Annotated in this window: 37 protein-coding genes and 2 tRNA genes (1 of these 39 running past the window's edge); 10 read left to right on the top strand and 29 right to left on the bottom strand. The window is 60.9% G+C overall.

The annotated features are described in order from the left end of the window. Nucleotides 1–20 precede the first annotated feature (20 nt). Nucleotides 21–96: transfer RNA gene (locus tag QN219_RS19820), tRNA-Glu, on the top strand. 81 nt (nt 97–177) lie between these two features. On the opposite strand, the gene recJ is transcribed toward QN219_RS19820, so the two are convergent. From recJ to QN219_RS34020, 4 genes are all read right to left on the bottom strand, one after another. Next, on the bottom strand, nt 178–1,980 hold the full coding sequence (gene recJ, locus QN219_RS19815) for a single-stranded-DNA-specific exonuclease RecJ (protein ID WP_284001547.1): 1,803 nt from the start codon (nt 1,978–1,980) through the stop codon (nt 178–180). A 132-nt stretch (nt 1,981–2,112) separates the two neighbouring features. Then, a complete protein-coding gene (locus tag QN219_RS19810; RefSeq protein WP_284001546.1) occupies nt 2,113–3,435 on the bottom strand; it encodes a homoserine dehydrogenase in 1,323 nt (440 codons plus the stop codon). Between the two features lie 81 nt (nt 3,436–3,516). Beyond that, nucleotides 3,517–4,734: an LL-diaminopimelate aminotransferase gene (locus QN219_RS19805; protein WP_284001545.1), complete on the bottom strand. Its 1,218-nt coding sequence runs from the start codon at nt 4,732–4,734 to the stop codon at nt 3,517–3,519. Nucleotides 4,735–4,859: 125 nt separating this feature from the next. Continuing rightward, the gene (locus tag QN219_RS34020) at nt 4,860–5,165 is read right to left on the bottom strand and encodes an SHOCT domain-containing protein (RefSeq protein ID WP_309486603.1); all 306 of its coding nucleotides are present in this window, start codon (nt 5,163–5,165) and stop codon (nt 4,860–4,862) included. A gap of 212 nt (nt 5,166–5,377) precedes the next feature. Between QN219_RS34020 and phaC the strand changes: the two genes are divergently transcribed. From phaC to radC, 4 genes are read left to right on the top strand one after another with little or no spacing between them, the layout of a single operon-like run. Continuing rightward, a complete protein-coding gene (phaC, locus tag QN219_RS19795; protein WP_284001542.1) occupies nt 5,378–7,225 on the top strand; it encodes a poly(3-hydroxyalkanoate) polymerase subunit PhaC in 1,848 nt (615 codons plus the stop codon). 13 nt (nt 7,226–7,238) lie between these two features. Beyond that, complete coding sequence (gene sfsA / locus QN219_RS19790) at nt 7,239–7,958, top strand: DNA/RNA nuclease SfsA (RefSeq protein WP_284001541.1); 720 nt, start codon at nt 7,239–7,241, stop codon at nt 7,956–7,958. A 29-nt stretch (nt 7,959–7,987) separates the two neighbouring features. Beyond that, nucleotides 7,988–8,827, top strand: coding sequence for a type I methionyl aminopeptidase (gene map, locus QN219_RS19785; RefSeq protein ID WP_173512776.1), 840 nt, complete (start codon nt 7,988–7,990; stop codon nt 8,825–8,827). Next, nucleotides 8,824–9,612 carry a DNA repair protein RadC gene (gene radC, locus QN219_RS19780; protein WP_284001540.1) on the top strand — a complete coding sequence of 263 codons (789 nt, stop codon included), beginning with the start codon at nt 8,824–8,826 and terminating at the stop codon, nt 9,610–9,612. Before map ends, radC begins: the two co-directional genes overlap by 4 nt. Nucleotides 9,613–9,645: 33 nt before the next feature. On the opposite strand, the gene QN219_RS19775 is transcribed toward radC, so the two are convergent. After that, nucleotides 9,646–10,689 carry a magnesium and cobalt transport protein CorA gene (locus QN219_RS19775; protein ID WP_284001538.1) on the bottom strand — a complete coding sequence of 348 codons (1,044 nt, stop codon included), beginning with the start codon at nt 10,687–10,689 and terminating at the stop codon, nt 9,646–9,648. Between the two features lie 222 nt (nt 10,690–10,911). On the opposite strand from QN219_RS19775, the gene sthA reads away from it, so the two are divergent. Beyond that, complete coding sequence (gene sthA / locus QN219_RS19770; protein ID WP_284001536.1) at nt 10,912–12,315, top strand: Si-specific NAD(P)(+) transhydrogenase; 1,404 nt, start codon at nt 10,912–10,914, stop codon at nt 12,313–12,315. A gap of 109 nt (nt 12,316–12,424) precedes the next feature. Here sthA and tig read toward each other — a convergent pair whose 3' ends face one another. The 4 genes from tig to QN219_RS19750 form a co-directional block, all read right to left on the bottom strand. Beyond that, nucleotides 12,425–13,906, bottom strand: a complete 1,482-nt coding sequence (gene tig, locus QN219_RS19765) for a trigger factor (protein ID WP_284001535.1) — start codon at nt 13,904–13,906, stop codon at nt 12,425–12,427. A 177-nt stretch (nt 13,907–14,083) separates the two neighbouring features. Beyond that, nucleotides 14,084–14,168: transfer RNA gene (locus QN219_RS19760), tRNA-Leu, on the bottom strand. Between the two features lie 343 nt (nt 14,169–14,511). Next, the gene (locus QN219_RS19755; protein WP_284001534.1) at nt 14,512–15,105 is read right to left on the bottom strand and encodes a GDYXXLXY domain-containing protein; all 594 of its coding nucleotides are present in this window, start codon (nt 15,103–15,105) and stop codon (nt 14,512–14,514) included. After that, the gene (locus tag QN219_RS19750) at nt 15,102–16,205 is read right to left on the bottom strand and encodes a DUF2157 domain-containing protein (protein WP_284001532.1); all 1,104 of its coding nucleotides are present in this window, start codon (nt 16,203–16,205) and stop codon (nt 15,102–15,104) included. The genes QN219_RS19755 and QN219_RS19750 overlap by 4 nt, the downstream gene beginning before the upstream one ends. Before the next feature lie 1,012 nt (nt 16,206–17,217). On the opposite strand from QN219_RS19750, the gene QN219_RS19745 reads away from it, so the two are divergent. The 3 genes from QN219_RS19745 to trmFO all read left to right on the top strand — a co-directional run bounded on the left by QN219_RS19745 (nt 17,218) and on the right by trmFO (nt 19,546). Continuing rightward, complete coding sequence (locus tag QN219_RS19745) at nt 17,218–17,361, top strand: DUF1127 domain-containing protein (protein ID WP_168799006.1); 144 nt, start codon at nt 17,218–17,220, stop codon at nt 17,359–17,361. A 415-nt stretch (nt 17,362–17,776) separates the two neighbouring features. Next, nucleotides 17,777–17,920 (top strand): DUF1127 domain-containing protein, encoded by a 144-nt coding sequence (locus tag QN219_RS34195; protein WP_173512770.1) that lies wholly within the window; start codon nt 17,777–17,779, stop codon nt 17,918–17,920. Between the two features lie 198 nt (nt 17,921–18,118). Further along, a complete protein-coding gene (gene trmFO / locus QN219_RS19735; protein WP_284001530.1) occupies nt 18,119–19,546 on the top strand; it encodes a methylenetetrahydrofolate--tRNA-(uracil(54)-C(5))-methyltransferase (FADH(2)-oxidizing) TrmFO in 1,428 nt (475 codons plus the stop codon). Here trmFO and QN219_RS19730 read toward each other — a convergent pair. The 5 genes from QN219_RS19730 to yajC all read right to left on the bottom strand — a co-directional run bounded on the left by QN219_RS19730 (nt 19,543) and on the right by yajC (nt 24,325). Beyond that, a complete protein-coding gene (locus tag QN219_RS19730; protein ID WP_284001528.1) occupies nt 19,543–20,004 on the bottom strand; it encodes a hypothetical protein in 462 nt (153 codons plus the stop codon). The genes trmFO and QN219_RS19730 overlap by 4 nt on opposite strands. Before the next feature lie 117 nt (nt 20,005–20,121). Then, the gene (locus QN219_RS19725) at nt 20,122–20,964 is read right to left on the bottom strand and encodes a phytoene/squalene synthase family protein (protein WP_284001526.1); all 843 of its coding nucleotides are present in this window, start codon (nt 20,962–20,964) and stop codon (nt 20,122–20,124) included. Nucleotides 20,965–20,981: 17 nt separating this feature from the next. Then, nucleotides 20,982–21,368, bottom strand: coding sequence for an Mth938-like domain-containing protein (locus tag QN219_RS19720; RefSeq protein ID WP_284001525.1), 387 nt, complete (start codon nt 21,366–21,368; stop codon nt 20,982–20,984). Between the two features lie 2 nt (nt 21,369–21,370). Then, on the bottom strand, nt 21,371–23,941 hold the full coding sequence (gene secDF, locus QN219_RS19715; protein WP_284001524.1) for a protein translocase subunit SecDF: 2,571 nt from the start codon (nt 23,939–23,941) through the stop codon (nt 21,371–21,373). 51 nt (nt 23,942–23,992) lie between these two features. Further along, nucleotides 23,993–24,325, bottom strand: a complete 333-nt coding sequence (gene yajC, locus QN219_RS19710) for a preprotein translocase subunit YajC (protein WP_136504516.1) — start codon at nt 24,323–24,325, stop codon at nt 23,993–23,995. A gap of 306 nt (nt 24,326–24,631) precedes the next feature. Between yajC and QN219_RS19705 the strand changes: the two genes are divergently transcribed. Continuing rightward, complete coding sequence (locus tag QN219_RS19705; RefSeq protein ID WP_284001523.1) at nt 24,632–25,507, top strand: ATP-binding protein; 876 nt, start codon at nt 24,632–24,634, stop codon at nt 25,505–25,507. A gap of 73 nt (nt 25,508–25,580) precedes the next feature. Here the strand turns inward: QN219_RS19705 and QN219_RS19700 are convergent, their stop codons facing one another. From QN219_RS19700 to QN219_RS19630, 15 genes are all read right to left on the bottom strand, one after another. Next, on the bottom strand, nt 25,581–27,122 hold the full coding sequence (locus tag QN219_RS19700; protein ID WP_284001520.1) for a LysM peptidoglycan-binding domain-containing M23 family metallopeptidase: 1,542 nt from the start codon (nt 27,120–27,122) through the stop codon (nt 25,581–25,583). Nucleotides 27,123–27,274: 152 nt separating this feature from the next. Beyond that, nucleotides 27,275–27,925: a biotin biosynthesis protein BioC gene (locus QN219_RS19695; protein ID WP_284001519.1), complete on the bottom strand. Its 651-nt coding sequence runs from the start codon at nt 27,923–27,925 to the stop codon at nt 27,275–27,277. A gap of 254 nt (nt 27,926–28,179) precedes the next feature. Next, on the bottom strand, nt 28,180–28,833 hold the full coding sequence (locus tag QN219_RS19690) for a protein-L-isoaspartate(D-aspartate) O-methyltransferase (RefSeq protein ID WP_284001518.1): 654 nt from the start codon (nt 28,831–28,833) through the stop codon (nt 28,180–28,182). Then, the gene (gene surE, locus QN219_RS19685) at nt 28,830–29,600 is read right to left on the bottom strand and encodes a 5'/3'-nucleotidase SurE (RefSeq protein WP_284001517.1); all 771 of its coding nucleotides are present in this window, start codon (nt 29,598–29,600) and stop codon (nt 28,830–28,832) included. Before surE ends, QN219_RS19690 begins: the two co-directional genes overlap by 4 nt. A gap of 14 nt (nt 29,601–29,614) precedes the next feature. After that, nucleotides 29,615–30,898 (bottom strand): serine--tRNA ligase, encoded by a 1,284-nt coding sequence (gene serS, locus QN219_RS19680; RefSeq protein WP_284001516.1) that lies wholly within the window; start codon nt 30,896–30,898, stop codon nt 29,615–29,617. A 146-nt stretch (nt 30,899–31,044) separates the two neighbouring features. After that, nucleotides 31,045–31,887 (bottom strand): twin-arginine translocase subunit TatC, encoded by an 843-nt coding sequence (tatC, locus tag QN219_RS19675; RefSeq protein ID WP_284001515.1) that lies wholly within the window; start codon nt 31,885–31,887, stop codon nt 31,045–31,047. Further along, on the bottom strand, nt 31,884–32,489 hold the full coding sequence (gene tatB, locus QN219_RS19670) for a Sec-independent protein translocase protein TatB (RefSeq protein ID WP_284001514.1): 606 nt from the start codon (nt 32,487–32,489) through the stop codon (nt 31,884–31,886). The genes tatC and tatB overlap by 4 nt, the downstream gene beginning before the upstream one ends. 71 nt (nt 32,490–32,560) lie before the next feature. Beyond that, nucleotides 32,561–32,767 (bottom strand): twin-arginine translocase TatA/TatE family subunit, encoded by a 207-nt coding sequence (locus QN219_RS19665; protein WP_136504508.1) that lies wholly within the window; start codon nt 32,765–32,767, stop codon nt 32,561–32,563. A 91-nt stretch (nt 32,768–32,858) separates the two neighbouring features. Beyond that, a complete protein-coding gene (locus tag QN219_RS19660) occupies nt 32,859–33,968 on the bottom strand; it encodes an ABC transporter ATP-binding protein (RefSeq protein WP_284001510.1) in 1,110 nt (369 codons plus the stop codon). An 83-nt stretch (nt 33,969–34,051) separates the two neighbouring features. Beyond that, the gene (scpB, locus tag QN219_RS19655; protein ID WP_284001508.1) at nt 34,052–34,780 is read right to left on the bottom strand and encodes an SMC-Scp complex subunit ScpB; all 729 of its coding nucleotides are present in this window, start codon (nt 34,778–34,780) and stop codon (nt 34,052–34,054) included. After that, nucleotides 34,773–35,591 (bottom strand): ScpA family protein, encoded by an 819-nt coding sequence (locus tag QN219_RS19650; RefSeq protein WP_284001604.1) that lies wholly within the window; start codon nt 35,589–35,591, stop codon nt 34,773–34,775. Before QN219_RS19650 ends, scpB begins: the two co-directional genes overlap by 8 nt. Before the next feature lie 75 nt (nt 35,592–35,666). Then, nucleotides 35,667–36,683 carry a beta-N-acetylhexosaminidase gene (gene nagZ, locus QN219_RS19645; protein WP_284001506.1) on the bottom strand — a complete coding sequence of 339 codons (1,017 nt, stop codon included), beginning with the start codon at nt 36,681–36,683 and terminating at the stop codon, nt 35,667–35,669. Nucleotides 36,684–36,821: 138 nt separating this feature from the next. After that, on the bottom strand, nt 36,822–39,818 hold the full coding sequence (locus tag QN219_RS19640; protein WP_284001505.1) for an SPOR domain-containing protein: 2,997 nt from the start codon (nt 39,816–39,818) through the stop codon (nt 36,822–36,824). 63 nt (nt 39,819–39,881) lie between these two features. Further along, entirely contained in the window at nt 39,882–41,642 is a 1,761-nt protein-coding gene (gene argS, locus QN219_RS19635; protein ID WP_284001504.1) for an arginine--tRNA ligase, read from the bottom strand. A gap of 96 nt (nt 41,643–41,738) precedes the next feature. Beyond that, on the bottom strand, nt 41,739–42,045 hold the final stretch of the coding sequence (locus QN219_RS19630; RefSeq protein WP_284001503.1) for a deoxyguanosinetriphosphate triphosphohydrolase. 908 nt of this gene lie beyond the right edge of the window; the window shows 307 of its 1,215 coding nt (coding positions 909–1,215); the start codon falls outside the window, past its right edge; the stop codon is at nt 41,739–41,741.

Below are 42,045 nucleotides of genomic sequence, written 5' to 3'. Positions count from 1 at the left end.
TATAAGCCACCTCGTCTTGGGCGCCCATCGTCTAGCGGTCTAGGACGCCGCCCTTTCACGGCGGAAACACGGGTTCGAGTCCCGTTGGGCGTGCCATTCTCTCTTCACAAACTCATTGAGGTTTCTCTTCCAAGTCGCTGATTTGGAAGGTTGGGGCGGTTATCGCGACGAATGCGATCAGGTGGCCTTTGCGGCGTCCGTCACGCGCAGTTGGACGCGGCGGGTTCCCTGCCAAAGATCCGCCGAAACCGATCCAGCGACATGAATGGTCGAGCCGCGGCTGCCGAGCAGGAAGTCGCCCAGCGGCGTTTCCGTGGCGCGAAAGGCAATACCGTCGATCCGGCTGCCATCCTGGCCCTCCAGCGTTACCTTGACGTGATTGGAGCCGACCTGCCGGCAGTCGCGCAGCCGGTGTTGCGGAAAGGCGAAGATCGGCTGCGGATGCCCAGAACCGTAGGGACCGGCCTGCTCCAGAAGATCGACCAGCTCGATCGTCGCGCCCGACGCCCCAAGTGCTCCGTCGACCTTCAGCGTTTCGGTGGAAACCAGATCGCGCACGACAGTTTCGGCACGCTCTTCAAAGAATTGACGAAGCCTGCCGAGGTTCGCGCGCTCGACGGTCAGGCCGGCCGCCATTGCATGGCCGCCACCCTTGACGAGGAGACCGCTCTCGACCGCCGCCCGCACCAGCCTGCCCATGTCGAAACCGTTGATCGAACGCCCCGAGCCGGTCCCTCGCCCACTCGGGTCAAAGGCAATCGCGAAGGCCGGCCGACGGAACTTCTCCTTGATGCGCGCGGCAATGAGCCCGACGATGCCCGGGTGCCAGTTTTCCCGCGCCGTGACGATCACCGAGGCCGCCTCGCCAGTCCCATACTCCGCCAGCACCTCCGCTTCGGCTTCGGCGAGCATCGCCGCCTCCATTGCCTGGCGCTCGCGGTTAAGCTCGTCGAGCCGGCCCGCGATCGATTCCGCCGCTGCGGCATCGTCAAGCGTCAACAGCCGGCTGCCGAGAGCCGCATCGCCGATACGCCCACCCGCATTAATGCGCGGGCCGATCAGGAATCCAAGATGATAGGGCGTCACAGGGCCGCCGATGGCAGCCTTTCGAAGAAGCGCCGCGAGCCCCGGATTGCCCATATGCCGCGCGGCGATCAGGCCTTTGACGACATAGGCGCGGTTGAGCCCCTTGAGCGGTACGACGTCGCAGACCGTTGCCAGCGCGACAAGATCGAGCAGCGACAACAGATCGAATGAAGCGGTGCGCGGGTCCCCTTGGCCGCGCAGCGCCCGCAGGGTGTTGACGAGCACGAGATAGACAACACCTGCGGCGCAGAGATGCCCCTGCCCGGACAAGTCGTCCTCGCGGTTCGGATTGACAAGCGCATGACACGGCGGAAGGGAAGAGCCCACCTGATGGTGGTCAATGACGACGACGTGGACGCCGCGTCCGGCGGCAACAGCGAGCGACTCGTGACTGGTCGAACCGCAATCGACGGTGACGATAAGGCCGGCACCGTTGTCGAGCAGTTGCTCTATTGCCTGCGGATTCGGACCGTAACCTTCGAAGATGCGATCGGGAATGTAGATCTCGGCTTCGATGCCGAAGTGGCGCAGGAATCGGACCATCAGCGCGCAGGAGGCAGCGCCGTCGACGTCATAATCCCCGAATATCACAACCTTCTCGCGGCGGCGCACCGCCAGTGCCAGCCGCTCGGCCGCCTTGCGGCAGTCGGTCAGGGTGTCCGGATCCGGCATCAGAGAGCGGAGCGTCGGGTCGAGAAAGGCGGCGGCATCGTCAAGCGCTACGCCGCGGCCGGCGAGCACGCGGGCAATCATCTCGGAATAGCCGTGGACCTGGCTGATCGCGAGTGCCCGATTTTGCCCGGCCTGATCCAGACGTGACACCCAGCGCTGCCCGCTGACCGAGCGTTCCACGCCGAGAAATGCCCGTTGGATCGGATCCGCCAATACGTCCATGCTATTCGCCCGCCTGCAGTCCCCTGTTCTTAGCGGACATTTCAGGCTGGAAGAACCCGCATGAAGACGGCTCCGGCGGGTCAGAAGCCCGTCGGAGCCGTTTCTCAACAGATTTAATGTGCCGAGCGGCGATTACACGGCCTTCGGCCGTTCGATACGGATGACCTGCGGTTCGCCGACGAGATAGCCCTCGCCCTTGATCGCAACGATCGCCTTGCGCACGGAAGCTTCGAATGTGGCATGCGTAACCAGGATGATCGTCTTCGGCTCCGCAGAATCCACATAGTGCTTGGAATGCTGCATGATCGATTCGAGCGAGATATCGTTTTCGGCCATATGCCCGGCAATGTTGGCGAAGACGCCGGTGCGGTCGAGAACTTTCAGCCGGATGAAATAGCCACCTTCGTGGCTTTGTATGCGGGCCCGCTTGTAGGGCAACAGTGCGGTCGCCGGGCGCCCGAAAGCCGGTACGTGTTGCGCGCCCGGGCGGCTCTTGGCGATATCGGCGATGTCGCCGAGCACGGCCGAAGCGGTCGCATTGCCGCCGGCGCCGGGGCCGACCATCAGCAGTTCGCCAAGAATATCGGACTCGATCGCGACCGCGTTCGTCACACCGTCGACCTGCGCGATGACGGAATCGTAGGGCACCATCGTCGGATGAACGCGCTGTTCGATGCCACTTTCGGTACGTTGAGCGACACCAAGCAACTTGATCCGGTAGCCGAGGTCGGCGGCCGCCTGGATGTCCTCGATCGAGATGTTGGTGATGCCTTCGAGATAGATGTCATCGGCGGCGATCGCGGTGCCGAAGGCGAGGCTGGTCAGGATCGACAGCTTATGCGCCGTATCGTTGCCCTCGATGTCGAAGGCCGGATCCGCCTCGGCATAGCCGAGGCGCTGCGCTTCCTTCAGGCAGTCTTCGAAGGAAAGCCCCTCCTTCTCCATCTTTGTCAGGATGTAGTTGCAGGTGCCGTTCATGATGCCGTAGACGCGCGAAACGGTGTTGCCCGTCATGGATTCGCGAAGAGCCTTGATGACCGGAATGCCGCCGGCAACCGCCGCTTCGTAGTTGAGCAGTGCGCCATGCTCTTCGGCAATGCCTGCAAGCTCGATGCCATGCGCGGCGAGCAGTGCCTTGTTGGCGGTGACCACATGAATGCCCCGCTGCAACGCAGCCTTCACGGCCGAATAGGCTGGATCTCCGGCACCGCCCATCAGCTCGATGAAGACGTCGATGTCCGCCTCGGACGCCAGCGATACCGCATCGTCGAACCACTTGATCTCCGAGAGGTTCACACCCCGATCCCTGGAGCGGTTCCTCGCCGTCACGGCCATGATCTCGATCGCCCGCCCGCATGTGGTTGCCAGCATCTCATGACGATCCTGGAGAATCCGCACGAGCGAGGCACCGACCGTCCCCAAGCCCGCAATGCCGATTTTGAGGGCATCTGCCATAGCAAGTTCCTAACATGTAGAGGCCCCGCCAGTGCGGCAGGGCTATTCTGGTTTGGTGGTTATCGGTATTTATCCGACTTCCTAGCGGTGTGCGTTAAGCGAGATGACGTTGTGCATCGTCTCGTCCGCCGAGGACAGGAAGCGCTTGATGTTGCGTGCCGCCTGTCGAATCCGGTGTTCGTTTTCGACGAGCGCCAGCCGGACGTAGTCGTCGCCCTGCTCGCCGAAGCCGATACCGGGCGCCACGGCGACGTCCGCCTTTTCGACGAGGAGCTTCGAAAACTCGAGCGAGCCCAGATGACGGAACTTCTCCGGGATCTTTGCCCAGGCGAACATGGTCGCCGGCGGCGGTGGCACCTCGAAGCCCGCCTTGCCGAAGCTCTCGACCATCACGTCGCGCCGGCGCCGGTAGATGTTGCGCACCTCGGCAATATCGCTGCCATCGCCGTTGAGCGCCTGTGTCGCGGCAACCTGAATGGGTGTGAAAGCACCATAGTCGAGATAGGACTTGACCCGCGTCAACGCTGCGATCAACCGCTCATTGCCGACGGCAAAGCCCATGCGCCAGCCGGGCATGGAGAACGTCTTCGACATCGAGGTGAATTCGACCGTCACGTCGATCGCGCCCGGCACCTCCAGCACGGAGGGCGGCGGCGCATCGTCGAAGTAGATTTCCGAATAGGCGAGATCCGAGAGCACGATGATGTCGTGCTTCTTCGCAAAGGCGATGACCTCCTTATAGAAGTCGAGTGTGGCCACCTGCGCCGTCGGGTTCGACGGGTAGTTGAGGATCAGCGCCAAGGGCTTCGGGATCGAATGCCGTACGGCCCGCTCCAATGGCGCGAAGAAGCTGTCATCGGGTTCGACCGAGATGGAGCGGATGACGCCGCCTGCCATCAGGAAGCCGAAGGCGTGGATAGGATAGGTCGGATTCGGGCAGAGGATGACATCGCCGGGTGCGGTGATCGCCTGCGCCATGTTGGCGAAGCCTTCCTTCGAGCCAAGCGTCGCGACGACCTGGGTCTCGGGATTGAGCTTGACGCCGAAGCGGCGGGCATAATAGGCGGCCTGAGCGCGGCGCAGCCCCGGAATGCCCTTCGACGAGGAGTAACGATGCGTGCGCGGGTCCTGGACGACCTCGCAAAGCTTGTCGACGATCGACTGCGGTGTGGGGAGATCCGGATTGCCCATGCCGAGGTCGATGATGTCAGCACCGGCCGCTCGCGCGCTTGCTTTCAAACGGTTGACCTGTTCGAAAACATAGGGCGGCAAACGCCGGACTTTATGAAACTCTTCCATCTCCAAACCTCGCTTGGCGCAAGCCTCCACGAGCCGTTCGGCTTTCGCGAAAGCAAACGCGGTGGTGAATGGCCGTCATCACGGCCATTGAACGCTTTGCGTCCAAATCACGTGAAAGGCAAGCGCTAATTCTCGATCTGTTTCAGCGTATCGGCACCGTGCTGCTCGGCCAGCAACTGCAATTCCTTCAAGCGCCGCTGGTATTCGGCCTCGGAAATCGCGCCGGATTTGCGGGCAGCACCAAGCGCCGTCAACTGAGACTGCATCGAAACCGCCTCCTCGTCGGTCATTTGCTGGGTGGCGGCCGGCTTTTGCCCATAGACTGAAGGATACGTGGCGAGTTCCGCTGTCGAACTGCATCCGGCAAGGGTGCCCGCAAGGAGCAAACCCAAAACCCAAGAAATGGAGCCCTGTTTTCCGACGACAAGCATGCTGGCGATGACCCCTGTTTTGCGGCGCGAGGATGGATCAGTGCACCACACGCCTCGAAAAGACATGCCGATGACACTTTAACCACTTGAATTCAAAGCGATTTACTTGCTTCCTGTGATTCCATTGGAAAGCTGAACGCTCTAGCTCTTGTAATCATTTTCGGGCAGAATGTAAAAACGCAAAACAGATAAGATGCTGTGGAGGACGCCGGGTGACAGCAGACAGGAAGGCCGAGGACGGCGGTGCTAAGAGCGGTTTTGCCGGCTTTGATCCGAAATCGGTCGAGCCCTACATCGTGAAGGACCCGGAAAGCCTGGCCGTCAATCTGGCCCGCGCAGCAGAACAACTCGGCAAGGCAGCCTCTGCATGGCTTGCCCCGCGCGAAGCCGGCGAGAAGAGCGATACTTTCGCCGAGCCCGTTTCCGATATGGTCAAGACGCTGTCCAAGATATCGGAGTATTGGCTCTCCGATCCGCGTCGAACGCTGGAAGCCCAGACACATCTCATGGGCAGTTTTTTCGACATCTGGTCGCGCAGCCTCCAGCGCATGGCCGGTGACATCGCGACCGATCCGACAAGTCTCGAGCGCACCGACAAGCGCTTTGCGGACGAGGACTGGGTGAGGAATCCTTTCTTCGACTTCATTCGCCAGGCCTACCTGGTGACCTCGGACTGGGCGGAGAGAATGGTCAACGATGCCGAAGGGCTCGATGACCACACCAAGCACAAGGCGGCCTTCTACGTTCGTCAGATATCGAGCGCTCTTTCGCCGACCAATTTCATCACGACCAACCCGCAGCTCTATCGCGAAACCGTGGCGTCAAACGGCGCCAATCTCGTGAGGGGCATGCAGATGTTCGCGGAAGACATCGCGGCCGGGCGCGGTGATCTCAAGTTGCGGCAGACGGATACGAGCAAGTTCGCCATCGGCGAAAACATCGCGATCACGCCCGGCAAGGTGATCGCCCAGAGCGATGTCTGCCAGGTCATCCAGTATGAGGCGAGCACCGAGACCGTGCTCAAGCGGCCCTTGCTGATCTGCCCGCCGTGGATCAACAAATTCTACGTCCTCGATCTCAACCCGCAGAAATCTTTCATCAAATGGGCGGTCGATCAGGGCCACACCGTGTTCGTCATCTCCTGGGTCAATCCGGATGAGCGGCATGCCTCGAAGGACTGGGAGGCCTACGCGCGCGAAGGAATCGGCTTTGCTCTGGACACCATCGAGCAGGCGACCGGCGAGCGCGAGGTGAACGCCATCGGTTATTGCGTCGGCGGCACATTGCTTGCGGCCACGCTGGCGCTACACGCCGCCGAAGGCGAGGATCGTATCCGCTCGGCGACGCTTTTCACGACGCAAGTGGATTTCACCTATGCGGGCGACCTCAAGGTCTTCGTCGACGATGACCAGATCCGCCAGGTGGAGCGGAATATGAGTGCGACCGGCTATCTGGAAGGCTCGAAGATGGCCACCGCCTTCAATATGCTCCGGGCCTCGGAACTGATCTGGCCTTATTTCGTCAACAACTATCTCAAGGGGCAGGAGCCCCTGCCCTTCGACTTGCTTTACTGGAACTCCGATTCAACGCGGATGCCGGCAGCCAACCACTCGTTCTATCTTCGCAACTGCTACCTGGAGAACAAGCTCTCCAAAGGGGAGATGGTCCTGGCCGGCCGGAAAGTATCGCTCGCTGACGTCAAGATCCCGATCTACAATCTGGCGACGAAGGAGGATCATATCGCGCCCGCCAAATCGGTATTCCTCGGCAGCAGTTGCTTCGGCGGCAAGGTGACGTTCGTCCTGTCAGGCTCGGGCCACATCGCCGGTGTCGTCAACCCGCCTGACAGGAGCAAGTATCATTACTGGACCGGTGGACCTGCCAAGGGCGACATCGACGAATGGTTGAGCAAGGCGAAGGAAACACCTGGCTCCTGGTGGCCGCATTGGCACAGCTGGGTAGAAAAGCTCGACAGGAAACGCGTTCCGGCCCGAAAGCCCGGCGGCCCGCTCAATTCGCTTGAAGAAGCGCCGGGTTCCTACGTTCGCGCCCGGGCCTGATCGGATCCATACGGTGAATTTCTCCAATCCGCTCGTTCCAGCTACGCTTGTGCAACGTTACAAGCGCTTCCTGTTCGACGCCGTTCTCGGCGACGGAACGAGGATCACCGGCTCATGCCCGAACACCGGCTCGATGCGCGGATTGACAACGCCGGGATCGGCGATCTGGCTCTCCGAGCATGACAGTCCGACACGGAAATACCGCCATATGCTGGAGATCGTCGAAGCAGACGGAACGCTCGTCGGCATCAACACCGGACTGCCGAACCGGCTTGCCGAGGAAGCGATCGCCGCTGGACTCGTGGGGAATCTTCACACTTACGAGACACTTCGGCGCGAGCAGAGATACGGCCGCAATTCCAGGATCGATATCCTTCTCAGCGACCCGACGAAGGGTCTTGCCTATGTGGAGGTCAAGAACGTCCACTTCAGCCGTGACCGGGGTCTCGCCGAATTCCCCGATAGCCCGACTGAGCGCGGCGCCAAGCACCTCGAAGAACTCGGCGACATGGTGGAGGCAGGCCACCGCGCAATCATGCTCTATCTTGTCCAAAGACCTGACTGCGATGTGTTCCGCATATGCCGCGAACTCGATCCGGTCTATGCTCGTGCATTCGAGCGGGCGACCATGAGAGGCGTCGAAGCCTATGCCATCAAATGCGCGATATCGCCCTCGCAAATAGTGCCGACGGGGGCGATGACAGTGGACGAACCCGCCTTCGCTGATTTATGACATGCGCTTGAAACAATGAAAGCTCTGGAATGGTAACTTATATCGAGGCCGGCGCTGCCCCGTACAAGAACACCGGCGTCATCCGGCTCTACGGACCGGATGGTTTCGAAGGCATGCGCAAGGCCTGTCAGGTGACGGCGCGTTGCCTGGACGAACTCGTGCCCCGCGTACGGCCAGGCGTGACGACAGAAGAGATCGATCGTTTCGTCTTCGAATTCGGCATGGATCACGGCGCGCTTCCCGCGACGCTGAACTATCGCGGCTACACGAAATCGTCGTGCACGTCGATCAACCACGTCGTCTGTCATGGCATTCCAAACGAAAAGCCCCTACGCGAAGGCGATATCGTCAATATAGACGTTACCTATGTCGTCGATGGCTGGCATGGCGATTCCAGTCGCATGTATCCTGTCGGCGAGGTCAAGCGTGCCGCGGAACGGCTGCTCGATGTCACGCACGAATGTCTGATGCGCGGCATCGCGGCCGTGCGGCCCGGCGCACGCACCGGTGCGATCGGCGAGGCCATCCAGGCCTACGCGGAGTCGGAGCGCTGTTCGGTGGTGCGTGACTTTTGCGGCCACGGGGTTGGCCGGCTGTTCCATGACGCTCCGAATATCCTGCACTACGGTCGCGCCAATGAGGGCCCCGAACTGCGCGAGGGCATGATCTTTACGATCGAGCCGATGATCAATCTCGGCCGTCCGCATGTGAAGGTTCTCTCTGACGGCTGGACTGCCGTCACGCGCGACCGTTCGCTCTCGGCGCAATATGAACACACGATCGGCGTCACGGCGGACGGCTGCGAAATCTTCACGCTTTCGCCGGCCGGCCTGTTCAAGCCCGGCGTTGCTGCAGTGGGCAACGCGTGACAAGAACTCCGCCCTTCTCTGAAGGCGAATTGCAGCCGACGGACGAGCGGCAGTTTTTTGCGCAGCCAAAACCGCGCGTAGGCGACGCCGAAGTGAACGCTGCTCCGCCCACAGAAGCACATTATCACGGTCATCGCGATCGTTTGCGAGACCGCTTCCGTGAACATGGCGATGCGGCGCTCGCTGATTACGAGATCCTGGAACTCATCCTGTTCCGGCTCATCCCCCGTCGTGACACGAAGCCGATTGCCAAGGCGCTGCTCAGCCGCTTCGGAACGCTCGCCGGCGTTTTCGGGGCGCCGCTCAACCTATTGCGGGAGGTCAAGGGCGTTGGAGAATCCGTCGCTCTCGATCTCAAGCTCATCGCCACGGCCAGCCACCGAATGCTGAAGAGCGAGCTGCGCGAGAAGCAGGTCTTGTCATCCTGGAGCGCCGTCATCGACTACTGCCATGCGGCAATGGCGCACGAGACCAAGGAGCAATTTCGCATCCTCTTCCTCGACAAGCGCAACGCGCTTATCGCCGACGAAGTACAGCAGCGAGGCACGATCGATCACACGCCGGTCTACCCTCGGGAAGTAATCAAGCGTGCACTCGAGCTATCCGCGACCGCGCTCATCCTCGTCCACAATCACCCCTCCGGCGACCCTACGCCTTCTCGTGCGGATATCGAGATGACCAAGCTGATTGCCGAAGCCGCCAAGCCGCTCGGCATTGCCCTGCACGACCATATCATCATCGGCAAGGACGGCCACGCAAGCCTCAAAGGGCTTCGCTTGTTCTAGACTTGGCCTACCGCGCGATTCGTTAAGGTCTGCTCACAGCCATCTCGCACGCCGGAAGAACCGGTAGAGAGTAACGCACAGTCCGACGATTATGGCCAGAACGACAAAATAGCCGTAGCGGAACCTGAGTTCGGGCATGTCCTCGAAGTTCATGCCGTAGATTCCGGCGATCGCCGTCGGGACCGCGAGAATGGCGGCCCACGAGGCGAGCTTGCGCGAGATTTCCGTCTGCTCCGACTGGCCGATCATCAGGCTCGCCTCGAAAGTGAAGGCAAGCACTTCGCGCAGCGCATCGATGTCTTCCTGCACCCGTCGAACATGATCAGTCACATCCCGGAACAGATGCTGCATCGCCGCATCCATCCCTGGAAGTTCCAGGTGCTCGTGCCGGCGGCACACGTCCACCAGCGGCACGACCGCATTGCGCAGGCGCAGGAGGTTTCGACGCAACAGGTAGAGCCGTTCTATATCGGCCTTATCCAAGCGATCGCGCAGCAACCGATCCTCGAGTTCCTCGACCTCGCTGTGGATTGCCTCGACCACCGGCATGTAGCTGTCAACGATGAAATCGAGGATCGAATAGAGGATGTAATTCTCACCGTGAGCGAGTGCCGCGGGTGACGCTTCGCATCTTTGCCTGACGGCCATATAAGAAGTCGACGCACCGTGACGAACGGAAATGACATAGCCGCGGCCGACGAAAAGATGCGTTTCGCCGAACGAAATCTGGTCGTCCGCCATGTGCGCGGTGCGCGCCACGACGAAGATCGCGTCGCCGTAGATTTCCAGCTTCGGACGCTGATGTGCCTTTCCGGCATCCTCGATTGCCAAGTCGTGAAGATTGAATTCGGCCTGAATCTGGCGCAACAGCATCTCATCCGGCTCGTGAAGGCCAATCCAAACAACGACATCTTCGCGGCCCCGCCATTGTCCTGCCTCTTCGATCTGAATGTCGCGCAGACGCTGCCCGTTCTGGTACACCGCGGCAGCCACGACGCCCGGGCGAGCCGGAACTGCCACTTCCGCTTGAATCGATCCAGTCGGCTGATGGGGGATCGCCGTCGCCTCTGATGCCATTTCTAGACTCCACCGCGCATTGCCGCGCGAGAAAACCGAAACGTGGGTGCCGCCGATACCCGACGCCCAATGCGCCAACATAACCGTATTTCCGCACAGGCGCATCCACGATAGAACAGTGCGCATCGCGCTTCATCAAACTGCGCAATTGACGCTATAAACGCGTGCGGGTGAAATTTGCCGCATCGCACAACGATTCTCCTTCGCATACGGGAAGCGTTCATGAACCAGTTCGACCTCATCGTCATCGGAAGCGGCCCAGCGGGGCGCAGGGGTGCCATCCAGGCTGCGAAACTCGGCAAGAAAGTCCTAGTCATCGAGCAGGGCAAACGCGTCGGCGGCGTCTCCGTCCATACAGGAACTATTCCGTCAAAGACGCTTCGCGAGACGGCGCTTAACCTCTCCGGCTGGCGCGAACGGGGCTTCTACGGCCGGTCCTACCGGGTGAAGCAGGAAATCAGCGCAGAAGATCTGCGCCGTCGCCTCATCATCACCCTCAACCACGAGGTCGAGGTGCTCGAACACCAGTTCGCGCGGAACCGCGTCCAGCACATCCGCGGCCGCGCAAGTTTTGTGGACCCGACGACGATCGAGGTTGTCAAGGAAGACGGCGAGAGCATTCCTGTTTCCGCGACGAGCATCTTGCTTGCCGTCGGAACGAAACCTTTCCGCCCGGACTACATCCCGTTTGACGGCAAGACCGTCGTCGACAGCGACGAGTTGCTCGACATCGAGGAACTGCCGCGCTCGCTGGTCGTCATTGGCGCAGGCGTCGTCGGTATCGAATATGCCACTATCTTCAGCGCCCTCGACACGCAGGTGACGGTCATCGATCCCAAGACGACGATGCTCGATTTCATCGACAAGGAGATCGTCGAGGACTTCATCTATCAATTGCGCGACCGCAACATGAAACTCAATCTCAGTCAGAAGGCCGAGAAGGTGGAGCGGCTCGAAGACGGTAAGGTTCTGCTGACACTCGACAATGGCCGCAAGATCACGACGGAGATGGTCTTGTTTGCCGCTGGCCGCATCGGTGCCACCGATGCGCTCAACCTGCCTGCCGCCGGGCTGGAAGCGGACAGCCGCGGGCGACTGAAGGTGAACCCCGAAACATTCCAGACCTCGGTTCCCAACATCTATGCCGCCGGCGATGTCGTCGGTTTCCCGAGCCTGGCTTCGACCTCCATGGAACAGGGGCGTGTCGCCGCCCGCGTCGCCGTCGGCGCGATTGCAAAGGAGCCGCAGAAATATTTCCCCTACGGCATCTATGCCGTGCCGGAAATCTCGACCTGCGGCCTCTCCGAAGAAGAAGTGAAAGAACGCGGCATCCCCTATGAATGCGGTATCGCCCGGTTCCGGGAAACGTCGCGCGGACACATCATGGGTCTCGATTCCGGTCTTCTGAAAATGATCTTCTCACTGAAGACCCGGCGCCTGCTCGGTGTCCATATCATCGGGGAAGGCGCGACCGAGCTCGTGCACATCGGCCAGGCAGTCCTCAATCTGAAAGGGACCGTCGAGTATTTCGTCGAAAACACATTCAACTATCCGACGCTCGCCGAAGCCTACAAGATCGCCGGGCTCGATGCTTGGAACCGCATGGGCGAAATCAAGACGGCCTAGGCAGCCCTTCGCAATTCGCTTCTATCAGCCACCGTTTCGACGGCTTTGTCTCGCAAAAGAAAAGGCCGCCTCGACAGGCGGCCTCTAAATTCTCGCGGAAGGAACCCGATTATTCGGCGCTGTCGTCAGCGGCCTTCTTCTTGGCCGGAGCCTTCTTCTTCGGCGCAGCGGCTTCCTCGCCTTCAGCAGCTTCGGCCTTTGCAGCAGCCTTCTTCTTGGCAGGCGCCTTCTTGGCGGCCGGCTTGTCTTCGGCTTCCTCGTCGTCAGCCATCAGCTCTTCCTTGGAAACCGACTTGTCGGTTACCGAGATTTCGGAAAGCAGGTGATCTACGACCTTCTCTTCGAACAGCGGTGCGCGCAGCGAAGCGGCGGCGCCGGGGGTGTTCTTGAAATAGTCGAGGATCTGCTTTTCCTGGCCCGGGAACTGGCGCAGCTGTTCGAACAGCGAGCGCTGCATTTCGTCGTCGCTCACCTGAACGCCGGCCTTTTCGCCGATTTCGGAGAGAACGAGGCCGAGGCGGACGCGGCGTTCGGCGAGCTTGCGATACTCGGCGCGAGCTTCCTCTTCGGTCGTGTCTTCATCGGCGAAGGTCTTGCCGGCCTGCTGCAGGTCGGTGTTGATCTGGCGCCAGATGTTTTCGAATTCGGCGTCGACGAGGCGCTCCGGCGTCTCGAACTGGTAGAGTTCGTCGAGCTGGTCGAGGATCTGGCGCTTGACCTTCTGACGGGTAACCGAGCCGTACTGGCTTTCGATCTGGCCGCGAACGATTTCCTTCAGCTTGTCAGCCGATTCGAGGCCAAGCTTTGTGGCGAGTTCGTCGTTGATCTCGAGCGGAGCGGCGGCGGCGACGTCCTTGACTGTGACGTCGAAGGTTGCTTCCTTGCCAGCGAGGTTGGCTGCCGGATAGTCAGCCGGGAAAGTTACGGTGATCGTCTTTTCGTCACCGGCCTTGACGCCGACGAGTTGCTCTTCGAAGCCCGGGATGAAGCGGTTGGAACCGAGCACCAGTTCCGCATCCTCATCCTTGCCGCCGTCGAAGGCAACGCCGTCGACCTTGCCGAGATAGTCGATGGTGACGCGGTCGCCAGTGGCGGCCCTGCCCTTCTTGGATTCGTAGGTGCGGGCGCTTTCGGCGATGCGCAGGATCTGGTCGTTGACCTCGTCTTCGGCGATGTCGACAACTTCGCGGACGACCTTGATGCCGCTCACATCCTTGAGTTCGATCTTCGGGATGATCTCGTAGGCAACCGTGAATTCGAGATCGGCCTCGGCATTGAGGATCTTGTTGGCTTCGGCCTCGTCCTCGGTCATCGCGATTTCAGGCTGCGTTGCCGACTTCTCGCCACGCTCCGTCAGGATTTCAGTCGGCTTGTCACGAACGATCTCGTTGACGAGATCCGCCATGATCGACTTGCCGTAGACCTTCTTCAAATGCGCAACCGGCACCTTGCCCGGGCGGAAGCCGTTGATGCGGACGCGGTCCTTCACTTCGGCCAGACGCTCATTCATCCGAGCTTCCATGTCCTTGGCCGGGATGACGACCTTGAGTTCGCGCTTCAGCCCTTGAGCGAGCGTTTCGATAACCTGCATGTTCAAACCTTCATTTCACGTTGACAGTGCTCTTGCCTCGAAAGGTTTGGCGAGCACGTGAGCCGATCCATTTGCCGGGAGTGGCTTTACGCAATTCCTTGACCGTTTTGCAAGCAAAATGGCACTCCGCCAACCCTCTTCACCGTCGAATTCCGACGTTTGGCAACCGTATTGTCCTGGTGCGGGTAGAGAGACTTGAACTCCCACGCCTTGCGGCACCAGAACCTAAATCTGGCGTGTCTACCAATTTCACCATACCCGCGTTCAGACAACCACACCGCCTGATCGCATTTCCCGCAAGACAACCAGCGGGAGCACCGCGGATATTCTGGACATGCGAAGGGTTCGGGCTTTCCCGAGCGCGGCGTCTCTATATCACTCGTTTTTGCCGGATCAAAGAGAAAATGCGCGACAATGCACGCCCGTGTCTTCACCTTCTCCTAATTAGTCTGGACCAAGAAGCCGGCAAGAAAATGAAGTTCCTTCATGCTACAGCGCCGCGCGCCTTATCGGACGCGCAAACGACGCTGTAGCATTTTAAATTGCTGCATGTTTTTATCCCTAAATCGGCTACGATTTGAGAAAACATGCAGCAGCACGCACCATCAATATAGCGGCTCCACATAAAGCTGCGCCCCATTCACAGAAACCTGCCTGATCTGGGCACGCCCATCCGTGTTCACCCGCACGTTGACCGAAAGCGCATGGGCGTCGCGGGCGGTTTCAAGGACGCGGCCCTCGCCTTCCGGCACGTAATAGCGCTCAATGCCGTAGTTCGGCTGCAAGGTTTGCGGCGGCGCTCCAAGTAGCGGGTAATAGGAGAACGGCAGCGATCTGATGACGACGCTGTCCGTCGTTTGCGCCAGGGGCCCGAACGATGCCTCCACCGGTCCCCAGAAGCCGTCCGCCTGCTCTCTGAGCCGCACGAAAAGCACCGCCCTCGTCGTCTCCTCGGGCAAGCCGCCAGCAACGATATCGGGCGAAATGCGGGAGATGTCGTAGGTCAGGATCACATAGTCGCCACGCAGGAGGTCTCGCGGATCGACCGGCGCACTTCTCAGAAGCACGTCCTTGCCGTTGCGCAGGATCGAAGCGCGGCTTTCGATCATGTATCCGAGCACGGCGGTCTGGAGCGCTGCGACCGCAAGTGCCGCGACAAGGGGATTGCGCCAGCGGGCCCCAGGCAAAACAGCGTTCATCGAGAAGCCTCCCCCACTCGTCCAAACCGTCGTTCAACACGGATGACGAGCCAAGCCACAAGCGCGACGACCATTCCGGAAATCAGGAAGAAGCCGGATGTGCCGAGGATCGATCCGAGCGTCTCGAAGGCCAAATACAAGATCTCCAGAGCAAACACCGCGTAGCCCAGATACCGAACCGCGCCGTTGCGCGCGCCGACAACGCCAATGCCCATGAGGGCAATGGCGAGCAGGCCGACGCCAGCGGTTGCCTCCGCCAAAACGCCTTCCGCTTCACTTTGCAAGGCGATAAGGCCGATGACGGCAACGGCGAAAGAATAGAACGAAGGCGCGGACCCGGCCTCACAAGCGAGACCATACAGCGGCGATCGCGGCAGCGACGCGAGGAGAAAGGCGATCAAACCGGCGGCACAGAAGGAGATTGCGAGCCAGAGTCCCGGATTGTCGACGTAAAGCGCGCCTAGCCAGGTGACGCAGAGAAGATAAGCCAAATGACGCGTGCGCCCTGCATTGGTGTAGCGGACCAGCGTCAGCACGATGGCCGCCAGTACCGGCACGAGCCAGAAATACGACTCAACCGCCGAAACAAGTCCTCCGCTGTCGAACAGCGTGATAAGAAACGCCCAGGCAAGGCATGCGGTGATCGTCGTGACGGCGGCCGACGCGAAGGCCGCTGCCGACAGGCATGCCCCGGCGAACCAGAGAAGCATCGCATCCGCTGCGTCGCCTGACAGATGATACATCTGGCCGACCAGAGCGATGCCGGCGCCGAAGGACATGGTGCCAAGTATAAGCAGAGCGCTGCCAACCGCCTTGGCTCCGCGCCCGAGGAAATAGGCACCGAGAAAATGGAAGAGCCAGATCAATGCGACGACGCCCGAGACTCTGACGAGGCGCGGCAATGCCTCCCAATTCGCCGCGACGAGCAAAAGCAGCGAGGCCGAAAGCAGGAGCGCTGCCAGCGCCAATAGGACCCGGCCCACGCTGAAAGTGGATTCGCGCGCATCATATTCCGCGAGCATCGCACTTGCCGACGACTGCGGAAGCAAGCCGAGATCCACCCAGCGCTTCAGATCTCGTTCCATGCGTCCGCGATACATCTCACCTCCGGACCTGTCCTCAAATGGCATGTTTCCTTAAATCCTCGCCGATTCAAGGATAAAAACATGCAGCAATTCAAAGTCCTGCGGCGTCCCTTTGCGCGTTTGATAAGACGCACGGCGCTTTAGAGAAAACAATGGGCTTCTTCCGCCGGTAGCGTGAACGGCTTATCCGTGATGATAATGCGCCACGGGAGTTGCGCGGGCCGCATATCTTCCATGCGGATATTGCACTGCACAAATCGATTTAAAGCGACTATATTCAAATCATCGAAGGCGACGCGAGGTGACGAACCGAACGGACGCCGGCGGGATTGGTCGCCCGTTTCCGGAACCCCGGAAAGACCCGAGCGGAAGCTCGAAGAATTCGGAGCAGCGTACTCCTCCTCCCAACGCTTCTCCGATAAGATTGGCAACACTCCTCCTCCCGGTTGCCAATCACTTACACGACGCCCGCTGGACCTCCTCCCCCAGCGGGCGTTTTGCTTTTCCGCATTCCATCCATGCGCTCGTGAGAGAGCGCGCAATTGCACAATATTCGAGCAATTTCTCGGCATTGCCCATCTGGCCATGCATAATATGCATAGGTGCCATTCGGTATCGCCTCTACACAAACTCCGTCCCGCAACCTATTTTTCAACCATCGATCGGGGCGACGCACTCCTCCTCCCAGCGCACCCCGATACGGATTGGCGACACTCCTCCTCCCGGTTGCCAATCAGAACAAAGCAACGCCCGCCGGACCTCCTCCCCCGGCGGGCGTTGCTTTTTTTGCGCATCTCTGCCCCAGCGAATCCATCCTCTCGCCGTAGCCGGGACGCGTCGGCGATGCGACGGATAGGTTGAAGTTAAAGGTGAATTAACGCGAAGCCAGAGGATTGCGCACCGCGCATGGGTGCGATGCAGCATTGTCTCTGTATATACCGATCAAATCGATTATATTTCAGACCATCAGATGACGGCCAGCAAGAGAGATAGAGCGCTGGCAAACGACCCTAGAAAGGATAGGATCATGAACCTCGCACGTTCTTTCAACAACTGGCGCAAGTATCGTCAGACCTGCAACGAACTCGGCCGCATGAGCGACCGTGAGCTGAACGACCTCGGCATCGGCCGCGGCGACATTCCCTACGTTGCACGTCAGGCCATCAAGTAATCCAAGCGGCGAATACCTGCTTCTGAAAACGCCTTCCAGTCTCGCTGGAGGGCGTTTTTCTGTTTACAAGCCATCCCGTTCAATGAAGCTCGCGCAGCGCCGTGATTTCGCACCTGCGAAAGCCCTGGGCGGACCTGAAGCCGGCGCGCTTCGCCAGGACGTCGTAAGCACCCAATTCTCAAAGAAGTTACGGGAATACAAGATATTAACGAGCAGCCGAGCAGCTCAGCCAATCCTTAACCTGGCGAATTTTCGAGCTGCGCTCGCCTCGTGCTTACAAAACTGGCGATGCACTGCACAAATGCATAGCAGATGCATTTTCTTTGCACTCCATCTGCCAATTAGACAAGCGTATAAGAACCTCAACGGCGCAGACAAATCACTGTCGCGACAAACAGATCTTGAGGACACGACCATGAACCCGATTCGCATTGCAAAAAGCTGGATGAACTACCGCCGCACCGTTGCCGAGCTCGGCAGCCTCTCGAACCACGCGCTCAGCGATATCGGCATTACCCGCTACGATATCCGCAACATTGCGGCTCGTTCCTTCCGCTAATCGGAACGAACATCCAAACATCCAAGACGGCGCCTACTGCATGTTTCCTTAAATCGTTGCCGATTTAAGGATAAAACATGCAGCAATTCAATGTGCTACAGCGTCCTTTGCGCGTCCGACAAGACGCGCGGCGCTGTAGAGGCGCCGTTTTCGTTTCTGCAATTGGAACCGGGGGGCTGCTGTGATAGGAAGCCGCCCATGACAGCGAACACTTCCTATTCCCCCATTCATGTCGTCGGCGGCGGCCTTGCCGGATCGGAGGCCGCGTGGCAGATCGCCGACGCCGGCGTGCCAGTCATCCTGCACGAAATGCGCGGCGTACGCGGAACCGATGCCCACAAGACCGACAGTTTCGCCGAACTCGTCTGCTCCAACTCATTCCGCTCCGACGACGCGACCAGCAATGCTGTTGGCGTGCTGCATGCGGAAATGCGGCTTGCCGGCTCGCTGATCATGCAGGCCGCGGACCGCAACCAGGTGCCTGCCGGTGGAGCGCTTGCCGTCGATCGCGACGGCTTTTCAGCAGCCGTCAGCACCGCGATCGACAGTCATCCCTTGATCACGGTCGTCCGCGAGGAGATCACCGGGCTGCCGCCGAAGGAATGGGATCTAGCGATCATCGCCACCGGGCCCCTCACCGCGCCTGCGCTCGCTGAGGCAATCCGCGCAGAAACCGGCGCCGACGCCCTCGCCTTTTTCGACGCGATTGCTCCGATCGTCTACACCGACACGATCGACATGGATATCTGCTGGCACCAGTCGCGCTACGACAAGGTCGGCCCGGGTGGCACCGGCAAGGACTACATCAATTGTCCGATGACCAAGGAGCAGTACAACGCCTTTGTCGACGCCCTGATCACCGGCGATAAGACCGGTTTCAAGGAATGGGAGGGCACGCCTTATTTCGACGGCTGCCTGCCGATCGAGGTGATGGCCGAACGCGGACGCGAAACGCTGCGTCACGGTCCGATGAAGCCGATGGGGCTGACCAATGCGCACAATCCCGCGGTCAAGCCCTATGCCGTCGTACAGCTTCGACAGGACAACGCGCTCGGCACGCTCTACAACATGGTCGGTTTCCAGACAAAGCTGAAATACGGCGCGCAGGCGGAAGTCTTCCGGATGATCCCTGGACTCGAAAAGGCCGAGTTCGCCCGTCTCGGTGGCCTGCATCGCAATACATACATCAACTCGCCGACGCTGCTCGACTCGACCTTGACGCTCAAGTCCCGACCGGGCCTGCGGTTCGCCGGCCAGATTACCGGTTGCGAGGGCTACGTGGAGAGCGCCAGCATCGGCCTGCTTGCCGGCCGCTTCGCTGCGGCCGAGCGCAAGGGCGAAACGCTGGCGCCACCGCCGCCAACAACGGCCTTTGGCGCGCTGCTTAACCACATCACCGGCGGGCACATCATCTCCGACGACGAGCCGGGCAAGCGTTCATTTCAGCCGATGAACGTCAATTTCGGTTTGTTTCCGCCGCTGGAGCCGGGAGCTTTGGCGAAGCCGGATGGCGCCAAGCGCTTTCGCGGCAAGGAGAAGGCCCTGGCAAAGAAGCAGGCGACAGCGGCGCGGGCTCTCAGCGACTGCGCAAACTGGCTCGGCGTTCCCGCCCTGAAGACCGCTTAGTCGCTCGCCTGGACCGCTTGCGCCGCCGGCTCATCGCTGAGTTCCGATTTGGGGCTGAAGCTGCCGAGCAGCCAGAGCGAGACCTCGGCGGCCTCGGCCGCGGTCCGAAACTCGAATGTGTTGTCCAGGTAGGCAAAATCCGGAAAGTGAACGATCAAGCCGCGCCCGCTGTCGGACGTGTTCACCCGCACCTTGCCGGGATGAATGACGTGGCAGACATAATGCGTGCCGTGCGATTGGATGAAGCCAGCCTTGCCATCGTGCAGTCGGAGAAAGATAGCCTTTCTGTCAATGGTCGAATGCAGGGCGCGGATTGCTTCTTCGGGGAATGCGCGGCCAAATTCGACCATCGCCGAGCCCGCGTCGGGATTGTCGAAATCCCGTTCGGCACGGGCGTTCATCCTGATGTAGAACGCGCCGACGGCGACAACCACCATGATGAGCAAAAGCCACAACATCACACGAGCCCCTTTCGGACGGCATGAATCCGGTAGCTCCTGCCTATACGATGTGAGACTTGCGCCAGCTTGACCAAATTCAACTCCGGGGCCACTTCGCCTGACAGGCGCATCGGATCAGAAGCGCTTGCGCCGGCTCGCGCGCCACATTCGCCATTGCCGCTGCCACTGGGATGGCTGGATGGGTCGCTGAAGGAGACTCGCACCCGCCGCCTCCGCCCGGTCGAACACCGGTTCGGCCAGAGCCACGGGGGTGAAGGCGAAGAAATTCGCCGAAGAGATCGAGCCTATGCCTTGACGCGCCTTGGCAAGGTGATCCCGGCCCAATCCACAAAATGCACGGATCGCCCTGTCGATGGTTTCAGTGTTGCTGCCGGCAAGCAATGTTTCACGGTCGAGCCCGGTCGCGCGCAGGAGTTCCGCCGGAAGGTACACCTGCCCGCGTCGGCAATGAACAGGCAGTAGCAACAAAAGGCCGGCGATCGTCTGGGCGACGCCCGCATGTCCGGCGGCCTCCGCCGATCTGGCGGCATTCAACGGATCAAGGATCAGCGACGAAAGCTGAATGAGGGCTGACGCGGTTTCACCGGCATAGCCCTCCAGCGCGGACCTGTCCTGCATCGGATCGTCGTAAAGATCGAAAATCCGCGCATCGATCATGTTCTCGAGCACCGTGACGGGCAGATGATGTTCGCGAACACATTGCAGAAGCGCTTCCGCCAGCGGATGCCCCTCGCCGCCTGATTGCTCGTTTCCGAGAAGATCGCGCCACCATTGCAAACGGATTTCGCCCGGAAGCGGCTCATGTATCAACTCGCGCACGCGGGCGATTTCCGCATGGAACGCGTAGAGCGCCGCAAGCGAGCGCCTCTTTTCAGGTGGAGAAAGCAGGCAAGCCAGATATCGATCGCGATCTGTGTCCCGCAATGTTGCGAGGATCTGGGTATCGGCCTCTTGCACGCGCAGTTCCTTCGAAATCACACCGCGATCAGGGCCGCGGCAACGGCGCGCGATTCGGCGAGCATCACATTATAGGTTCGGACCGCCGCCCCGGTGCTCATCGGATCGGAGGAGATGTTCTGCGCCCTCAAGGCCGCCTTCAGTTCGGCGGGCAGCGGCCGGATTTCACGCCCCGTCCCCACGAGCAGGACCTCGATCGCACGCGCCTCCTCCAGCGCACGTTCGAATTTGTCCACCGAAAGCGGGTCACCCTCGACCACGTCCCATGCGTAGATGCCGGACGGCAACATCAGTACGGAGCCGCGGTGAGACATGTCCGCGAAGCGGAAGCCGCCGTTTCCATAGGCGTCTATCGGCGCTCGGCCGGGAAAATGCGCTTCGCGGATTTCGATGCCTTTTGCCATCATCAGGCTGTCCCTGTTGCCGTGTTCGCCGGCTCATCATCGCTGCTGGCAGAATCCTGCCCGTCCCTTGTTCGGCCGCCTCTGCGGTTGAAGAGTATAAGAACCGGGCCTGCGATATAAATCGACGAGAGCGTTCCGACAACAACCCCGAAAAGCAGCGTCATACTGAAGGAGCGAATAAGACCGTTTCCGAACAAATACAGCGCCGCGAGCGCCAAAATTGTCGTCACGGCCGTCAGCACCGTACGCGAAAGCGTCTGGTTGATCGACGCGTCGATCAATACCGAGAGGGACATCTTTCGATAGCGCATGAAATTCTCGCGGATGCGATCGTAAATCACGACAGTATCGTTCAGTGAGTAGCAGACGATGGTCAGCAAGGCGGCAACGCTCGCAAGGTTGAACTCCGTGCGCGTGACGACAAGGAAGCCGATGGTCAGCAATACGTCGTGCAGGGTGGCTATCATCGCACCGAGAGCAAATCGCCATTCGAATCGGATCCAGACGTAGAGCAGAATGGCTAGTACCGCTGCGCCGACGCCGAGGCTGCTGGCTCTTGTCAGCTCGGCGGACACAGCTGGTCCGACAACCTCCACCCGCCTGAATGTGTACTGATCCTCCAGTTCGGCGCGCACCAATCCGATCGCTGTCTGCTCGGCATTATCACCCGCCTCCTGAGAAGGAACGCGGACGAGGACGTCTCGTTCCGTGCCGAGTTCTTGCACCTGGACTTCCCCGAGGTTCAACTCGTCGAGGCGAGCGCGGAGATCCGCACTGTCGGCCACACCAGACTTCGCCCGCAGTTCGATGATCGACCCGCCCTTGAAATCCGCGCCGAAGTTAGGCCCCAGGCTGACCAGCAAGATGAGCGAAGCAAGCGACAGCGCCGCCATCAGAATAAAGACCGGATTGCGGATCGCCATGAACCGAATATCCGCCTCGCTGAAGAAGCCGGTGCGAATGCCTCTCGGCAACCGCAAGGGCCGGCGACGACGATACCAGCCGCGAACAAGACGGCGTGTCAGGCTGTGCGCCGTCAGAATAGTCGTCACGCTTCCGATCGCCAGCGTCACGGCAAAACCGCGAAAGGCGCCGGAACCGAAATAGAAGAGAATGGCACCGGCGATCGCCATGGTCAGATTGGCATCGACGATGCTGCTGAAGACACGTGAAAAGCCGGTGTCGAGCGCCTTTCGCAACGGTCCGGCGCCGCGCGCCTCCTCTCGAAGGCGCTCGTAGATAAGAACGTTCGAGTCGACCGCGACTCCGATCGTGAGAATGATCCCGGCGATTCCCGGCAAGGTCAAAGTCGCGCCGATCAGGGAGAGAGCCGCAATGATCAGCACCACATTCACGATGACCGCGACCACCGCAATGACGCCAAAGAAGCCATAGAACGCGATCATGCATGCTGCGACCGCGAGCGCGGCGATCATACCGGCCTTCAGCGCGTTTGCGATGGCGTCGGTTCCGACACCGGGGCCGACCGTGCGCTCCTCGACCACCGTCAGGGTCGCGGGGAGTGGCCCGGCGCGCAGCAAGGCGGCGAGGTTCTTGGCGCCGTCCTCGGACAAGTTTCCAGAGATCCGACCAGTGTCGCCGCTAATCGCATCGGCAAGCGCGGGTGCCGACACCACCTGCCCGTCAAGCACAATCGCGAACTGCCTTCTGGAGTCGGCCTCCACAAGCGGCGTGATGCGCGCCAGCGCGTCGGCGTCGAGCTTGAAGCTGACAATTGGCTCGCCGGTTGCCGGGTCGTAATCAGGTTGCGCCTCGACGACATCCCTAGCCGCGACGAAGGCTCGCCTTTCGACCAGATACGGAACCGGCGGATCGTCGAGCGAATAGAGGACCTCGCTTGCTGCCGGCGGCTTCGTGTCGACCGCCTGTTGCACCGGCATGGATGGATCGAGCCACCGGAACGTGAGCTCTGCGCGCTGGCTGAGGAGATCCTTCAGCCGTTGCGGATCGTCCAATCCGGGTACCTGAACGACGAGACGATCGTTACCGCTACGGCGTATCGATGGCTCCGCGACAGCGACTTCACCGATACGTCGGCGCACCACGTCGATGGCTTCGGTCACCGCCGAGGCCACCCTGAGATCTATGCCCTCGTCGGTGAGCCGCAGATGAACCGCCTCGCCCTGCTCCGCTCCTTCCGAAACCAGTTCCTGAACCTGGTTTCGAATGAGACCGGCGCTGTCGACGGGAGCGGTGAGTTCACGCAATGCGTCGCGCGCGGCGGAGACCTTTGTCGCGTCACGAACCCGGAACTGAATCGCCTGGCCGCTGCCCGATAGGCCCGTATAGGCGATATCCGCGTCCCTAAGTGCCTTACCGATCGCATCGATCGTGGTCTCGAGCCGCTCGGAAATGATGTCGTCGCGGACCAACCTCAGCGTGAAATCGGAACCGCCCTGAAGATCAAGGCCGAGCGGCACCTGCCGCTGCGGCACCCAGGCGGGCCATTCCGCAAGTTCTTCCTTGGAAAAGAGGTTCGGCAGAGCGAGAACAAAACCGGCTAGGACGACGAGCCAGATGATCGTGTTTTTCAGCGGCGAGAACTTGGGCATGCTCTAAAATGCTCCATTCGCCGGCTCTGCCGGTTGCGGTTCGTGCCCGAGTTATTCCTTGACCGGTTCGCCTTTCACGCGAACCTCGGAGATCCCGCTGCGGACGACGCGAACCTTGATGCCGTCGGCGATCTCGACCTCGAGTTCCGCATCATCGACCACCTTCGTGACCTTGCCAACGATGCCGCCGCCGGTAACGACCTGATCACCGCGGCGAATGTTCTTCAGCAACTCCTCGCGACGCTTCATCTGCGCGCGCTGCGGGCGGATGATCAGGAAATACATGACGACAAAGATCAGGAGGAAAGGCAGAATAGACATCAAAATGTCTGCGCCGCCCGCGCTCGGGGCACCGGTCTGCGCAAAAGCTTCGGTAATGAACATCGATCACTCCTTAAGTTCAAATTGCGCGGATCCCCCGCGCGAAATCCGCCGGAATATAGGGATGCGACGCCGCGACGCAAATCGGCCGCCCTATCCGTTTCTCCTGCCTCTGACACAAATTCCGCGGGAGGAGAACCCCCCGAGCACTCGCGCCTGGCCTTTTCCAGCGCAAACCGTCGTGCTACCGGAAAAAAGCTGCCGCGCGGCTTTGTCTACGGATAATTTCAGCAGACCAAACCTGCGGCAATTCAAGGAATTACAGATGCACGAAGCGCCAAACGCCGCGCGGGTACCGGAGACAAGCAGATGCAGGAAAACAAGATCGATGTTCTGATCAACGAGATGCAGAAGCTTTCGGCGGCTATCGAGCGGATCGCGGGACCGGCGCCTGCCGTGAACGACTGGAGCCAGGCAGAATGCTTCGTCTGGGCGCCGGCCAATCGCCATCTGCAGCCGGTGGCGAAGCCGAACCGCATCGACCTCGCGCTCATCACGGGCGTCGACCACGTGCGCGACATCCTTTTCGACAACACACTTCGTTTCGCGGAGGGTTATCCCGCCAACAACGTGCTTCTTTGGGGCGCGCGCGGCATGGGCAAGTCTTCGCTGGTCAAGGCGGTACATGCGCGGGTCGCACACGAAACCGGCAGTGCATTGAAGCTTGTCGAAGTGCACCGGGAAGACATCGCGAGCCTGCCGGTTCTGATGGAGATTCTTAAAGCGGCGCCGATGCCGGTCATCGTCTTCTGCGACGATCTTTCCTTCGACCATGACGATACGTCTTACAAGTCGCTGAAAGCGGTTCTCGACGGCGGCGTTGAAGGCCGCCCCGCCAACGTTCTGCTCTACGCAACCTCGAACCGCCGGCACCTTCTGCCTCGCAACATGATGGAAAACGAGCAATCGACCGCGATAAATCCGTCGGAGGCGGTCGAGGAGAAGGTCTCGCTGTCGGACCGTTTCGGCCTCTGGCTAGGCTTCTACAAGTGCAGCCAGGACGATTATCTGGCGATGGTCGACGGATACGCCCGCTACTACGACCTGCAGGTCGAACGAGAGACGCTGCATGCGGACGCGCTGGAATGGGCAACGACGCGGGGATCGAGATCCGGCCGCGTCGCTTGGCAGTTCATTCAGGATCTGGCCGGCCGTCTCCGCCGGCAACTCGGCGATCCCGCATAATTTCGAAGGCCCAGCTCCTTGAAATCACGCAGTTCCGGGCGGAAAACCGCTACACACTTTTCCTGGAATTGCTCTATTCGAGATAGGTCGCCGGGTTCACCGGGGTGGCGTTCTTGCGCACCTCGAAATGCACCTGCGGCTGGGTCGCCTTGCCGGTCATGCCCGAGGCAGCGAGTGTCTGTCCGCGCTGCACCTTCTGTCCGCGCTGCACCTTGAGCTCGGAGGCATTGCCGTAGACAGTAACAGTGCCGTCGTCGTGGCGCACCAGAACGGCATTGCCCAGTTCCTTCAGGCTGCTGCCGGAATAGATGACGACACCGTTTTCGGCCGCCTTGATCGGCGTTCCTTCGGGCGCAGAAATGTTGATCCCGTCGTTGCGGTTGCCGTCGACATTCGCACCGTATCCGGCAACGACCGCCCCGCGTACCGGCCAACGATACTTGCTGATGCCGGTCGACTTCGGCAGGTCCTCGTCGATATCCGACTTGATCGCGACTTCCGAAACGCTCTCCTTGGCGACCGGCGGCTTGTATTCGGCAGGCTTGTTCTGCTCGAGCGAAGCGACCTTGGTCTCCGCCTTCTTGGTCGGCACCGAAGCCGTCGCCAGCGCATCCGTTGCCGTGGGAGCCGCGCCCGGCATCTTCAGCTTTTGGCCGATGCGGATCCCCTCGGCCGTCAGGCCGTTCGCTTGCTTCAAGGCGCTGACCGACACACCGTTCGCCTTGGCAATACGATTCAACGAGTCGCCCGGCTTGACTGTGTAGAGGCCGTCACCGCCGCTGCCTTCTCCCTTGGACGCAAGCTTGCCTGCGGAGACATCGCTGCGGCTTTCGCTCTTTTCACGCGTCTGCGATTGACCGGGAAGGATCGCCGCCTCGCGTTTGTCCGTCGGCAACGGCGACGGCCGTTTGTTGCCGCCGTCGACATCGGGGATCGAACTGGAGGCGGCCGCCTTCGCAGCGCTGCTCGCAGCACCGAATGTCGGGATCACAAGGCGCTGGCCGGGTTCTACCTGGCCTGCTGACTTCAAGCCGTTGGCCCTCAGGATCTCTCTTTCCGGCACTCCGAAACGCTTGGCGAGGGTGGCGACCGTATCGCCCGGGCGAACCATGACCGACGGTGCGTTCTGCGCGCCCCAACCACCTTTGCTTGCCGTCTCCCTTGCCGTCGCAGACAGAGTCTCGGCTTTGGCGACAGCCACCGGCTGCGCCTGGCGTTCGGCGGGAAGCGCCTGCGGTTGCGGCCGCGGGGCAGCCACGGACGGGTCCGCCAGCACAGTACGCTGGACACTCATCGGCGTTGAGGCGACGCGCGCGCTGGAAACGGGAGCCGGCGCATAAACGGCGTTCTGGCTGGCGACCGGATACGGCTGACCGAAAGTCGCGCCGCCCCCACCAGACGGAGCCGCCGCAAGCTGGCCGGCAGCAACATCGCCCCGCGGGACCGGCATTGTGTTTTGCGGGATGGAACTGGTCGTTATATCGTCAGATCTTGAAAAAAGCCCGCTGAAGCGGCTGACATCCGAGCTGCAACCGGTGGCAGCGCCTGCCAGCAAGATCGCCGCACACAGGCGGATCGTGGACTTCCCTGCACTGGGAGATACAAATTTACGCATGACGCTTACCCACTCCGAACGCAACTCGCTGTGGAATGATTAAAGCGCATTAGAGTTACCGGCCGGTTAAGGACGACACCCAATTTGACGAAACGCTAACCATAGCCGCCCACGTCCCTTCCTTGCCTGGCAGGGAAAGGCATGCACCTGGCTTAGAAGAGCTCGGAATAGAGCCGCTCGATCTCAGACACGGTTCTCGGCTCAGGCGATTGATCTTCGTAACTGATATTGGATTTGTCCCAATCAAACGGACCGCCTCCCACCCGAGAAGCCGAAGGCGGGATTTCGGGCTGGGCGACCTTATCCTCGTCGAGGAAAACGCTGACCAGTGTTTGAAAATTGGCCTCGATATCGAGACCGCTTTCAGAGTCGTATTCAAGCGAACGCAAACCGGCGACAGCCGCCTCGCGTGTCCCGAAATAGCGCAGGCTGTGCTGATCCTCCGGACGGAGACTGTCGTAATACTCGATGAAGGCTCTGTAATAAGCCTTGTAGTCGCCGGTCTCGGCGAGCCTCCCGAAGGCTTGGTATTCGCGTGACGCCAGCTGCGGTGAGAGCTTGTTGTCCCATTCCTCCCTGGTGAGAGGCGGCAATCGCTCCGGCGATTTTTTCGTGCGGCTGAGATAGAGGAGGGCATCGACCGACAGCGAGATGCGCGGTGTCGGATCGAAGAAGCCCGCTTGCGAGGCTTGCGTTCCGCTCTCGTCCTTGCTCCCGGCAACGACCTGGCCGGCCGGACGTCCAGCGAGGTTACCCAAGCCGTCGCCGGCCGTTGCCGCAGTCAACCTGTTCGCAATCTGCATCCGCCGTCTCCGTCATTTGCACGAGCAAGACGAAAAACGCAGAACACGCGCATACCGCGCCCAAAATCCGTCGTGCCTTTCTGGCCTAGGGCGACAAGCTTGCGCCAGGCTGGATTCGTTAAGAATCCATTAACCGTCCGTTTGGGGAAAGCCGGAGATGCAATTCGGCAGTGGCAACTTACAGCACCACGCGTCCTTTCAGACGCACAGTGTTCGCTGCAGCGCTTTGAGTTCCTGGAGATCGTAAGGGCGCGTCAGAGGAATGACGCAAGCTGCGGCACGATTGGAAGGTACGGCGCGTCGAACAGATCCTCGCGATCGAACCGGCTGCCGGTGCGATTGACGCGAACGATCCGGCACAGCGTTTCGCTCATCATGATCGGGACCAGCAAGGTTCCGCCGGAGACGAGATGGTCGGAGAACATGCGAGGCAAGCTGTTGAATGCGGCCGTGATCAGGATGCGGTCAAACGTGCCCTCGCCCGGCACGCCTGCGCTGCCATCAGCCTGCCTGACGACGACGTTGCGAATGCCGGCCCTTTCCAGGTTTTTCTGCGCCGAACTCACCAGTGTCTGATATCGATCGATCGTCAACACGCGCTCGGCGATACGCCCCATCACGCCCGCCGTGAAGCCGCTGCCGGTGCCCACTTCGAGAATGCGCTGCCCCGGCTTGATGTTCAGGCAATGCAACAGCCGCACGGCAAAATCATAGCCTTCCATGAACGACCCGCAATCGAGCGGTATCAATCGTTGGGAATATGCCTCGGCCTGGTATTGCGGCGGAGCAAAATGGCTGCGTGGCGTCTGCTCCACCGCCTTCAGCAGATCGTGATTCGCAATTCCTTCGCCGCGCAGTCGCAGCACCATCGCTGCAAATCCCTCCTGCTGGGAAACGCGTCCGTTCAAACGACAGTCCCTTCTCGCAATGCGCGCGCTATACGATCCTGGATGGTATAGTCGGTCAAATCCAGTTTAAGCGGGGTTACCGAGATCTTGTTCTCGCGCAAAGCGTGAATGTCGGTTCCGTCACGAAAATCGCCGGCGCGCTCACCGAAGCGCAGCCAGAAATACGGAAAACCACGGCCGTCGGTGCGCTCGTCAATGCTGAGCCCGAAATCAAGCTTGCCTTGCGAGGTGACTTCCACCCCTGCGACGGCTTCGGCGGCGCAATTCGGAAAGTTCAGATTGATGAGCGTACCAACTGGCAACTCGACGTCCAGCAACGTGCGGATCAATGCTGGCGCGTGGGTCTCTGCCACCTCCCACGGAACGTCCCTGCCGACTGCGTGCTGGTAAGCCTGACTGAGCGCGATCGACCGGATTCCCTGAAGCGTCCCTTCGATGGCGCCGGCCACGGTGCCGGAATAGGTAACGTCATCCGCAAGGTTGGCGCCGACATTGACGCCCGAAAGGACCAGATCCGGCTTGCGGTCGAGAAGCTTCTTGGCCGCCATGATCACACAATCGGTCGGCGTTCCCCTCAGGGCAAAGCGCCGTTCTGAGACCTGGCGCAGACGCAGTGGTTCGGAAAGCGTCAGCGAATGGGCAAGGCCGCTCTGGTCCACTTCCGGCGCGACCACCCATACGTCGTCCGAAATTGTCCTCGCGATCCGCTCCAGCACCGAAAGTCCCTCGGCATGGATGCCGTCATCGTTCGTCAGCAGGATCCGCATTCCGGTTCTCTTCCTCAGGCTGTTTTCTCGATGCGCCGTTGGCCGCCCATGTAGGGAACAAGGACATCCGGCACCGCGACCGAGCCGTCCTCGTTCAGATAATTCTCGACAACGGCTATCAGCGCGCGCCCGACGGCAACGCCCGAACCGTTCAACGTGTGAACGAATCTCGTTCCCTTCTCCTCTTTCGTGCGGTAGCGCGCATTCATGCGGCGTGCCTGGAAATCGCCGCAGACCGAGCAGGACGAGATTTCGCGGTAGGTATCCTGACCCGGCAGCCAGACCTCAAGGTCATAGGTCTTGCGCGCACCGAAGCCCATATCGCCGGTCGAGAGTGTCATGACCCGATAGTGCAGCCCCAGGCGCTTCAACACCTCCTCGGCACAGGCGGTCATACGCTCATGTTCGTCGATGGAGCTTTCCGCATCGGTGATCGAGACCAGCTCGACCTTGTTGAACTGATGCTGACGCAGCATGCCGCGGGTATCGCGCCCGGCGGAACCGGCCTCCGAACGGAAGCTCGGTGTCAGGGCGGTAAAGCGCAGCGGCAGCTTCTCTCCGTCGAGGATCTGCTCGCGAACCATATTCGTCAGCGGAACTTCCGCAGTCGGGATCAGCCAACGTTCGTCCGTGGTGCGGAAGAGGTCTTCCGCAAACTTCGGCAGTTGCCCGGTGCCGTACATCGCGTCGTCACGGACGAGCAACGGCGGCTGCACCTCGATATATCCGTGTTCCTGCGTGTGCAGGTCGAGCATGAACTGGCCAAGCGCCCGTTCGAGGCGGGCCAGTTGACCCTTCAGGATCGTGAAGCGCGAGCCGGCGATCCGCGCGGCGCCTTCAAAATCCATGAGCCCCAACGCCTCACCAATTTCGAAATGCTCGAGCGGCTTGTGATTCCAGGTCGGCTTCGCGCCGACAATCCGCGTCACAACGTTTGCCGCCTCGTCGGCACCGACCGGGACATCTTCGAGGGGGATATTGGGAATGCGCGAGAGTGCATCCGAAAGCTCAGCTTCTATGCCACGGCTTTCCTCTTCCAGGGGCGGCATGGAATTCTTGAGCTCAGCGACCTCCGCCTTGAGCTTTTCCGCCAGTTCGCCGTTCTTCTGCGCCATCGCTGCGCCGATTTCCTTGGAGGCGGCATTGCGGCGCGACTGCATGTCCTGCAGCGATTGAAGAATTGACCGGCGGCGTTCATCCAGCGCAATCAACGACGCAGACAACGGCTCCGCGCCCCGTTTCGCCAGGGCATCGTCGAGCACATCGGCATTCTCACGGATCCATTTGATATCGAGCATAATCGTTCCACGCGTTGGTTGCCCCATGCCCCCTCAAACCGGCTTCGATCCAAGGAATCATGCAGCGATTCAAAGTGCTACAGCGGTCTTTGCGCGTCTGAACAGACGCGAGGCGCTGCAGGTCACGGCGCGAGAACGTCAGACAGTCAGCCCTTCGCGGGTCCGGTCGTCTCGGAGGAACTTTCCTGCGAAGAGGCGATCTCGCTTGCGAGTGCGTCTCTCGCGCGCTGTCTCTCGACGAGTCGCGCCGTATAGATGGAAATTTCGTAGAGAAGGATGGCTGGCAGTGCAAGACCGATCTGGGAAACCGGGTCGGGCGGCGTCAAAACGGCCGCGACGATAAAGGCGATGACGATCGCATATTTGCGCTTCTCGGCGAGACCCTGAGCCGTGACGAAACCGACGCGCGCAAGCAGCGTCGTAACCACGGGCAGCTGGAAAACCAGGCCGAAGGCGAACACCAGCGACATGATCAGACTCAGGTATTCCGACACCTTCGGCAGGAGTTGGATCGCCACCTGCCCTTCGCCGCCGCCCTGCTCCATGGCGAGGAAGAACCACATGACCATCGGCGTGAAGAAGAAATAGACCAGCGCGCCGCCGAGGAGAAACAGGACCGGCGAAGCGATCAGGAACGGCAGGAAGGCTGCGCGTTCGTTCTTGTAGAGACCGGGCGCGACAAACTTGTAGACCTGCGAGGCGATCACCGGAAAGGCGATCACCAGAGCGCCGAACATCGCAACCTTGATCTGCGTGAAGAAGAACTCCTGCGGAGCAGTGTAGATGAGCTCGACGTTCCGATGGCTGAGACCGGCCCAGCTCACCGCCCATTTGAACGGCAGGACGAGGAAGTTGAACAGCTGCTTGGCAAAATAGAAGCAGACGAGAAAGGCGACGAAAAATGCGCCGACCGCCCATATCAGCCTCGTGCGCAACTCGACGAGATGCTCGATCAGCGGCTGCGGCCGGTCCTCGATATCGCCGCTCATGCGTCACCTTTCTTGCGCGAAGCCGCGCGCGCCTTTTGCGTCTTGGTCTCGGCCTGCCCGGTTGCCGCCTTTTTTGCCGCTGCCCTGGTCGCGGTTTTCTTTGCCATTGCGGCGGCAGGCTTCTTGGCCGGCGCGGCTTTGGCCTGGACGGCGCTCTTCGCCTTCTTCTCTTCTATCTTCGGCTCGCTTGCAGTTGCCGCCGGAAGTTCGGCGGGCTTCGCCACGGCCTCAACGGACGCCTCGGCTTTCACTGGTTCGGCCGCAGGCTGCTCCGGTGCCGGTTGCGCCGGCTTGTCGGGCGTCGTCGCCTTCTGCAGATCGGACTTGATCTCGTTTCCGAGCTGGCGCAACGGATTCATGGCGTCCCGCAACGCCGCGGTCGGATTGAGACTTTGCGCATCGCTGATTGTCTTGCGCACTTCATCGAGATCGGCCTCGCGCAAGGCCTCGTCGAATTGATGGCGAAAGTCCGCCGCCATCCCGCGCAACTTGGTCGTCATCCGCCCGAAGGCCCGCAGCATCGGCGGCAGATCCTTCGGCCCAACGACGACAATCAAGACGATTGCGATAACAACAAGCTCGGTCCAGCCGATATCAAGCATCCAACGTGCCCTACAACCCGTGACGCGGTCGACCGGGCATGTATCCGCCCGGTCTCGCCAGCTTCTGCCCGTTAGCGGACTTCGTCAGACTTGTGCTCGACGGTCTTGCCGTCGATCGTCTTGTCGGTCGGAGCGGCGTCGTCTTCGCCCATGCCCTTCTTGAAGCTCTTGATGCCCTTGGCAACATCACCCATCAGTTCCGGGATCTTGCCGCGGCCGAACAGCAGCAGGATCACCACCAGGACGATCAGCCAATGCCAGATGCTAAAGGAACCCATGCACTTACTCCCTAGGGCCTCGTTCAACCACAGCCCATTACGTTGTCAATTTTCAGGCGTGCCGTCGGCACGCCGTCATTCTCGACGGACCCTAAGATGTCGAGACGTCTTTTTCAAACAGCAATATGTCGCGCTCGTTAACCGAAAGCGTGACATCACGCAATCCTTGCGGCAACAGATCGGCGCGGATACGTGCCCGCACTGTACGCTCGAATTGCGGCACAGCAAGCTCCAACAGTTCGACAACACCCAGAAAGCGTCTCGACAGGATGCGCGCGGGGATGTCGCCGCCCTCCTCCTTGAGGTGAACGCCGGAGAGCCTGACCGCGACGCTCAAGGGCTGCCCTTCCTTGTATTGTCCCGCGGGCACGGCTCCGAGCGGCGTTTCGACGCGGCCGCCCCGCACACGCGCGTCAAAGACATTTATCTCGGAAAAGAACCCGGCCGCGAAAAGATCGCGCGGCTTCCGATAGAGTTCGTCCGCCGTGCCGACCTGAACCAGGCGCCCATCCTTCAAGAGGGCGATCCTGTCCGCCATGCGCATAGCCTCTTCCGCATCGTGGGTCACGACGATCGCCGTTGCGCGCGTCTCGCGCAGAATGGCGAGCGTGTCCGCGCGGATCGAATCCTTCAGGCGAGAGTCGAGCCCCGAAAAAGGTTCGTCCATCAGCAATACCGCCGGACGGGGCGCAAGCGCGCGGGCAAGCGCCACGCGCTGCTGTTCGCCGCCCGAGAGCACATGTGGGTAGCGGTCGGCGTAATGCAATAGGCCGACGCGTTCCAGCGCCGCATCCGCCTGCACCAATGCCTCCTTTTTCGGCAAGGCCGTCAACCCGAAGCAGACATTATCGCGGATCGTCATGTGGGGAAAAAGCGCGAAATCCTGAAACATCAGCCCGACACCGCGCTTTTCTGGCGGGAGAAAGACGGATGGGCCGGAAATTTCCTGGCCGTTCAGGAGGAGACGGCCGCCGGTCTGCATCTCGATGCCGGCCGCGATGCGAAGCAATGTCGTCTTGCCCGATCCCGAAGGGCCGAGCAGACAAAGAACTTCTCCGGCTTTCGCGGTGAGCGAGACGCCCTTGATCGTTTCCTTGGAATGATAGCGGTGGCTGATATTCTCGAATGCCAGGCTCGCCGCGAACGACACCCCGGACCGTCGCGTTGCCCTGACGGCGCCGTTGTGTGGGTCTGAAACCATGCTCATTCATTCCTCGAACCGAAGGCTTCGCGGCAAAATGCCCGTGCCCGGATCTAAAAAGCCGATATTCCTAGTCAGGATTTTTAATCGTCTTCTTCAGCCTTCGGTGTCAAGAGGCCGAGTTCCTCGAGGTCCATTTGCGTGATCGGATCCTCGTTCTCGGAGAGCTCATCCTCGCTGGCAGGAACCGGAATGAGCAGGTTCGAGGGAACGCGCCCCGACAGGAGACCGGCACCCTTCAATTCTTCGATACCGGGAAGATCGCGAATTTCCTCCAGACCGAACTGATCGAGGAAATCCCGCGTCGTCCCGAATGTGACAGGCCGTCCCGGAGTCCGCCTGCGTCCACGAAAGCGCACCCAGCCGGCCTCCATCAGAACGTCGAGCGTTCCCTTCGATGTCTGTACGCCGCGTATGTCCTCGATTTCCGCGCGCGTGACCGGCTGATGATAAGCGATGATCGCCAGCACCTCGAGGGCTGCCCGCGACAGTTTCTTGACTTCCTGTTCGTCCGTCTGAACGACAAAGGAGAGATCGGCGGCCGTACGGAAGGCCCAGTGGTCTGCGATCTGGACCAGATTGACACCGCGCTGGGCGTAAAGTGCCTTCAGCCGCGACATGATCCGCCCGAGGTCGGCACCGCGGGGAAGCCGGCTCGCGATATAGGTTTCAGAAACAGGCTGAGCCGATGCGAAGACCAGCGCCTCAGCGATCCGCTCCGCTTCCCGCTCGAGCCTGGGATCGAGGGTAACCGCTTCGTGCTCCATCTCTTCGTCGGGCATGCCCGGCAAGTACTTCTGCGCTTCAGCCACGCGCTGCCTCCATTTCCGCCAGGGTTGCCGCATCGATAGGCTTCGGTCCACGCCGTAGATAGATGGGCGCGAAGGCACCCTCCTGCCGTATCTCCAGCCTTCCCTCGCGAACCATTTCGAGTGACGCGGCAAAGGAGCTCGCGATCGCCGTTGCGCGTTCTTTCGGGCTTGTCATGTAGCGGAGGAGAAAATGATCAAGCGCCGTCCAATCGTCGAGACTGCCGATCATCCGCGCCAGAATCAGGCGCGCATCGGACAGCGACCAGACATGGCGCTTCTCGATCGTCACCTGCGTTATCGCTTGGCGCTGCCTGAGGCTCGCGTAAGCGGTCAGCAGGTCATAGAGGGACGCGTCGTAGCCCGATCTTTTTTCGGCAACGATATGTTCGGGCGCCCCGCGCGGGAAAACATCGCGGCCGAGGCGGTTCCTGTTGACGAGCCTCGTCGCTGCATCGCGCATGGCTTCAAGGCGTTTCAGCCGAAACGCCAGCGCCGAGGCCATCTCCTCGCCGGAAGGTCCTTCATCCTTGGCCTGTTGCGGAAGCAGCAGGCGGGACTTGAGATAGGCAAGCCACGCGGCCATGACGAGGTAGTCGGCCGCGAGCTCTATGCGGATCGAACGGACGCGCTCGATGAAGGCTATGTATTGTTCCGCGAGCGCCAGCACCGAGATGCGCGAAAGATCGACGCGCTGACTGCGCGCGAGATGGAGAAGCAGGTCCAGCGGGCCTTCGAAACCGGCAAGATCGACGACGAGGGCTTCCTCGTGCAATCCGCGATCGGCAGCCTCCTCCTGCCACAACGGCTCCATCGGTGCCTTTGCTCCAGGTTGGCGCTGCCATTCACCCGTATTGCTCACCAACTCGCCTTTCCGCCGCTTTCTCGCCTAAGCCAGGGCGAACATCGCGTTGAACTCTGTCCTCAATGCTTCCTGGTCCGCATTGTCCGGTTTCCGGAACGCCGCCTCCGCAGCTCTCGCCCGACGCAGCCGATCGCCCGACAGAACCGGAACCACATCCGCAACGGCCCTCATTTCTTCCATTATGCCATGACAATGCAAGACGAGATCAAGGCCCGCGCCAATAATCCCGCGAGCGCGAGCGGCCATATCCCCGGCAAGCGCATTCATCGAAACATCGTCCGACATCAAGAGCCCGTCGAAACCGATATGGCCGCGAATGATTTCGCGCACGACCTTTGGCGAGGTCGTGGCCGGATTGTCGGGATCGATCGCTGTAAAGACCATATGCGCCGACATGGCCATGACTTCGTCCTTCATGGCAATGAACGGGAGGAAATCGCTTCGCTGCAACTCCTCGAAACCGGCTTCCACAACGGGCAGATTGTGGTGCGAATCCACGAACGTGCGGCCATGGCCCGGCATGTGCTTCATCACCGGCAGCATGCCGCCAGCCTTCAACCCCTCGCTCATTGCGCGGCCGATCGCGGTCACCGTCTCCGGATCGTGGCCATAGGCTCTGTTGCCGATGACATCATGGCTGCCAGGCACGGGTACATCGAGAACCGGCAGGCAATCGACCGTGATCCCGAACCGCATCAGGTCAAAGGCATGAAGGCGTCCCATAAGCCACGCGGCGCGCAAGCCCTGCTCCGGGTCCCGGCGATATATCTCACCGATGGCGGCACCGCTCGGGTATTGCTGAACCAGCGGCGGGCGGATGCGCTGGACGCGACCGCCCTCCTGATCGATCAGCACCGGGGCATTCGGATTGCCGATGCTGTCGCGTAACTGAGCGACAAGATCGGAGATCTGATTTTCCTCGCCGATGTTGCGGCCGAAGAGGATGAAGCCCCATGGGCGCTCGCCGTCGAAGAACCTCCGCTCTTCTTCGGTCAGGGAAAGGCCTTTGCAGCCGGAAATAAATGCTTTTGATTCGCTCATCCCAGAATCATAGTGCGCGCACCGTTCGGCGCGAAGTCACAAAGCCGCAGTTCCTCGGTCATTCACAGACAAAGTGTCGTCCGCAAAAGAAACGAGCGCGACATTTCTGCCGCGCCCCGTTCTGTTTCATTCCCGGACTTACTTCGTCACGAGGCAACTTCCGCCGGCGCTCTTGTAACGAGAGCAGAGGGCATTGGCCTCCTCCCGCGTGCCGGCCGGAATACGCACCCGGTAATAGGTGCCCTTGCCGCTGATCTCAGCCTTGCGAATATCAACGCCGCGGCCACCGATCACGCCCGCAAACTTCGCGGACAGATTGTTGTAGCTCTTCTGCGCTTCTGCTTCCGAGGGCAGCGATGCGATCTGGATCACGTAGCTGCCTGCGGGCACGGACGCGGTCGCAAGCGGCGCGGCCGGTGCGGCATTCGCCGTTTCCGTCACGGCTTCCTTTTCCGCCGGCGTTTTCTCTGCGTTCGCTGAAGCTCTGGCATCGTCCTGGCCTGTCGGACGCGTCTGCGGCACAGGTGCCAGCTGACCGCCAACCGCTGTCGTCTTCACACTGCGAACCGGAGCGAGCTCCTCGACGGAAGCATCGCTTGGCGCGGCAAGGGCGACCTTTTCGGCTCCGGCGGCCGGTTGTTCACCGGCGCGCAGTTCAGAGCCCGCATCGGCGACGGTTGCCGCCCCCTTCGAACCGGAGGCCGCAGCCTGACCGGAGGCGGTCGCGGGAATGGCTTGATTGTTGCCGATTGCCGTCGCGTCATTCGCCGGCGGAGCCACCGGCTCTTCGCGAGCGACCAGCGTGCCGTCGGGCTTGACGATCATCGTGCGGACCTTGCGCGGCGCAACCGCAGGAGCTTTTTCCTCCTCGGCCGACGCGGCATCGCTTGTTTCTTCGTCAGGCAGCAGGCGCGCCACTTCCTCGTCTTCCGCCGGCAAGGCGGCCGTCAACGCCTCCTCACCCTCGCTGCCTTCCAGCGGCAGAGTCTCCGGCGTCAGCGTTCTTTGGACGACATCCATCGGCTCCTCGGTCGAGGAGACCAAGGCCTCCTGGCGAGGTGCATCCCCCTGCGCTCCGGCGACGCGATCGTAGACGGCCTTGTCCTGGTTGGGTACGGTCTTGCCGCCCTTCACTTCCGGGACGACCTTTACCGGGTCCTTGTCCGCCAGGATAATCTTCGGACCATCTCCAGACAGGACGGCACTGCTCCCACCCATCCACGCATAGACGCCAGCTCCGCCAAGGATGATGACGCCCGCTACGCTGGCGGCCAGAAGCATCGTACGCTGCGAGCGGCGACCGTAGCCCTGCTCCCCGTATTCCGTGGTGCGGTCCAGTCTCGGCGCCGCCAGACGCTCTGTATCCTGCGCCGTGTCTTGACGCTCGGCCATCGACCGCTGGAAGTCTTCTTCCATCGCCTTTTCGAATTCATCGAAATCGTCGACCGCCACTGCCTGAGAATTTGCCTTCGCCGCCGGCAGCGCGGCGGCATCAGCGCCGTGATCGTCGACACGCGTACCGCTCCGTGGCGCTGGCGCGCCAAAAAGCTGCGCCATCTCCGCGTCGATATCCAGGTCGTAGTCAGTCGGATAGACGACGGGCTTCTCTTCGGCGTCCAGGGCCGGCAGTTGCGGCACTTCGACGTCCGCGATCGGCGCCACCCCGCTTTCCGGCTCGGCAATCATTGCGGGATCGAAAGGCAATACGCTTTCGACCGGAGCTTCCTCATCTGCGATCACCGGCGTCGCCGCCTGCGGCTCGTCGCGGCGGATTTCGGCCTCAACAGGCACCGACAGCGCCTGCAGGAACGGCTGCACCGCAGGCTCGACCAATGCAGGATGAGCGACAACCGGCTGCTCGGCCGCCGTTTGGACATCGCCTTGCACATCATCTTTCGGCGGGTCGATGTCGAGGGCGATTTCAGACAGTTCCAGTTCGAAATTCTCGATGTCGAAGCTGGGTTCCGACTCGACCGCCTCCAACTCCTGAACAGGTTCCAACTCCTGAACAGGCTCGGGTGCCAGGACGGGCGCCGGCGTCGCCACCGGCGAAGCGGCGGGCGCTGCGGGCATTTTCGCGACGATCGGCTCGACTATGGGCGCGGCAAAGGCGCGCTGCTGCGACGCACCGGTCGCAGACGCAACCGGCGTCGCACGGCTGAAGGTCGGCTTGAAAGGATAGCTGCTCTTCTTGACGGGCGAAGCGGGGCGCGCATGAACGGCCGGATGGGCCTCCACGGCGGCTGCCACCAAACCTGTCGCGACCGGCACTGGAAAACGCTCAACGTCAGCAAGCAGCTGATCGACATCGCCCTGAGGGCCAGGCGAAGCGGCAGCTGGCGCTGCGACGGCAACGTCAGTGGCCGCAGCCGCAGCCGCTTCCTCGTTGCGCCTGGCAAGTTCGTCCGCCATGTCGATAAAGACTGGTTCCGAGCTTACCGAGAGCTTGCCCGCCCCGGCGAAGGCGGCCGCGTGAAGAGCAAGAGGCACATACGACGCACCAATAGCGGGCGCGTCGAACGCCCCACGCCGCTCCGAGTGCGACTGAATGCTGCCACTCGAGCGGATATCGTTGGAACCTTGCGCGTCCTCAGCAAGCGACAAGTCCTCGTAGCCGAGCGAAAGTTCGAGTTCGCGCTCCAGGTCGACCGCCGGAAACTCGGCGACGTCGGCTGCATCGAGTTCGGCCGGCGCCGCGGCGTCGACAACGGGAGCCAGCGAAGCCAGCTCGTCATGTCGATCTTCGATCGGCTCGGAAATCGGAGAAACGCTGTCTTCGACCGCAGGCGCGAAGTTCTCGACAATCGCCTCGGCAGGCGCGAAAGCGCCATCCGGATCGCCGTAATGCTGCTCCGCCACGCCCCCGGCGGCCGGATGTTCGACAAGCCCGCTGTCCGGATGAACCGCAACCGCACGCGGAGCGTCATAGCTATCAAATTCGCGAAGAAGCTCTTCTTCGAGGTCGAAGGCGGGGTCCCGCCGGACCGCCTCCTGGTGACGCTGCAGTTCCTGCAATTGCTGAACGGCTGGCCGAGCATCGTAACCGACAATGCGGGCAAGTTCGCTCAACGGATCATCGTCGGCCAATACGTCGAATTCTGCCGGCCCGCTTCGTGCGAATTGTTTGTCTGCCATACTCTCCACTCACAATTGCCTGCGTTCGTTTGCCAGTGCATTGTGGGGAAATGGTGACAATACTTACCGCATCTCTTCCGGCGCTGAAGTGCCTGTAATAGACAGGCCCGACTTCAGTACCGAGGCGACAGCATGCACCAGCCCGAGTCTGGCAATGCTTAATTCTCTGTCCTTATCGTTAACAAAACGTAATTCAGGATTTTCTTTACCTTTGTTCCAGTGTCCGTGGAAGACTGCGGCAAGATCATACAGATAAAAAGCGATTCGGTGGGGCTCCTGCGAGAGTGCCGCCGCCTCGATGACACGGGGATATTCTGCCAGCTTGGCGACAAGCTGCATCTCTGCAGGATCAACGATTGCACCCGTCACTGCTGCGGCAAGATCAAGCGACGAGAAATCAAGGTCAGGAAACGCTTCCGCCGCCTGACGGAACACCGAGCAGCAACGCGCATGCGCATACTGCACGTAGAAGACCGGGTTATCCTTCGACTGTTCGGTGACCTTGGCGAAGTCGAAGTCGAGAGGCTCCGAGTTCTTCCGGTAGATCATCATGAAGCGAACCGGGTCGCGGCCGACTTCATCGACAACGTCGCGCAGCGTTACGAAGTCGCCGGACCGCTTGGACATCTTCACCGGTTCGCCGCCGCGATAGAGCTTGACGAGCTGGCAAAGCAGCACCTTCAGCTTGGCTGTCTCACCCGACACGGCGCGCGCCAGTGCTTCCAGCCGCTTGACGTAGCCGCCGTGATCAGCGCCGAGCACATAGATCATTTCGTTGAAGCCGCGATCGAACTTGTCTTTGAAGTAAGCAACGTCGGCGGCAAAATAGGTATAACTGCCGTCGGACTTGATCAGCGGACGGTCGATATCGTCGCCGACCTCCGTCGAGCGAAACAGTGTCTGTTCGCGGTCTTCCCAATCCTCCGGCAATTGCCCCTTCGGCGGCGGCAGCGTGCCCTTGTAGACGTGCCCCTTGAACGTGAGGTCATTAATTGCCGTGCGGATCCGCGTTGCGTTGTTGTCGTGCAGCGTCCGCTCGGAGAAAAACACATCGTGATGGACGTTCAGTGCAGCCAGATCCTCGCGGATCATCGCCATCATCGCGTCGATCACGCGCTCCTTGACGAGCGGCATCCACTTGTCGTCCGGCATGATCCTGAGGCTCGTGCCGAATTCGTCCGCCAGCGCCTCGCCCACCGGCACGAGATAGTCACCAGGATAGAGGCCCGGCGGGATCTCTCCGATGTCCTCGCCGAGCGCCTGCCGATAGCGCAGGAACGCCGAACGCGCCAGAACATCGATCTGCGAGCCCGCGTCGTTGATGTAATATTCCTTGGTCACGTCGTAGCCGGCAAAGGCGAGAAGATTGGCCAGCGCATCGCCGACAACCGCGCCGCGGCAATGCCCGACATGCATCGGCCCGGTTGGGTTGGCGGAGACGTATTCTACGTTCACCTTGCGTCCGGCACCGACGGTGCTGCGGCCGTAGTCGGTCCCCGCCCTCACCACCGAAGCCAGGAGCTTCTGCCAATAGGGGACCGAGAGGCGAACGTTGATGAAACCCGGTCCAGCAACGGAGACTTCGGTGATTTCCGGATCTTGCCGCAGCTTCTCTACGATCAGATCGGCGAGCGCGCGCGGATTCATGCCCAGCGATTTTGCGAGAACCATCGCCGCATTGGTTGCAACGTCGCCATGGCTCGCATCGCGCGGCGGCTCGACATTGATGCGCCCGAAATCAAGGTCGGCTCGCTTTTCACGCACGATATCAAGCGCTTCTAGAATGTTTTTAATTCTTGATTCGAAGTCTGTGAAAAGGTTCATCTGATCCGTCCGCTTTTTCCAGCCAAACTGGAGTATGGCGCAAAACTCAAAAGGAGGCCGGGTTCGACGAACCTGCAGCCTCCGGGCGGGGCGTCACTACCGCAAATCAGGCGTATGGTCAAACAAGCGCCTATGCGCACTGATCGCAAAAGTGTCCGTCATCCCGGCGAGATAATCTCCAACGTGGCGTGCCCGGGCCGGTTCCGCCATTCCGGCGATCTGGTCGATCCAGTAGTGTTCCTTCATAAGAAGCGGATCGGCCATGAAGGCTCGATACAGATCGGTGACGATCGAGGCCGCTCCCTGCCGCACCCTCATCACCTCGGGATGGCGGTAGATGCGGGTCATCAGAAGATGCTTGATCTGCCGATCGGTCTCACTCATCTCCTCCGAGAACGTGGCA

This window comes from Sinorhizobium sp. 8-89, from assembly GCF_030124325.1.
GTDB lineage: Bacteria > Pseudomonadota > Alphaproteobacteria > Rhizobiales > Rhizobiaceae > Sinorhizobium.
This window is presented reverse-complemented; position numbering and strand designations above follow the sequence as displayed.

Excerpts from the sequence above, each read along its gene's own strand:
- QN219_RS19700 (WP_284001520.1), bottom strand. The coding sequence starts at position 27,122 with ATGCGTAAATTTGTATCTCCCAGTGCAGGGAAGTCCACGATCCGCCTG.
- QN219_RS19810 (WP_284001546.1), bottom strand. The coding sequence starts at position 3,435 with ATGGCAGATGCCCTCAAAATCGGCATTGCGGGCTTGGGGACGGTCGGT.
- QN219_RS19640 (WP_284001505.1), bottom strand. The coding sequence starts at position 39,818 with ATGGCAGACAAACAATTCGCACGAAGCGGGCCGGCAGAATTCGACGTA.
- serS (WP_284001516.1), bottom strand. The coding sequence starts at position 30,898 with ATGCTCGATATCAAATGGATCCGTGAGAATGCCGATGTGCTCGACGAT.
- QN219_RS19750 (WP_284001532.1), bottom strand. The coding sequence starts at position 16,205 with ATGTATCGCGGACGCATGGAACGAGATCTGAAGCGCTGGGTGGATCTC.
- sthA (WP_284001536.1), top strand. The coding sequence starts at position 10,912 with ATGAACCAGTTCGACCTCATCGTCATCGGAAGCGGCCCAGCGGGGCGC.
- QN219_RS34195 (WP_173512770.1), top strand. The coding sequence starts at position 17,777 with ATGAACCCGATTCGCATTGCAAAAAGCTGGATGAACTACCGCCGCACC.
- nagZ (WP_284001506.1), bottom strand. The coding sequence starts at position 36,683 with ATGAGCGAATCAAAAGCATTTATTTCCGGCTGCAAAGGCCTTTCCCTG.
- tatC (WP_284001515.1), bottom strand. The coding sequence starts at position 31,887 with ATGAGCGGCGATATCGAGGACCGGCCGCAGCCGCTGATCGAGCATCTC.
- tig (WP_284001535.1), bottom strand. The coding sequence starts at position 13,906 with ATGCAGGTTATCGAAACGCTCGCTCAAGGGCTGAAGCGCGAACTCAAG.
- QN219_RS19660 (WP_284001510.1), bottom strand. The coding sequence starts at position 33,968 with ATGGTTTCAGACCCACACAACGGCGCCGTCAGGGCAACGCGACGGTCC.
- QN219_RS19695 (WP_284001519.1), bottom strand. The coding sequence starts at position 27,925 with ATGCAGATTGCGAACAGGTTGACTGCGGCAACGGCCGGCGACGGCTTG.
- secDF (WP_284001524.1), bottom strand. The coding sequence starts at position 23,941 with ATGCCCAAGTTCTCGCCGCTGAAAAACACGATCATCTGGCTCGTCGTC.
- surE (WP_284001517.1), bottom strand. The coding sequence starts at position 29,600 with ATGCGGATCCTGCTGACGAACGATGACGGCATCCATGCCGAGGGACTT.
- tatB (WP_284001514.1), bottom strand. The coding sequence starts at position 32,489 with ATGCTTGATATCGGCTGGACCGAGCTTGTTGTTATCGCAATCGTCTTG.
- QN219_RS19745 (WP_168799006.1), top strand. The coding sequence starts at position 17,218 with ATGAACCTCGCACGTTCTTTCAACAACTGGCGCAAGTATCGTCAGACC.
- QN219_RS19650 (WP_284001604.1), bottom strand. The coding sequence starts at position 35,591 with ATGGAGCCGTTGTGGCAGGAGGAGGCTGCCGATCGCGGATTGCACGAG.
- QN219_RS19665 (WP_136504508.1), bottom strand. The coding sequence starts at position 32,767 with ATGGGTTCCTTTAGCATCTGGCATTGGCTGATCGTCCTGGTGGTGATC.
- QN219_RS19720 (WP_284001525.1), bottom strand. The coding sequence starts at position 21,368 with ATGGCAAAAGGCATCGAAATCCGCGAAGCGCATTTTCCCGGCCGAGCG.
- map (WP_173512776.1), top strand. The coding sequence starts at position 7,988 with ATGGTAACTTATATCGAGGCCGGCGCTGCCCCGTACAAGAACACCGGC.
- QN219_RS19705 (WP_284001523.1), top strand. The coding sequence starts at position 24,632 with ATGCAGGAAAACAAGATCGATGTTCTGATCAACGAGATGCAGAAGCTT.
- QN219_RS19805 (WP_284001545.1), bottom strand. The coding sequence starts at position 4,734 with ATGGAAGAGTTTCATAAAGTCCGGCGTTTGCCGCCCTATGTTTTCGAA.
- yajC (WP_136504516.1), bottom strand. The coding sequence starts at position 24,325 with ATGTTCATTACCGAAGCTTTTGCGCAGACCGGTGCCCCGAGCGCGGGC.
- QN219_RS19755 (WP_284001534.1), bottom strand. The coding sequence starts at position 15,105 with ATGAACGCTGTTTTGCCTGGGGCCCGCTGGCGCAATCCCCTTGTCGCG.
- QN219_RS19730 (WP_284001528.1), bottom strand. The coding sequence starts at position 20,004 with ATGTTGTGGCTTTTGCTCATCATGGTGGTTGTCGCCGTCGGCGCGTTC.
- recJ (WP_284001547.1), bottom strand. The coding sequence starts at position 1,980 with ATGGACGTATTGGCGGATCCGATCCAACGGGCATTTCTCGGCGTGGAA.
- QN219_RS34020 (WP_309486603.1), bottom strand. The coding sequence starts at position 5,165 with ATGCTTGTCGTCGGAAAACAGGGCTCCATTTCTTGGGTTTTGGGTTTG.
- argS (WP_284001504.1), bottom strand. The coding sequence starts at position 41,642 with ATGAACCTTTTCACAGACTTCGAATCAAGAATTAAAAACATTCTAGAA.
- trmFO (WP_284001530.1), top strand. The coding sequence starts at position 18,119 with ATGACAGCGAACACTTCCTATTCCCCCATTCATGTCGTCGGCGGCGGC.
- QN219_RS19775 (WP_284001538.1), bottom strand. The coding sequence starts at position 10,689 with ATGGCATCAGAGGCGACGGCGATCCCCCATCAGCCGACTGGATCGATT.